Source organism: Streptomyces sp. NPDC111507 (assembly GCF_055638955.1).
In genome coordinates this window covers 998,327-1,055,997 of sequence record NZ_JBVKBU010000002.1, presented here as the reverse complement: position 1 = coordinate 1,055,997, position 57,671 = coordinate 998,327, and the positions used below count along the sequence as shown (strand labels likewise).

Annotated in this window: 48 protein-coding genes, 1 pseudogene and 1 riboswitch (1 of these 50 cut by a window edge); of the genes and pseudogenes, 34 read left to right on the top strand and 15 right to left on the bottom strand. The window is 69.4% G+C overall.

Annotated features, from left to right (window positions below; all coding sequences use genetic code 11):
- Window positions 1-262, top strand: the 3' end of a protein-coding gene (locus tag ACZ7M2_RS12325; RefSeq protein ID WP_471595138.1) for an AMP-dependent synthetase/ligase. Its footprint begins 1,643 nt before the window's first position; only the last 262 of its 1,905 coding nucleotides appear in the window; the start codon falls outside the window, past its left edge; it ends in the stop codon at window positions 260-262.
- A 128-nt stretch (window positions 263-390) separates the two neighbouring features.
- Here the strand turns inward: ACZ7M2_RS12325 and ACZ7M2_RS12320 are convergent, their stop codons facing one another.
- On the bottom strand, window positions 391-594 hold the full coding sequence (locus tag ACZ7M2_RS12320) for a cold-shock protein (protein WP_028805073.1): 204 nt from the start codon (window positions 592-594) through the stop codon (window positions 391-393).
- A gap of 343 nt (window positions 595-937) precedes the next feature.
- On the opposite strand from ACZ7M2_RS12320, the gene ACZ7M2_RS12315 reads away from it, so the two are divergent.
- The 5 genes from ACZ7M2_RS12315 (at window position 938) to ACZ7M2_RS12295 (ending at window position 6,208) form a co-directional block, all read left to right on the top strand.
- A complete protein-coding gene (locus ACZ7M2_RS12315; RefSeq protein WP_352046331.1) occupies window positions 938-1,786 on the top strand; it encodes a menaquinone biosynthetic enzyme MqnA/MqnD family protein in 849 nt (282 codons plus the stop codon).
- 130 nt (window positions 1,787-1,916) lie between these two features.
- A complete protein-coding gene (locus ACZ7M2_RS12310) occupies window positions 1,917-3,641 on the top strand; it encodes a serine/threonine-protein kinase (protein ID WP_471595137.1) in 1,725 nt (574 codons plus the stop codon).
- Window positions 3,642-3,643: 2 nt separating this feature from the next.
- Window positions 3,644-4,468: a prepilin peptidase gene (locus ACZ7M2_RS12305; protein ID WP_471595136.1), complete on the top strand. Its 825-nt coding sequence runs from the start codon at window positions 3,644-3,646 to the stop codon at window positions 4,466-4,468.
- A gap of 71 nt (window positions 4,469-4,539) precedes the next feature.
- Window positions 4,540-5,754, top strand: a complete 1,215-nt coding sequence (mqnC, locus tag ACZ7M2_RS12300; protein ID WP_471595135.1) for a cyclic dehypoxanthinyl futalosine synthase — start codon at window positions 4,540-4,542, stop codon at window positions 5,752-5,754.
- Between the two features lie 7 nt (window positions 5,755-5,761).
- Window positions 5,762-6,208 carry an imidazolonepropionase-like domain-containing protein gene (locus tag ACZ7M2_RS12295; protein WP_471595134.1) on the top strand — a complete coding sequence of 149 codons (447 nt, stop codon included), beginning with the start codon at window positions 5,762-5,764 and terminating at the stop codon, window positions 6,206-6,208.
- 92 nt (window positions 6,209-6,300) lie between these two features.
- Here ACZ7M2_RS12295 and ACZ7M2_RS12290 read toward each other — a convergent pair whose 3' ends face one another.
- Complete coding sequence (locus ACZ7M2_RS12290; protein WP_471595133.1) at window positions 6,301-7,353, bottom strand: chitinase; 1,053 nt, start codon at window positions 7,351-7,353, stop codon at window positions 6,301-6,303.
- Between the two features lie 391 nt (window positions 7,354-7,744).
- Here ACZ7M2_RS12290 and ACZ7M2_RS12285 point away from each other — a divergent pair, with 391 nt between their 5' ends.
- The 4 genes from ACZ7M2_RS12285 to ACZ7M2_RS12270 all read left to right on the top strand — a co-directional run bounded on the left by ACZ7M2_RS12285 (window position 7,745) and on the right by ACZ7M2_RS12270 (window position 12,609).
- On the top strand, window positions 7,745-8,065 hold the full coding sequence (locus tag ACZ7M2_RS12285; protein WP_352046336.1) for a hypothetical protein: 321 nt from the start codon (window positions 7,745-7,747) through the stop codon (window positions 8,063-8,065).
- 19 nt (window positions 8,066-8,084) lie between these two features.
- On the top strand, window positions 8,085-10,490 hold the full coding sequence (locus ACZ7M2_RS12280) for a bifunctional polysaccharide deacetylase/glycosyltransferase family 2 protein (protein ID WP_471595132.1): 2,406 nt from the start codon (window positions 8,085-8,087) through the stop codon (window positions 10,488-10,490).
- Window position 10,491: 1 nt separating this feature from the next.
- Window positions 10,492-11,841: an acyltransferase family protein gene (locus ACZ7M2_RS12275; protein WP_471595131.1), complete on the top strand. Its 1,350-nt coding sequence runs from the start codon at window positions 10,492-10,494 to the stop codon at window positions 11,839-11,841.
- Between the two features lie 72 nt (window positions 11,842-11,913).
- Window positions 11,914-12,609: a demethylmenaquinone methyltransferase gene (locus tag ACZ7M2_RS12270; protein ID WP_471595130.1), complete on the top strand. Its 696-nt coding sequence runs from the start codon at window positions 11,914-11,916 to the stop codon at window positions 12,607-12,609.
- A gap of 48 nt (window positions 12,610-12,657) precedes the next feature.
- On the opposite strand, the gene ACZ7M2_RS12265 is transcribed toward ACZ7M2_RS12270, so the two are convergent.
- Together ACZ7M2_RS12265 and ACZ7M2_RS12260 are read right to left on the bottom strand one after the other, a co-directional pair.
- Complete coding sequence (locus tag ACZ7M2_RS12265; protein ID WP_352046340.1) at window positions 12,658-12,990, bottom strand: PASTA domain-containing protein; 333 nt, start codon at window positions 12,988-12,990, stop codon at window positions 12,658-12,660.
- 124 nt (window positions 12,991-13,114) lie between these two features.
- Window positions 13,115-13,621 (bottom strand): GNAT family N-acetyltransferase, encoded by a 507-nt coding sequence (locus ACZ7M2_RS12260; protein ID WP_471595129.1) that lies wholly within the window; start codon window positions 13,619-13,621, stop codon window positions 13,115-13,117.
- A gap of 98 nt (window positions 13,622-13,719) precedes the next feature.
- On the opposite strand from ACZ7M2_RS12260, the gene ACZ7M2_RS12255 reads away from it, so the two are divergent.
- Entirely contained in the window at window positions 13,720-15,015 is a 1,296-nt protein-coding gene (locus tag ACZ7M2_RS12255) for a geranylgeranyl reductase family protein (protein WP_352046342.1), read from the top strand.
- A 130-nt stretch (window positions 15,016-15,145) separates the two neighbouring features.
- On the opposite strand, the gene ACZ7M2_RS12250 is transcribed toward ACZ7M2_RS12255, so the two are convergent.
- A complete protein-coding gene (locus tag ACZ7M2_RS12250) occupies window positions 15,146-15,991 on the bottom strand; it encodes a C40 family peptidase (RefSeq protein WP_471595128.1) in 846 nt (281 codons plus the stop codon).
- 724 nt (window positions 15,992-16,715) lie between these two features.
- Between ACZ7M2_RS12250 and ACZ7M2_RS12245 the strand changes: the two genes are divergently transcribed.
- The 15 genes from ACZ7M2_RS12245 (at window position 16,716) to recQ (ending at window position 34,930) form a co-directional block, all read left to right on the top strand.
- The gene (locus tag ACZ7M2_RS12245) at window positions 16,716-17,075 is read left to right on the top strand and encodes an NADH-quinone oxidoreductase subunit A (protein ID WP_007383963.1); all 360 of its coding nucleotides are present in this window, start codon (window positions 16,716-16,718) and stop codon (window positions 17,073-17,075) included.
- A 14-nt stretch (window positions 17,076-17,089) separates the two neighbouring features.
- On the top strand, window positions 17,090-17,644 hold the full coding sequence (locus ACZ7M2_RS12240) for a NuoB/complex I 20 kDa subunit family protein (RefSeq protein WP_003998928.1): 555 nt from the start codon (window positions 17,090-17,092) through the stop codon (window positions 17,642-17,644).
- A complete protein-coding gene (locus ACZ7M2_RS12235; RefSeq protein ID WP_471595127.1) occupies window positions 17,641-18,381 on the top strand; it encodes an NADH-quinone oxidoreductase subunit C in 741 nt (246 codons plus the stop codon). The genes ACZ7M2_RS12240 and ACZ7M2_RS12235 overlap by 4 nt, the downstream gene beginning before the upstream one ends.
- Window positions 18,378-19,721, top strand: a complete 1,344-nt coding sequence (locus ACZ7M2_RS12230) for an NADH-quinone oxidoreductase subunit D (protein WP_471595126.1) — start codon at window positions 18,378-18,380, stop codon at window positions 19,719-19,721. The genes ACZ7M2_RS12235 and ACZ7M2_RS12230 overlap by 4 nt, the downstream gene beginning before the upstream one ends.
- A 29-nt stretch (window positions 19,722-19,750) precedes the next feature.
- A complete protein-coding gene (gene nuoE, locus ACZ7M2_RS12225) occupies window positions 19,751-20,560 on the top strand; it encodes an NADH-quinone oxidoreductase subunit NuoE (protein ID WP_471595237.1) in 810 nt (269 codons plus the stop codon).
- Window positions 20,557-21,906, top strand: a complete 1,350-nt coding sequence (nuoF, locus tag ACZ7M2_RS12220; RefSeq protein ID WP_352046346.1) for an NADH-quinone oxidoreductase subunit NuoF — start codon at window positions 20,557-20,559, stop codon at window positions 21,904-21,906. The genes nuoE and nuoF overlap by 4 nt, the downstream gene beginning before the upstream one ends.
- The gene (locus ACZ7M2_RS12215) at window positions 21,903-24,407 is read left to right on the top strand and encodes an NADH-quinone oxidoreductase subunit G (RefSeq protein ID WP_471595125.1); all 2,505 of its coding nucleotides are present in this window, start codon (window positions 21,903-21,905) and stop codon (window positions 24,405-24,407) included. Before nuoF ends, ACZ7M2_RS12215 begins: the two co-directional genes overlap by 4 nt.
- The gene (gene nuoH, locus ACZ7M2_RS12210; protein ID WP_352046348.1) at window positions 24,404-25,777 is read left to right on the top strand and encodes an NADH-quinone oxidoreductase subunit NuoH; all 1,374 of its coding nucleotides are present in this window, start codon (window positions 24,404-24,406) and stop codon (window positions 25,775-25,777) included. The genes ACZ7M2_RS12215 and nuoH overlap by 4 nt, the downstream gene beginning before the upstream one ends.
- Window positions 25,770-26,372 (top strand): NADH-quinone oxidoreductase subunit NuoI, encoded by a 603-nt coding sequence (gene nuoI, locus ACZ7M2_RS12205; RefSeq protein ID WP_054232155.1) that lies wholly within the window; start codon window positions 25,770-25,772, stop codon window positions 26,370-26,372. The genes nuoH and nuoI overlap by 8 nt, the downstream gene beginning before the upstream one ends.
- Window positions 26,369-27,184, top strand: a complete 816-nt coding sequence (locus ACZ7M2_RS12200; protein ID WP_352046349.1) for an NADH-quinone oxidoreductase subunit J — start codon at window positions 26,369-26,371, stop codon at window positions 27,182-27,184. The genes nuoI and ACZ7M2_RS12200 overlap by 4 nt, the downstream gene beginning before the upstream one ends.
- Window positions 27,181-27,480, top strand: coding sequence for an NADH-quinone oxidoreductase subunit NuoK (nuoK, locus tag ACZ7M2_RS12195; RefSeq protein ID WP_018568277.1), 300 nt, complete (start codon window positions 27,181-27,183; stop codon window positions 27,478-27,480). The genes ACZ7M2_RS12200 and nuoK overlap by 4 nt, the downstream gene beginning before the upstream one ends.
- A gap of 14 nt (window positions 27,481-27,494) precedes the next feature.
- A complete protein-coding gene (nuoL, locus tag ACZ7M2_RS12190; protein ID WP_101400045.1) occupies window positions 27,495-29,408 on the top strand; it encodes an NADH-quinone oxidoreductase subunit L in 1,914 nt (637 codons plus the stop codon).
- A 5-nt stretch (window positions 29,409-29,413) separates the two neighbouring features.
- Window positions 29,414-30,985, top strand: coding sequence for an NADH-quinone oxidoreductase subunit M (locus ACZ7M2_RS12185; protein ID WP_403690509.1), 1,572 nt, complete (start codon window positions 29,414-29,416; stop codon window positions 30,983-30,985).
- Complete coding sequence (gene nuoN, locus ACZ7M2_RS12180; protein ID WP_471595124.1) at window positions 30,982-32,631, top strand: NADH-quinone oxidoreductase subunit NuoN; 1,650 nt, start codon at window positions 30,982-30,984, stop codon at window positions 32,629-32,631. The genes ACZ7M2_RS12185 and nuoN overlap by 4 nt, the downstream gene beginning before the upstream one ends.
- A gap of 313 nt (window positions 32,632-32,944) precedes the next feature.
- Window positions 32,945-34,930, top strand: coding sequence for a DNA helicase RecQ (gene recQ / locus ACZ7M2_RS12175; RefSeq protein ID WP_471595236.1), 1,986 nt, complete (start codon window positions 32,945-32,947; stop codon window positions 34,928-34,930).
- Window positions 34,931-34,972: 42 nt separating this feature from the next.
- Here recQ and ACZ7M2_RS12170 read toward each other — a convergent pair whose 3' ends face one another.
- From ACZ7M2_RS12170 to fahA, 7 genes are all read right to left on the bottom strand, one after another.
- Window positions 34,973-37,732, bottom strand: coding sequence for a fumarate reductase/succinate dehydrogenase flavoprotein subunit (locus ACZ7M2_RS12170; RefSeq protein ID WP_471595123.1), 2,760 nt, complete (start codon window positions 37,730-37,732; stop codon window positions 34,973-34,975).
- An 11-nt stretch (window positions 37,733-37,743) separates the two neighbouring features.
- On the bottom strand, window positions 37,744-38,550 hold the full coding sequence (locus ACZ7M2_RS12165; protein WP_471595122.1) for an ABC transporter ATP-binding protein: 807 nt from the start codon (window positions 38,548-38,550) through the stop codon (window positions 37,744-37,746).
- Window positions 38,534-39,391, bottom strand: a complete 858-nt coding sequence (locus tag ACZ7M2_RS12160; RefSeq protein ID WP_471595121.1) for an ABC transporter permease — start codon at window positions 39,389-39,391, stop codon at window positions 38,534-38,536. The genes ACZ7M2_RS12165 and ACZ7M2_RS12160 overlap by 17 nt, the downstream gene beginning before the upstream one ends.
- Window positions 39,388-40,737 carry an ABC transporter substrate-binding protein gene (locus ACZ7M2_RS12155; RefSeq protein WP_471595120.1) on the bottom strand — a complete coding sequence of 450 codons (1,350 nt, stop codon included), beginning with the start codon at window positions 40,735-40,737 and terminating at the stop codon, window positions 39,388-39,390. The genes ACZ7M2_RS12160 and ACZ7M2_RS12155 overlap by 4 nt, the downstream gene beginning before the upstream one ends.
- 14 nt (window positions 40,738-40,751) lie before the next feature.
- A complete protein-coding gene (locus tag ACZ7M2_RS12150; RefSeq protein ID WP_352046355.1) occupies window positions 40,752-40,979 on the bottom strand; it encodes a 4Fe-4S dicluster domain-containing protein in 228 nt (75 codons plus the stop codon).
- Window positions 40,980-41,140: 161 nt separating this feature from the next.
- Entirely contained in the window at window positions 41,141-41,920 is a 780-nt protein-coding gene (locus tag ACZ7M2_RS12145) for a GntR family transcriptional regulator (protein WP_471595119.1), read from the bottom strand.
- Between the two features lie 602 nt (window positions 41,921-42,522).
- Window positions 42,523-43,746, bottom strand: coding sequence for a fumarylacetoacetase (gene fahA, locus ACZ7M2_RS12140; protein WP_471595118.1), 1,224 nt, complete (start codon window positions 43,744-43,746; stop codon window positions 42,523-42,525).
- Between the two features lie 365 nt (window positions 43,747-44,111).
- Here fahA and ACZ7M2_RS12135 point away from each other — a divergent pair, with 365 nt between their 5' ends.
- The 3 genes from ACZ7M2_RS12135 to ACZ7M2_RS12125 all read left to right on the top strand — a co-directional run bounded on the left by ACZ7M2_RS12135 (window position 44,112) and on the right by ACZ7M2_RS12125 (window position 47,777).
- Window positions 44,112-45,362 (top strand): carboxylate--amine ligase, encoded by a 1,251-nt coding sequence (locus tag ACZ7M2_RS12135; protein WP_471595235.1) that lies wholly within the window; start codon window positions 44,112-44,114, stop codon window positions 45,360-45,362.
- Window positions 45,363-45,389: 27 nt separating this feature from the next.
- The gene (locus ACZ7M2_RS12130; RefSeq protein WP_403690503.1) at window positions 45,390-46,592 is read left to right on the top strand and encodes an FAD-dependent oxidoreductase; all 1,203 of its coding nucleotides are present in this window, start codon (window positions 45,390-45,392) and stop codon (window positions 46,590-46,592) included.
- Between the two features lie 303 nt (window positions 46,593-46,895).
- A complete protein-coding gene (locus tag ACZ7M2_RS12125; protein WP_471595117.1) occupies window positions 46,896-47,777 on the top strand; it encodes an HAD family hydrolase in 882 nt (293 codons plus the stop codon).
- A 104-nt stretch (window positions 47,778-47,881) separates the two neighbouring features.
- Here ACZ7M2_RS12125 and ACZ7M2_RS12120 read toward each other — a convergent pair whose 3' ends face one another.
- The 3 genes and pseudogenes from ACZ7M2_RS12120 to ACZ7M2_RS12110 form a co-directional block, all read right to left on the bottom strand.
- The gene (locus ACZ7M2_RS12120; protein ID WP_471595116.1) at window positions 47,882-48,580 is read right to left on the bottom strand and encodes a LysM peptidoglycan-binding domain-containing protein; all 699 of its coding nucleotides are present in this window, start codon (window positions 48,578-48,580) and stop codon (window positions 47,882-47,884) included.
- Window positions 48,581-48,584: 4 nt separating this feature from the next.
- Window positions 48,585-48,745, bottom strand: a riboswitch (cyclic di-AMP (ydaO/yuaA leader).
- Window positions 48,746-48,897: 152 nt separating this feature from the next.
- Window positions 48,898-49,341, bottom strand: a complete 444-nt coding sequence (locus ACZ7M2_RS12115) for a hypothetical protein (RefSeq protein ID WP_471595115.1) — start codon at window positions 49,339-49,341, stop codon at window positions 48,898-48,900.
- Window positions 49,325-51,652, bottom strand: a pseudogene (locus tag ACZ7M2_RS12110) (CocE/NonD family hydrolase). The gene ACZ7M2_RS12115 and the pseudogene ACZ7M2_RS12110 overlap by 17 nt, the downstream one beginning before the upstream one ends.
- A gap of 379 nt (window positions 51,653-52,031) precedes the next feature.
- Between ACZ7M2_RS12110 and ACZ7M2_RS12105 the strand changes: the two are divergent.
- From ACZ7M2_RS12105 to ACZ7M2_RS12085, 5 genes are all read left to right on the top strand, one after another.
- On the top strand, window positions 52,032-53,042 hold the full coding sequence (locus tag ACZ7M2_RS12105) for a polyprenyl synthetase family protein (RefSeq protein WP_352046364.1): 1,011 nt from the start codon (window positions 52,032-52,034) through the stop codon (window positions 53,040-53,042).
- A 172-nt stretch (window positions 53,043-53,214) separates the two neighbouring features.
- The gene (locus tag ACZ7M2_RS12100; RefSeq protein WP_471595114.1) at window positions 53,215-54,246 is read left to right on the top strand and encodes a CHRD domain-containing protein; all 1,032 of its coding nucleotides are present in this window, start codon (window positions 53,215-53,217) and stop codon (window positions 54,244-54,246) included.
- 245 nt (window positions 54,247-54,491) lie between these two features.
- Entirely contained in the window at window positions 54,492-55,715 is a 1,224-nt protein-coding gene (locus ACZ7M2_RS12095) for a LolA family protein (protein WP_471595113.1), read from the top strand.
- Window positions 55,716-55,779: 64 nt separating this feature from the next.
- A complete protein-coding gene (locus tag ACZ7M2_RS12090) occupies window positions 55,780-56,730 on the top strand; it encodes an ABC transporter ATP-binding protein (protein WP_471595112.1) in 951 nt (316 codons plus the stop codon).
- Entirely contained in the window at window positions 56,717-57,607 is an 891-nt protein-coding gene (locus tag ACZ7M2_RS12085; RefSeq protein ID WP_471595111.1) for an ABC transporter permease, read from the top strand. Before ACZ7M2_RS12090 ends, ACZ7M2_RS12085 begins: the two co-directional genes overlap by 14 nt.
- Window positions 57,608-57,671: the final 64 nt, after the last annotated feature.

The window sequence follows — 57,671 nt, the reverse complement described above, 5'->3', positions numbered from 1 at the left end:
CACCCACTGGCGCCAGATGATCGGCAAGCACCCCGTCCCGCCGGAGCTCCTCATGGACGACCCGGAGCTGAACGTCATCCTCCAGCGCGCGATCGACGAGGCCAACAAACTCGTCTCCCGCCCCGAGTCCATCCGCCGCTTCGCCGTCCTTCCGGGAGACTTCACGGAACTGGCGGGCCACGTGACCCCCACCATGAAGCTGAAGCGGGCGGCGATCGAACGTGACTTCAGCGAGAAGATCGAGGAGCTGTACGTGCGGTAGGGACGCCACCGCCGACAGGAGAGGACAGACGAGGACAAGGCAGGAGCCCCGCGACCGGCTGGCGCGGGGCTCCTTGGGTACTGCGATCCGTTCCGGATCAAAGCATTGGGCTCATGAAGCCCGCAGACTTAGATCGGGGTGACGTTCTCCGCCTGCGGGCCCTTCGGACCCTGCGTGACGTCGAAGGAAACCGACTGGTTCTCTTCGAGAGAGCGGAATCCGCTCGCGTTGATCGCGGAGTAGTGGACGAAGACGTCCGGGCCGCCGCCTTCCTGGGCGATGAAACCAAAGCCCTTTTCGGCGTTGAACCACTTCACGGTTCCGGTAGCCATAAGCCCTCCTTGGGCCCAAAGGGTTGCCCTGCTCCAGAACCTGCGATTGTGTAAACAACTGCATTCGTCTGAAAACGACGAGAGCCCGCGGTCACATGCTCCGCAGGCTCTGTACTGCAAGGGAAACCAAACTGCAACTTGCGGCGAGCCTAGCACGCAGGCAGCCGAAAGCAATAGGGGGCAAGATCACGTCACCCGGATGTTTGACCCGCATGGCGGATGGGTTGACGTGATGGTGTCGACTCGCTGTCGCAAGGGTTGACACAAGAGGGTGGAAGGGTTTCGGAAACCACGCGGGGACCCTGGAGACTGCACGGTACTCCATGGGGTCTAGCCTCGCGATGTGGACAATTACCGCACCCGGCCGCGCGTCGGCCACATCCAGTTCCTGAACTGCCTGCCCCTCTACTGGGGGCTCGCGAGAACGGGCACGCTCCTCGACTTCGAGCTCACCAAGGACACCCCGGAGAAGCTCAGCGAGAAGCTGGTACAGGGCGACCTCGACATCGGGCCCATCACGCTCGTCGAGTTCCTCAAGCACGCCGACGAGCTGGTCGCCTTCCCGGACATCGCGGTCGGCTGCGACGGTCCGGTGATGTCCTGCGTGATCGTCTCGCAGGTCCCGCTGGACCAGCTGGACGGCGCCCGCGTCGCCCTCGGCTCCACCTCCCGTACGTCCGTTCGGCTTGCGCAGCTGCTGCTGGCCGAGAGCGTGGGCGTCCAGCCGTCCTACTACACGTGCCCGCCCGACCTCAGCCTGATGATGCAGGAGGCCGACGCCGCCGTCCTCATCGGCGACGCGGCACTGCGGGCCAACCTCCTCGACGGGCCGAAGTTCGGTCTGGAGGTGCACGACCTCGGCACGCTGTGGAAGGAGTGGACGGGCCTGCCGTTCGTCTTCGCCGTGTGGGCGGCCCGCCGCGACTACCTGGAGCGCGAGCCCGTCGTCACCCGCAAGGTGCACGAGGCCTTCCTCGCCTCCCGGGACCTCTCGCTGGACGAGGTCTCCAAGGTCGCCGAGCAGGCGGCCCGCTGGGAGGCCTTCGACGAGCGGATCCTGGAGCAGTACTTCACCACGCTCGACTTCCGCTTCGGCGGCCCGCAGCTCGCGGCCGTACGGGAGTTCGCCCGGCGGGTCGGCTCGACCACCGGCTTCCCGACGGACGTGAAGGTCGAACTGCTGACTCCCTGAGATCGCGGGGACGTCTCCCTGGGATCGCGCGGATGTTCTGAACCCGCGGGGGCGTTGGCGACCCCGCGGGGGCGTACGGAACTACGCTGCTGGGCAGTGCGTCCGTGCGTACGGGGGAGGTGGGAGCGCCATGCAGCCGCTCGGAGTGGATGAGCCCACGGTCGTGGGGCCCTACCGGCTGCTCGGCCGGCTGGGCTCCGGCGGCATGGGGCGGGTGTACCTGGGCCGCAGCGCGGGCGGGCGGACGGTCGCGGTCAAGATCGTGCACCCGCACTTCGCGCTCGACGAGGAGTTCCGCGCCCGCTTCCGCCGCGAGGTCGAGGCCGCGCGACGGGTGGGCGGCGCGTGGACGGCCCCGGTCCTCGACGCGGACCCCGAGGCGTCCGTGCCGTGGGTCGCGACCGGCTACGCGGCCGGTCCCTCGCTCGCCGCGGCGGTCGCGGACGCGGGTGGTCCGCTTCCGGCGCATTCGGTACGGGTGCTGGGCGCGGGCCTGGCCGAGGCGCTCACGGCGGTCCACGCACTGGGCCTCGTCCACCGTGACGTCAAGCCCTCCAACGTCCTGCTCACCCTCGACGGCCCCCTCCTCATCGACTTCGGCATCGCCCGGGCCACCGACGGCACCGCCTCGCTCACCTCGACGGGCGTCTCCGTCGGCTCCCCCGGCTACATGTCTCCCGAGCAGATCCTCGGCAAGGGGGTCACGGGCGCGGCGGACGTCTTCTCCCTGGGTGCGGTGCTGGTGTACGCGGCGACGGGCGAGTCCCCGTTCCCCGGCGACTCCTCGGCCGCCCTCCTCTACAAGGTGGTGCACGAGGAACCCCGGCTCGGATCCCTGGAGGGGGAGCTACGGGAACTCGTGGCCGCCTGCCTCGCCAAGGACCCGGCCGGCAGGCCGACCCCGGGTGAGGTGGCCGGACGCCTGGCCCCCGAGGGGGCGGCCCGGCTGGTGACCGCCGGCTGGCTGCCGGGGCCCCTGGTGGAGCAGGTCAGCCGCAGCGCGGTGCAGCTGCTGAACCTGGAGGCGGCGGAGGTGACGCCGTCCGGGCCGGTGGGGTTCAGCAGCCCTTCGGTGGGCACGGACTCCGGGACCGGGGCGCCGCCGCCCGACGGGGTGTTCGGTCCGCCGCCGACCATGCCGCCGTACGCCGTGCCGACGTACGTTCCGGGGCAGCGCGATGTCCGGGACGCGGTCGCGGCGCCGACCGTCCACCCGGGCACGCCCGCGGCCGGCCCCGGCCACCAGGATCACCCGGGCAAGCTCTCCGTCAGCATGGCCGCGACCTCGGCCCCCGGTGCGAACGGTCGTGGCCGCAGGGTGAGTTGTACGCTCGCGCTGGCCGTGGCGGGAGCGCTGGCCGCGGTGACCGTGGGCTCGGTGTTCATGTTCCACCTGCTCCCGGGCGGCGGTGACGACAACTCGGCTTCCAGCGGCTCCGATTCCGCTGCCACCCCTCCGGCCTCGACACCGAGCGTCCCCGGCCCGGCCGGCGCGACGCTCGCCTCCGTGCCCGCGCACTACCTCGGGACCTGGTCGGGCGACGCCTACGCGCTGAACGGGAAGCTGCCCGCGGGCACGTTCCGGGTCACCCTCCACCAGGCTGCCGTGGGCAAGGAGTTGGGCACCTTCCGGTCGACCGACCTGATCGGCGGCAACTGTGACGACGTACTCGTCCTGAAGAAGGTCACGGACACACAGCTCACCGCGACGAGCACCGCCAAGACGTCCAATCCCGGCACCTGCACGACCGGCAGCCACGAGGTGCGGCTGACCCCCGCCGGGGGCGACCTCAAGTACGAGACGGACAACGCGGACGCGGGCGATCCGGTGGCGCGGATGTCGAAGGCCGAGTAGCCGTGGACCTCGAACTCTGGTCCGTCCGGCCGCTGTGGCTGACCGTCCTCGCCGCCCTCTGGGGCGCGGCGGCGGGACTGCTGGTGCCGCGGGCCGCCTACCGGTTCGCGGTGGAGCCGGACGAGGCGTGGCGGACCCGGTGCCCGGACGGACACGTCCTCACCGGCGCCGCGGGCGGCTGGCTCGGCCTCGCCCGCTGCCTCGACTGCGCCCAGGACCTTCGTGGCCTGCGTGACCTTCGTACGTCCTGGTCGGGGCCCGGCGACGCCCCGACGGCGTACCGCTACGGCCCCGGCACCCCGCTCGTCGCCCTCGCCACCGCGGGGGCCTGCGCCGGTCTCGCCCTCGCCACCGGCGCCCGCCCCGAACTGGCCGTCTGGCTGCTGCTCGCGCCGCTCGGCGTGCTGCTCGCGGTCGTGGACTTCCGGGTGCAGCGCCTGCCGGACATCCTGACCCTCCCGCTCGCCGGCCTGGCGCTCGTACTGCTGGGCGTGATGGCCCTCGTACCGGAGCACGCGGGGCAGTGGCCGGCCGCGCTGTTCGGGTCGCTCGTGCTGGGTGGCGCGTACTTCCTCCTCTTCCTCGTCAACCCGAACGGCATGGGCTTCGGCGATGTGAAGCTCGCGCTGGGAATCGGGGCCGTGCTCGGCTGGTACGGATGGGGGACCGTGGTGCTCGGTACCTTCGCCGGGTTCCTGTTCGGCGGCCTGTACGGGCTGGGACTGGTACTGATGCGACGCGCGGGGCGCAAGACGTCCATCCCCTTCGGCCCGTTCCTGATCGCGGGGGCGTACGTCGGGCTGCTGATCGGGGCGTACGCGGCCTGACGTCGGGACGCGGGAGGGGCTGGCGTAGGCTGGCCGGGTCCGTCCAGAACCCTTACGAAAGGGACGCTCCGGTGACCGAGAAGGCCGACCTCACGTCTTTTGATGTCACAGCCGTCCTCGACCGTGCTGCCGCGGGTGGGCGGATCACTCCCGAAGAGGCGCTCGTCCTCTACCGCGACGCCCCGCTGCACGCCCTGGGCGCCGCCGCGGACGCGGTACGCCGCCGCCGGTACGCGGGGACCGAGCACATCGCCACGTACATCATCGAGCGCAACATCAACTACACGAACGTGTGCGTCACGGCGTGCAAGTTCTGCGCCTTCTACGCGGCTCCCAAGGACACCGCCAAGGGCTGGACGCGCGACCTCGACGACATCCTGCACCGCTGCGCGGAGACCGTCGAACTCGGCGGCACGCAGATCATGTTCCAGGGCGGACACCACCCGGACTACGGCGTCGAGTACTACGAGAGGCACTTCGCCGCGATCAAGGCCGCCTACCCGCAGCTGGTCATCCACTCCCTCGGCGCCTCCGAGGTCGAGCACATGGCCCGCATCTCCAAGGTGAGCGTGGAGGAGGCCATCCAGCGGATCCACACCGCCGGCCTCGACTCCTTCGCGGGCGCCGGTGCCGAACTCCTCCCGGCCCGCCCCCGCAAGGCGATCGCCCCCCTCAAGGAGTCCGGCGAGCGCTGGCTGGAGATCATGGAGACCGCGCACGGGCTGGGCGTCGAGTCGACGTCCACCATGCTCATGGGCACCGGCGAGACCAACGCCGAGCGCATCGAGCACCTGCGGATGATCCGTGACGTACAGGACCGCACGGGTGGCTTCCGCGCCTTCATCCCGTACACCTACCAGCCCGAGAACAACCACCTGAAGGGCCGCACGCAGGCGACGCTCTTCGAGTACCTGCGGATGATCGCGATCGCCCGACTGTTCATGGACAACATCGCCCACATCCAGGGCTCCTGGCTCACCACCGGCAAGGAGGTCGGCCAGCTCTCCCTGCACTACGGCGCGGACGACCTCGGCTCGATCATGCTGGAGGAGAACGTCGTCTCCTCCGCCGGCGCCAAGCACCGCTCCAACCGCATGGAGATCATCGACCTGATCCGCAAGGCCGGCCGCGTGCCCGCCCAGCGGACCACGACGTACGAGCACATCGTCGTCCACGACGACCCGGCGAACGACCCGGTCGACGAGCGCGTCATGTCCCACATCTCGTCCACCGCGATCGAGGGCGGCACGGCGCACCCCGAGCTGAAGCTGCTCGCCTCCAACTAGCCCCGCCGTGCTGACGATCCACACCGCCGACGAGCTGCGCGTCAGCTGGGACGCGGACCCGCTGAAGGACGGCGCGGTCGCCGTGGAGGGCGACCGGGTCGCGGGCACCGGCCCGCTGGACGCGCTGCTGGAGCGCTTTCCAGGGGCGCGGGTCCGCAGCTGGCCCGGGGTCCTCGGGCCGGCGCTCGTCCACGAGGGCCCACTGCCCGACGCGCCGTCGCCACGGGAACGTGTTCACGCGGTGCTGAAGTCGGGTGCGGTGGCGGTTCTTCAGGAGCACGTCGACACACCGGAACTCCTGGCCGCGGCCCAGCGAAACGACGTCGTGGTCCTGGCCCGCACCCGGCCTACGGCGATCGTGGCCCTGGGCCGGGCCGACTTGGCGGTGTTCGACGCGGACGGCACGTGCTTGGCGACGGTATGCGCGGGCCGCCTGGTACACAGACGCCGCTGAGTTCTGGAGCCGCGTGCACTGGAGCGCGCTCTTCAGGGGCGCGGGGAACTGCGCGACCAGCCCCCACCGGCCCGCAGATCAGATATGCGCCGTCACCCAGCGAACGCCTCCGCAAACGCCCCCGAACTCTGCGAAACCCCACTGCAATTGGTGGCCGCATTGTCCGAAGAAGCGTCATCACTCGAACACTGCTGATCCCGGAACGTCGACCACATCGACACCCAAGCGATCTTCTTCGACTCGGCGAACGCACGGACCTGCGCCGCGTCCGAGAGGCTGAACGTCTCATTGGCCACGTCGTTGTCCCCGATCATCGACGTCAACGCGAGCCCCTGCCAGGCCCCCGCACTCGACAGCCCGAACACATCCTGCAGTTGATCGTGGGTCGCCTTGGCGGAGGTCTCGGCGTAGTCGCCCATGTCCCCGGAGTACGAACTCCCGTAGTTCATCGTCATGATGTTGACCGTGGAGACCGTCACGGAGTTGTCGTTGGCGGACTCCAGCAGCGCCAGACTGTCCGAATCCAGCCCGGACGGCATGACCGGCAGCGTGAAGGACACCTTCAGGTCACCGCGCTCCTTCTGGAGCAGCGCGATCGCCTTGGACCGCAGCGCCACCGACGCGGAGTCGGTCAGTGCGTCCCCCTCGATGTCGAAGTCGGCCTGGGTGGACCCGGCGGCGTCGAGCGCCGCCCCGTACGCCGCCGCGAGCGCGCTCGCGCTGCCGCAGACCTCCGCCAGCTCCTTGCCGGACGCCCCGCCGAACGAGACGCGCACACTCGCGCCGGACTCCTTCAGCGCCGAGATCCGCGACGTCACGGCGGCCTTGTCGAGGGCGTCCGTGCCGTTCCACTTGGCCGTGCAGTGGGTGCCGTCGGAGATCACGAAGGCCAGGTTGTACGTGGTCGGAGACCCCGTCGAGTCCGTCGCGGAAGCCTCCGTGGCGCTCACGTAGGGCGCGTACGAGGTGCTGGACGAGGTGCCGGAGGAGGACGCGCTCGCGGAGGGCGCCGCACTCGTCCGCGGGGCCCGGGAGGTCTGCGCGGGCGCCGCGTCCGTGGTGCCCGTACCGCCGGAAGAGCACCCCGCCACCGCCAGAGCAAACAGGCAGGTGAGCCCGGCAGCCGGCCTCAGATAACCCCTCATTGCGTATGCACCCGCTCTCGTGATTTCTGTCTCAGGACCGAAACAAAGTGCGATTCGGGAGTTCCAAGGTGGCACATCCGAGGGTGATTCCCGAATACAGGAAGCGCATGGGTTACCCATGAGTAGCGGTGCGCGAATCGGGCAAGCCGGGTCGCGAATCGGTGCACAAGGTAGATATGCATCGACCCTGAGCTGCGCGGATGTTCAAGGATTCTCTCAGGGAATGGACAGCTTGGGCCAAGTTTCATGGGCGCCTCACATGAGAACCAGAGAATTGGCCACATAAAGGAGCCCTAATATCCGGGGAATGCAATCCGAGTCAGCCATCGAAAACCACAGTCAAGGGCGCGGCCGCCGCCGTAAACGCGGCAACGCGTCCGAAGACGGTCCCGTGTTCGTTGACAACTCCGGGCGCAGAGCACGTCTGCTGCGCAGGTTCGGCATGCTCGTCGGCGCCGTCTGCTTCGGTTACGCGGTCGTCCTCGGGATGGCCTTCATGGGCTGGGGCACCTCGCTGACCCCGTCCTCGCTCTTCCCCTTCAGCGGCGGCCAGGCCGGCTCCGCACCCGGGGGCGACCTTCGGCCGCAGGGCGGCGTGGCCCCCACCGGCAGGCCGACCGGCACCCCGCCGTCGGGCCTGCGCACGGGCACGGCCCCCTCCTCGGCCGCTTCCCCGGCCGTATCCGCGTCCGCTTCCGCCGGCGCCAACTGACCGGAACGGACCCACCTCCATGACTTCGACGACGCCTTCACGCGGCCGCCGGCGCGCCCCCACCAAGATGGAGCGGGCGGCCGGCAAGGCCGCGGCGCTGCAGAAACCGCGTGTGATCCTGGCCCTGCTGCTCCTGCTGGGGCTCACCAGCGTGATGCTGCTCGACGGCTATCTGCGTTCCGAGATCGGCAACGACGCGCGGGTGCGCGACGGCGCGGCTTACGACAAGGTGCCGCAGAAGATCCTCGACGGCGGTCCGCTCCTGACGTTCACGGGTGGCACGGCCAAGACCCAGTCCGTTCCGAAGAGGACCATCGTGCTCACCTTCGACGACGGTCCGACCCCGACCTGGACTCCCCAGATCCTCAAGGTGCTCGAGGACAACAACATCGAGGCCACCTTCTTCATGGTCGGCTCGATGGTCTCCCGCTATCCGGGCGTCGTGAAGGACCTCGTGGACCAGGGCAACGAGGTCGGCATCCACACCTTCACCCACGTCGACCTCTCCTACCAGGGCACGGGCCGGCTCCAGCGCGAGCTGAAGCAGACCCAGCTCGCGCTCGCGGGTGCGGCCGGGATCACGACGACGCTGTTCCGGGCCCCGTACTCCTCGGAGATCAACGCCGTCGACAACTACAGCTGGCCCGTCTACAAGGAGATCGGCAACCTCGGCTACACCAGCGTCTTCGTCGACACCGACAGCGACGACTGGAAGAAGCCGGGTGTCTCGAAGATCGTCCAGTGGGCCACGCCGAAGAACAACGAGGGTGCCGTCGTCCTCATGCACGACGCGGGCGGCGACCGCTCGGAGACGGTCAAGGCGCTCGACACGTACATCAAGAAGATGAAGGCGAAGGGGTACTCCTTCACCACCGTCAGCGGCGCGATGGCGAAGCTGAACGGGGCGCCGAACGGTGCCGGCCGCACCGGCACCGCCGGTTCCGGATCCGGACAGGCCGTCGAGGCCGGGGTCGGACAGACCGGTGCGGGTGCCGGTACGGGTACGGGTGCCGGTAGCGGCGCGTCGGGCGGGCAGCCGGGCGGCACGCAGTCCGCGCCCGGTGCGGGCTCCACCGACAACTCCTCCAACAGCTCCTCCAACAAGGTGAACATCGAGCAGTCCGGCCAGCAGAAGGCCACCGGCTCGACCCTCTACGAGGGCAAGGCCCTCATCTACGCGGTCGCGGTCGCCGAATGGGTCCTGCCGCTGCTCTCCTGGCTGCTGCTGGTCGTCGGCATCTCCGTCATGGGCCGATTCGGGATGATGCTGATCCTCGCCCGCCGTCACTACAGACAGCGCAACAGGAAACGCGGCAAGGGCGGCAAGTTCAGCTGGGGGCCGACGGTCACCAGGCCCGTGACGGTGATCGTGCCCGCGTACAACGAGAAGGAGTGCATCGCCAACACGCTCCACTCGCTGGCGCAGAGCACCCATCCGATCGAGATCATCGTCGTCGACGACGGCTCCACGGACGGCACCAAGGAGATCGCCGAGTCGCTGGGCCTGCCCAACGTCCGGGTCATCCGCCAGGAGAACGCGGGCAAACCGGCCGCCCTCAACAACGGCGTCCGCAACGCCAGTTACGACATCGTCGTGATGATGGACGGCGACACCGTCTTCGAGCCGGACGCCGTGCACCAGCTCGTCCAGCCCTTCGCGGACCCGGGCATCGGCGCGGTCGCGGGCAACGCCAAGGTCGGCAACCGCAACACCGTCATCGGCGCCTGGCAGCACATCGAGTACGTGATGGGCTTCAACCTCGACCGCCGCATGTACGACCTGCTGCGCTGCATGCCCACCATCCCGGGCGCGATCGGCGCGTTCCGCCGCGACGCGGTCCTCGAGGTCGGCGGCATGAGCGAGGACACGCTCGCCGAGGACACCGACATCACCATCGCGATGCACCGTGCGGGCTGGCGGGTCGTCTACCAGGAGCACGCCAGGGCCTGGACGGAGGCGCCGAGTTCGCTGAAGCAGCTGTGGTCGCAGCGCTACCGCTGGTCGTACGGCACCATGCAGGCGCTGTGGAAGCACCGCAAGTCCCTGACGGACAAGGGCCCGTCGGGCCGCTTCGGTCGCATCGGCATGCCGCTCGTCGTGATCTTCCAGATCATCACGCCGGTCCTCGCCCCGCTCATCGACGTGTTCACCGTCTACTCGATGATCTTCGTGGACTTCTGGGCCTCACTGCTGGCCTGGCTGGCGGTGCTGGTCGTCCAACTCGTCTGCGCCGCCTACGCGTTCCGCCTCGACCGCGAGAAGTACCGCTACCTCGCGATGCTGCCGCTGCAGCAGCTCGCATACCGCCAGATGATGTACCTCGTCCTGATCCACTCCTCCGTGACCGCCCTGACCGGCGGCCGCCTCCGCTGGCAGAAGCTCAAGCGCACGGGTGAGGTCGGGACCCCGGCAGGAGTGAGCTGACATGAGCTGGGGCTCGGAACAACAGGAGCAGCAGGGGTACGGCTACGGGTACGGGCAGCAGGTGCCGCCGCAGCCGTACGGACAGGGATACCCCCAGTACGACCAGGGATACGGGCCGCCCGCGCAGCCCGTCCAGTACGAGCAGCCCTGGCAGTACGTTGCCGAAGAGCCGCAAGCGGCGGCCTCGAACACCATCCAGATGGACCCCGTCCAGGCGGAGTCCCGGACGGCACCGGAACCGGCACCGGCACCGGAACCGGAACCGAGGTCGGTGTCAGAACCAGAACCCGAACCGGATGCCGGGCCCAAGCCGAAGGGCGGCGGACGCGACCGCTACTTCGACGCGCTGCGCGCCGTCGCGCTGGTCCGTGTCGTGGCGTACCACACCTTCGGCTGGGCCTGGGCCGGCCTGGTCTTCCCGTCGATGGGCGTGATGTTCGCGCTCGCCGGCTCGCTGATGGCCAAGTCCCTGGAGCGCCCCGCGCTCAAGGTGGTCAAGAGCCGGATGCGACGGCTGCTGCCGCCCTTCTGGTTCTGGGGCTTCTTCGTCGTGGTGGCGATGCTGATCCACGACTGGATGCCGGGCTGGCAGATCGTCTTCTGGATCGTGCCGGTCGGCGACCCGCCGGGCAACCAGTGGGGCATCCAGGCCTGGGAGATCCTCTGGTACCTCAGGACGTACCTCTGGTTCGTCCTGATGTCCCCGCTGCTCCTCAAGGTCTTCCGCAAGGCCCCCCTCCCGGTCCTGCTCCTCTCGCTCGCCCCGATCCTGGTCTTCCAGTACGCCTGGGAGCCCCCGTACAACCGCTTCGGCAGCGGCCTGACGGACTTCGCCACCTTCCTGTTCTGCTGGCTGGTCGGCTTCGCGCACCGCGAGGGCGTCCTCCAGCGGCTCAAGCCCGCCCTGGTGATCCTGGCGTCGCTCGCCCTCCTGGCGTACGGCGGCTGGTACACCTTCGCGCACCAGGCGGAGTTCGGTACGTACGACCTGGACGAGGTCCCCGTCGCGCAGACCTTCTGGTCGGCCGGCTTCGTGACGCTGCTGATGTACTTCAAGGCGTACTACAACGTCGACTTCGCCTGGCTCGCCCGCCTCAAGCGGCTCGACCGGATCGTGACGATCTTCAACGGGCGGGCGGTGACGATCTACCTCTGGCACGAGATCGCCCTCGTGCTCGCGGTCCCGCTGATCGACCAGTTCTGGAAGGTGCCCGCCTTCGAGAAGTGGCTGCCGCTGGAGAGCCAGTGGTTCATGTTCGGCATCGGCTGGGTGCTGATCTGGGTCGCCATCCCGCTGGTCGGCTGGGTCGAGGACGTGGCCGCCAAGAAGAAGCCGAAGCTGCTCCCCTGAAGGGGGCACGTGAGACCGGCGTACGGGCCGGGCGCCGCAGAGTCGCCCGGTCCGTGCTGCCACAATGGGGGAGTGACCCGCGCATCCCTGGACAAGCAGCCGCACGAAGTCGCCTCGATGTTCGACGACGTGGCGGAACGGTACGACCTGACGAACGACGTGCTGTCGCTCGGCCAGGACCGGGTGTGGCGCAGGGAGGTCGCGAAGGCGGTCGACGCGCGCCCCGCGCAGAAGATCCTGGACCTGGCCGCCGGTACGGCGACCTCGTCCCTGCCCTTCGCCCGCACCGGCGCGTACGTCGTGCCCTGCGACTTCTCCCTCGGCATGCTCCGGGTTGGCAAGAAGAACCACCCCTGGCTGCCGCTGACCGCGGGCGACGCGACGAAGCTGCCCTTCAAGGACGACACCTTCGACGCGGTGACGATCTCCTTCGGCCTGCGCAACGTCCAGGAGACCGACACGGCGCTGAGCGAGCTGTACCGGGTGACCAAGCCCGGCGGCCGGGTCGTGATCTGCGAGTTCTCGCACCCCACCTGGGCGCCGTTCCGCACGGTCTACACCGAGTACCTGATGCGCGCGCTGCCGCCGGTCGCTCGTGCCGTGTCCTCCAACCCCGACGCGTACGTCTATCTCGCCGAGTCCATCCGCGCCTGGCCGAACCAGCCCGAGCTCGCCGAGAAGCTGCGCAAGGCCGGCTGGTCGAAGGTGGCCTGGCGGAACCTGACGGGCGGCGTGGTGGCACTGCACCGAGGCTTCAAGGCCCCCTGACGCCTCCTCCGGGCGGCCTGCCGCTCTCGGTTCCGGAGAGCGGCGGTCTCACCTGAGCACCTCGAACGGGTCCCCGGGCTCGTCGAGCTCACGTTGCATGCCACCCGACGGCGGACCCGGCAGCCGCGGCTCCCGCACCCCCGCGCCGCCGTCCGCGTCACCGAGGTCGAACCACACGGTGACCACGGCCCCGCGCGGCACCTCGGAGCCGGGCGGCGGATATTGGCGTACGACGTAGTCGACGACGGTGAGATGGAAGTCGGGCCGGTCGGGCGCGGCGAGCAGCACACCTCGCGCGTCGGCCGTCTCGCGTGCGTCCACGGCCATCAGGCCGATGAGCCGCGGCACGCGCACTTCGGGTGTCTTGGGTGTCTGGCGCACGGACGTCACCCCCAGCGGTATCGGAAGGGTAAGCCAGGGCCCGGCCCTTCCGGAAGCCGTCGGGTGGCTGCCGGAAACCGTTCGGATGGCCGCCAGAAACTGTGGGGCGGCCTTCCGGAAGCCGTCAGAGGGCGAGGCGGTAGCAGTGCGCGGGTTCGGCCGTCGCGGGATGGGTGAAGACCTCGGCCAGTTCCATGCCGACGCGTCGGGTCACGGCGATGGAGCGCTCGTTGCCCGCTCTGACGATGGCGACGACATCCGGGACGCCCGCCGCGCGCACCCGCTGCAGGGTGGTGAGCGCGGCGGCGGTGACGTACCCCTTGCCCCAATGCGCCCTGCCGAGCCGCCACCCGATCTCGATCTTCCCCTTCGGCCCCCACTCGCGCGGCCACGGCTGCGCCCCGGTGAAGCCCAGCACCTCACCCTCCGCGTCGACCAGGGTCCACAGACAGAAACCGAGTTCGGCGTCGTGCCGGCGCTGCCGTGCGGTGAGCTCTTCGTACACCGACAGTTCGGCCGTCTTCCCACCGTGGAACTCCATGACCTCGGGGTCGGCGAAGATCCGGTGCCAGGCGAACGCGTCCTCGTCGGTGGGGACACGCAGCCGTACGTCAGGGAGAGCTCGGTTCACGGGGCAACCCTTCAGCCAGGTGATCAGTACCGCTGCATAGACTGCCCATGTCCAGTGCCCGTCAGCACGCAGATTTCGAGTCTTGGGGAGACCCCGCCGTGACCGAGCCCCAACCCCTCTCCGAAAACACCGCAGATGTGATCGTCGTCGGGGCTGGACCAGCCGGTTCCACGACCGCGTACTACCTGGCGAAGGCCGGACTCGACGTCCTGCTCCTGGAGAAGACCGCGTTCCCGAGGGAGAAGGTCTGCGGTGACGGCCTGACCCCGCGCGCCACCAAGCAGCTCGTCTCCATGGGGATCGACATCTCCGAGGAGGCCGGCTGGCTGCGCAACAAGGGCCTGCGCATCATCGGCGGCGGCGTCCGCCTCCAGCTGGACTGGCCGGATCTCGCCTCCTACCCGGACTACGGACTCGTCCGCAAGCGCGACGACTTCGACGAGCAGCTGGCCCGGCAGGCGCAGAAGGCGGGCGCGCGGCTGTACGAGCGCTGCAACGTCGGCGCCCCCATCATCGACGACCGCACCGGCCGCATCACGGGCGTGCACGCGAAGCTGGGCGACGCGGGCGAGAAGCGCGAGGTCACCTTCCACGCGCCGCTGGTCGTCGCCGCCGACGGCAACTCCACCCGCCTGTCCCTGGCGATGGGCCTGCACCGCCGCGAGGACCGCCCGATGGGTGTCGCGGTCCGTACGTACTTCACGTCCCCGCGCCACGAGGACGACTACCTGGAGTCCTGGCTGGAGCTGTGGGACCGCCGGGGCGCCGAGGACCGTCTGCTGCCCGGCTACGGCTGGATCTTCGGCATGGGCGACGGCACCTCGAACGTCGGCCTCGGCGTGCTCAACACCTCCGACTCCTTCAAGGAGCTGGACTGGCGCGAGGTCCTGAAGGCCTGGTGCGCGTCCATGCCGGAGGACTGGGGCTACACGCCGGAGAACATGACCGGCCCGATCCGCGGCGCCGCCCTCCCCATGGCCTTCAACCGCCAACCGCACTACACCAAGGGTCTGCTCCTGGTCGGCGACGCCGGCGGCCTGGTCAACCCCTTCAACGGCGAGGGCATCGCCTACGCCATGGAGTCCGGCCAGATCGCCGCGGACGTCATCGTGCAGGCCCACGCCCGCGCGACGCCCACCCAGCGAGAACTGGCACTCCAGCGCTACCCCCGTGTCCTCAAGGACACCTACGGCGGCTACTACACGCTCGGCCGCGCCTTCGTGAAGCTCATCGGCAACCCGAAGGTCATGAAGATCGCGGCCCAGCGCGGCCTGACCCACCCGCTCCTGATGAAGTTCACCCTCAAGATGCTCGCGAACCTCACGGACCCGACGGGCGGCGACGCGATGGACCGCATCATCAACGGTCTCTCGAAGGTGGCACCGAAGGCCTGACGCCATCACGGGGCCGCCCGGGGACCCGGGCGGCCTCCGGGGGCGCTCCCGCCCCCTCGGGACAGCACGACGAGGCCGCCACCCATCGGGTGGCGGCCTTCACGCCGTATGACTCACAAAGTCCCGCGGCTCAGAGAACGCGGACCGCGCCGGTGGCCGGGTAGCCCGAAAGGTTCTGAATCACCACACCCTTGGAGGGGTTGGCCGCGTCCAGGTACTGGCCGTTACCGATGTACACACCCACGTGGTACGCCGAACCGGCCGAACCCCAGTACAGGATGTCGCCGACCTGGATGTTGGACAGCGAGACCGGCGTACCGGACGTCGACTGGTCCTGCGAGACGCGCGGCAGGTCGACACCGACCTGCCGGAACGCGGCCTGCACGAGGCCGGAGCAGTCCCAGGCGTTGGGGCCCGTACCGCCCATCACGTACGCGTCGCCGACCTGAGCCTTGAGGAACGCGATGACGGTGGCGACGCTGCCGCTGGCCGGGGCGGAGACGGTCGAACTCGAGGAGCCCGAGGAGCCCGCGGAGCTGGACAGGACGGTCCGCGTGGACGACCGGGAGGCGGCCTGTTCGGCCGCGGCCTTCCGTGCGTCCTCGGCCTTCTTCTTGGCCTCGGCCTTCTTCTTGGCGTCCGCGAGGTCCGCCTTGGCCTGCTTCGCGGCCTTTGCGGCGGCTGCGTCGCGCTCGGCCTGCAGCTCGTAGTTCGCAGCTGCCTGCTGAGTGGCATCCGCGGACTGCGCCAGCTGGGTGGCCAGGTCGGCCGTCAGGGTGGGCAGTTCGAGGGTCTGGGTCACGGGCTCGGCCGCGTTCGCCGAACCAGCTGCACCGGCCACGGCCAAGGTGCTGAGAACGCCACCGGCAACTCCGGCGCGCATCGCTAGCGTCGACGCGTTGCGGCGGGGCTTCCGGTGGTTGCGTATGTGAGCGGTGTGGGACATGGGTACAACCGGTATCAGGGACTCCCTCATACCTTCAAGAAACGTGTGGTGCGCCACAGTTGTTCAATCCGCGGCTGAATCCGGCGCGCGTCACTCTTTATTGACGCCGTAACGGGCATTCTGGACAGAGGTGATCAAGCCTGTGATCATGCTGTTTCCGCATTACGTCCGAATTGCCCTCTGCCTACCACTGGTTGCAGCCTGTGGCCAAGGCCGGCTTATCTGACCCATAGATCGATGTGACGCAGGTCACGGAACGGTCGCCGGGCCGGCGGCGTCTCGCGCGCACCTCTCGACTGCCCCGCGCTCGTGAACGCATGCACGCGCCGACGCTTGTCCACATCCGTCCACACCCCTCCCCCGATGTGTGAACGCGCTCCTCTACCAAGCCCCCGCGTCCAGCACCAATTTGCATGCGTCGGAAGTCTCTTGATATGGAGACGCCGCCCCGGACCTGTGGTGACGAGCGGAAATGTCACATCTGGTGATCGCGCGGACGCTTCGCGTATGAAGATCACTGCTCATCCGACTTCATGATCCTTCGTCAGGTGGTGGAGATCACAAAGCTTGTGCAATACCCCGTGTCGCAGATCACAGACCGGCGGGCATAAGATGCGAGGCAGTTGGGCTTGTGACCTGCTTCACATGTACGCGATCTTCGTCGGGACGCACGGGGTTCGTGGGACAGGTGGGGCGGAAGTGCTTGCCTGACGCAACCGCCAGCAGTCAGTGCCGACTGAGAGGAGCGAGGAGCGTGAACGCGTATGCGCCGATCCTCGTACTGGGAGCCCTCGGGGCAGGCTTTGCGATCTTCTCCGTGGTCATGGCCACGCTTATCGGTCCAAAGCGATACAACCGGGCCAAGCTCGAGGCCTACGAGTGCGGTATCGAGCCGACCCCCACGCCGGCCGGCGGCGGGCGCTTCCCCATCAAGTACTACCTGACGGCGATGCTCTTCATCGTCTTCGACATCGAGATCGTCTTCCTCTACCCCTGGGCCGTCACCTTCGACGCCCTGGGTGTTTTCGGGCTCGTGGAGATGCTGCTCTTCGTGCTCACCGTCTTCGTCGCGTACGCGTACGTATGGCGGCGCGGCGGCCTGGAATGGGACTGAGGGGCCTTTAAGACATGGGACTCGAAGAAAAGCTGCCGAGCGGATTCCTGCTGACCACCGTCGAGCAGGCCGCGGGCTGGGTGCGCAAGGCGTCCGTCTTCCCCGCCACGTTCGGACTCGCCTGCTGCGCCATCGAGATGATGACGACCGGCGCGGGCCGCTACGACCTTGCGCGCTTCGGCATGGAGGTCTTCCGCGGCTCGCCGCGCCAGGCCGACCTCATGATCGTCGCCGGCCGCGTCAGCCAGAAGATGGCGCCGGTGCTGCGGCAGGTCTATGACCAGATGCCCAACCCCAAGTGGGTGATCTCCATGGGGGTCTGTGCCTCATCGGGCGGAATGTTCAATAACTACGCCATTGTGCAGGGCGTCGACCACATCGTCCCGGTTGATATCTATTTGCCCGGCTGTCCGCCGCGCCCCGAGATGCTGATGGACGCGATCCTCAAGCTCCACCAGAAGATCCAGACCTCCAAGCTCGGCGTGAATGCCGAGGAGGCGGCCCGCGAGGCGGAGGAAGCGGCGCTCAAGGCGCTTCCCACCATCGAGATGAAGGGCCTGCTGCGGTGAGCGACGCGAACGGCAACGGGGTGAACCCCGAGAAGGACCTCGGCGCCTCGAACCTCCCCGGCCAGCGCGGCGAGGGCGGCGAGGAGATCCGCGTCCAGCGCGGCATGTTCGGCGCCAACAACGGGGGCGACACCACCGGCTACGGAGGCCTGGTCCGCTCCGTCCGGCTGCCCGGCCCGGCCACTCGCCCCTACGGCGGCTGGTTCGACGAGGTCGCCGACGAGCTGGAAGGCGCCTTGGAGGAACAGGGACTCGTCCCCGACAACGCCATCGAGAAGACGATCGTCGACCGCGACGAGCTCACCTTCCACATCGAACGCGAGTACCTGCTCCGGGTCGCCCAGACCCTCCGCGACGACCCGGCCCTGCGCTTCGAACTGTGCACGGGCGTGAGCGGAGTGCACTACCCCAGCGACAAGGGCCGGGAGCTGCACGCCGTCTACCACCTGCGCTCGATCACCCACAACCGGCTGATCCGCGTCGAAGTCAGCGCTCCCGACGCCGACCCGCACGTCCCCTCGCTCGTCTCCGTCTACCCGACGAACGACTGGCACGAGCGCGAGACGTACGACTTCTTCGGCCTGATCTTCGACGGCCACCCGGCACTGACGCGGATCATGATGCCGGACGACTGGCAGGGCCACCCGCAGCGCAAGGACTACCCCCTCGGTGGCATCCCCATCGAGTACAAGGGCGCCCAGATCCCTGCTCCGGACCAGCGGAGGTCGTACTCATGAGCACGCAGACCCCTTCTTCCGGCGCGTCCGCCGCGGCGGCGCGGGAGACGACCGAGGGCACCGTATATACGGTCACCGGTGGCGACTGGGACGAGATCGCCCAGTCCGCGGCGAAGTCCGACGACGAACGCATCATCGTCAACATGGGCCCGCAGCATCCGTCCACCCACGGCGTGCTCCGGCTCATCCTGGAGATCGACGGTGAGACGGTCACCGAGGCCCGCTGCGGCATCGGCTACCTCCACACCGGCATCGAGAAGAACCTCGAGTTCCGCACGTGGACCCAGGGCACCACGTTCGTGACGCGCATGGACTATCTGACGCCGTTCTTCAACGAGACGGCCTACTGTCTCGCCGTCGAGAAGCTCCTCGGCATCAAGGACCAGATCCCCGACCGCGCCTCGATCATCCGCGTCCTCCTGATGGAGCTGAACCGACTCTCCTCCCACCTGGTGTGCATCGCCACCGGAGGCATGGAACTCGGCGCCACCACGATCATGATCTACGGGTTCCGCGATCGTGAACTCATCCTCGACATCTACGAGCTGATCACCGGCCTGCGGATGAACCACGCGTACATCCGCCCCGGCGGACTCGCCCAGGATCTGCCGCCCGGCGCGGTGGACCAGATCCGCGAGTTCGTGAAGAAGATGCACAAGAACCTTCCCGAGTACGACAAGCTCGCCACCGGGAACCCCATCTTCAAGGCACGTATGCAGGACGTCGGCTACCTCGACCTGGCCGGCTGCATGGCCCTCGGCGCCACCGGCCCCGTCCTGCGCTCCGCGGGCCTGCCGCACGACCTGCGCAAGGCCCAGCCGTACTGCGGCTACGAGACGTACGACTTCGAGATCCCGACCGCCGACACCTGCGACTCCTACGGGCGCTTCCTGATCCGCCTGGAGGAAATGCGCCAGTCGCTGCACATCGTCGAGCAGTGCCTGGACCGGCTGCAGCCCGGCCCGGTCATGGTCGCCGACAAGAAGATCGCCTGGCCCGCCCAGCTCGCACTGGGCCCCGACGGTCTCGGCAACTCCCTCGACCACATCAAGAAGATCATGGGCACCTCCATGGAGGCCCTGATCCACCACTTCAAGCTGGTGACCGAGGGCTTCCGCGTCCCGCCGGGACAGGCGTACGCGGCGGTCGAGTCGCCCAAGGGCGAGCTCGGGGTGCACGCCGTGTCCGACGGAGGCACCCGCCCCTACCGGGTCCACTTCCGCGACCCGTCCTTCACCAATCTGCAGGCCATGGCGGCGATGTGCGAGGGCGGCCAGGTCGCCGACGTCATCGTCGCCGTCGCGTCCATCGACCCCGTGATGGGAGGCGTCGACCGGTGACCACCACCCCCGAGGGCGTCAGCCTGGGCATGCCCCAACTGCCCGCGCCCGACTATCCGGACGACGTCCGGGCCCGGCTCGAGGCGGACGCGCGCGAGATCGTCGCCCGCTACCCGGACTCCCGTTCGGCGCTCCTTCCGTTGCTGCATCTCGTGCAGTCGGAGGAGGGCCATGTCACGCGCACGGGGCAGCGGTTCTGCGCGGACGTACTGAACCTGACCACGGCCGAGGTCACCGCTGTCGCGACCTTCTACTCGATGTACCGGCGCAAGCCGAGCGGTGACTACCAGGTGGGTGTGTGCACCAACACCCTGTGCGCGGTCATGGGCGGCGACGCGATCTTCGAGGCCCTGCAGGACCACCTGGGCGTCGGCAACGGCGAGACCACCGACGACGGCAAGGTCACGTTGGAGCACATTGAGTGCAACGCGGCCTGCGACTTCGCACCGGTCGTGATGGTCAACTGGGAGTTCTTCGACAACCAGACCGTGGCCTCCGCGAAGCGCCTCGTGGACGATCTGCGCACGGGAGCACAGGTCGCACCCACCCGCGGCGCCCCCTTGTGCACCTTCAAGGACACCGCGCGGATCCTGGCGGGCTTCCCCGACGAGCGCGAGGGAGCCGTGGAGGCGGGCGGCAGCGCGGGCCCCGCCTCACTGATCGGTCTCCGCCTGGCCAAGGGGGAGAGCGTCCACGCGCGCGTGGTCCACCCACGAGGTGGCGGGGCACCGCAGGACCAGCCGCCGGCCGAGCACCTGAGCTCGCACGACGCGCCGCAGGACACATCGGCCTCCGATCCGTCGCGCCCGGCGGGTCCCGCAGCCGAGGAGGGGGAGTGATGACGTTGGCACCCGAGATCGACGAGACCAGCCCGGAGAAGCTGCTCGCACCCGTGCTGTCGGCCTTCTGGGACGAGGAGAAGGCCTGGACGCTGGACGTCTATCGGAGGCACGAGGGATACGAGGGGCTGCGCAAGGCGCTGGCCATGTCGCCAGACGACCTGATCGCGTACGTCAAGGACTCCGGTCTGCGCGGCCGGGGCGGCGCGGGATTCCCCACCGGAATGAAGTGGCAGTTCATTCCTCAGGGCGATGGCAAACCTCACTATCTAGTTGTCAACGCCGACGAATCGGAACCGGGAACCTGCAAGGACATCCCGCTCCTCTTCGCGAACCCGCACAGCCTCATCGAGGGCATCGTGATCGCGTGTTATGCCATCCGGTCTTCGCATGCGTTCATCTATCTCCGCGGTGAAGTCGTCCCCGTGTTGCGGCGGTTGCACGAGGCCGTTCGAGAGGCCTACGCGGCGGGCTACCTGGGCGAGAACATCCTCGGCAGCGGACTCGACCTCAAGCTCACCGTGCACGCGGGCGCAGGCGCGTACATCTGCGGTGAGGAGACCGCACTGCTCGACTCGCTCGAAGGCCGCCGTGGTCAACCGCGGCTCCGTCCCCCCTTCCCAGCCGTCGCGGGCCTCTACGCGTGCCCGACTGTGGTGAATAACGTCGAGTCGATCGCGTCAGTTCCCGCAATCCTCCGAAAAGGCAAGGAATGGTTCAGGTCGATGGGCAGCGAGAAGTCCCCGGGCTTCACGCTGTACTCGCTCAGCGGCCACGTCGCCAGCCCCGGCCAGTACGAGGCTCCGCTCGGCATCACACTCCGTCAACTCCTCGAGATGAGCGGCGGGATGCGCCCCGGCCACCGGTTGAAGTTCTGGACGCCGGGCGGCTCCTCGACCCCGATGTTCACCGACGAGCACCTCGACGTCCCTCTTGATTACGAAGGAGTGGGTGCCGCGGGTTCCATGCTCGGCACAAAAGCACTCCAGTGCTTCGACGAGACGACCTGCGTCGTGCGGGCGGTCACCCGGTGGACCGAGTTCTACGCCCACGAGTCCTGCGGCAAGTGCACGCCCTGCCGCGAAGGGACGTACTGGCTCGTGCAGTTGCTGCGCGACATCGAGGCCGGCAAGGGCGTCATGTCGGACCTCGACAAGCTCAACGACATCGCCGACAACATCAACGGCAAGTCGTTCTGCGCCCTCGGCGACGGCGCCGCATCGCCGATCTTCTCCTCGCTCAAGTACTTCCGCGAGGAGTACGAGGAGCACATCACGGGCCGCGGCTGCCCCTTTGACCCGGCCAAGTCCACGGCTTGGGCCGACCGCACGGAGGTGAACGCATGACGGTGACCACCAGCGCTCCCTCGGGAGGGGGAGAGGCGGCGGTTCCGCCGGAGGATCTCGTCTCGCTGACGATCGACGGAGCCGAGATCAGCGTGCCCAAGGGCACCCTGGTCATCCGGGCCGCCGAACAGCTCGGCATCGAGATCCCCCGATTCTGCGACCATCCGCTGCTCGACCCGGCCGGCGCCTGCCGCCAGTGCATCGTCGAGGTCGAGGGCCAGCGCAAGCCCATGGCGTCCTGCACGATCACGTGTACGGACGGAATGGTGGTGAAGACTCACCTCACCTCGCCCGCCGCCGAAAAGGCCCAGCACGGTGTGATGGAGCTGCTGCTCATCAACCACCCGCTGGACTGCCCGGTCTGCGACAAGGGCGGCGAGTGCCCGCTGCAGAACCAGGCGATGTCGCACGGCAACGCCGAATCCCGCTTCGAGGGCAAGAAGCGGACCTACGAGAAGCCGGTCCCGATCTCCACGCAGGTACTGCTCGACCGCGAGCGGTGCGTGCTGTGCGCCCGCTGCACCCGCTTCTCCAACCAGATCGCGGGCGACCCGATGATCGAGCTGATCGAGCGGGGCGCGCTCCAGCAGGTCGGCACCGGCGAGGGCGACCCGTTCGAGTCGTACTTCTCCGGGAACACCATCCAGATCTGCCCGGTGGGCGCGCTGACCTCGGCGGCGTATCGCTTCCGCTCGCGTCCGTTCGACCTCGTCTCCTCGCACTCGGTGTGCGAGCACTGCGCGGGCGGCTGCGCGACCCGCACCGACCACCGTCGCGGCAAGGTCATGCGGCGCCTGGCCTCCCCCGACCCCGAGGTCAACGAGGAGTGGCTCTGCGACAAGGGGCGGTTCGGGTTCCGGTACGCGCAGCAGCGGGACCGGCTCGAGGCACCCCTTGTACGGGGTGAGTCGGGTGAACTGGAGCCCGCTTCCTGGCCCGAAGCCCTGGAGGCGGCGGCCCGGGGACTGTCGGCGGCCCGCGGCCGGACCGGCGTCCTGACCGGTGGCCGTCTCACCGTCGAGGACGCCTACGCCTACAGCAAGTTCGCGCGCGTGGCCCTCGACACGAACGACATCGACTTCCGCGCGCGCGTGCACAGCGCCGAGGAGGCCGACTTCCTGGCCTCCCGGGTCGCCGGACACGGACGGGACCTCGACGGTACGGGCCTCACGTACACCTCTTTGGAGAAGGCGCCCGCCGTCCTGCTCGTCGGCTTCGAGTCCGAGGAGGAGGCGCCCGGAGTCTTCCTGCGGCTGCGCAAGGCCTGGCGCGGACACGGACAGAAGACGTTCTCGCTCGCCACGTACGCGACACGCGGCCTGGACAAGGCGGGCGGCACGTTGCTGCCCGCCGCGCCCGGCACCGAGACCGAGTGGCTGGACGCCCTCGCGAGCGGCGTCGGCCTGGAGGGCGACGGTGCCAAGGCCGCCGAGGCGCTGCGCACCGAGGGTGCGGTGATCGTCGTCGGCGAGCGGCTCGCGGGCGTGGCGGGCGGGCTCACCGCCGCCGTACGGGCGGCGTCCGCGACCGGCGCCACGCTGGTGTGGATCCCGCGCCGGGCCGGCGAGCGCGGCGCGATCGAGGCGGGCGCGCTGCCGTCGCTGCTGCCGGGCGGGCGTCCGGCCACCGATCCGCGCGCGCGGGAGGAGGTCGCTGCCGCCTGGGGCGTCTCCGCACTTCCGCACCGCTACGGGCGCGACACCGGCCAGATCGTCGAGGCCGCCATCGGCGGGGAGCTGCGGGCCCTGGTGGTGGCGGGCGTGGAGGTCGCCGACCTTCCCGACCCGGCACGCGCGCGTGCGGCCCTTTCCGAAGTCGGCTTCCTGGTGTCGCTCGAACTGCGGCCCGGTGAGGTCACCGAGCACGCGGATGTCGTCCTCCCGGTGGCCGCGGTAGTCGAGAAGGCGGGCACCTTCCTGAACTGGGAGGGCAGGGTGCGCTTCTTCGAGGCCGCGCTCAAGCCCGACCAGATGACCCGCCGCCTGGCACCCACCGACGCGCGTGTCCTGCAGATGCTCGCCGACGCCATGGACGTACACCTGGGTCTGCCGGATCTGCGCACCACGCGCGGGGAGCTGGACCGGCTCGGTCCCTGGGGCGGCCTGCGGGCCACCGGGCCCGTGGAGATCGCGGCATCGCTGCCGCGTCCCGCCGCGGGGGAGGCCGTGCTCGCGGGCCACCGGCTGCTGCTCGACCAGGGCCGCCTCCAGGAGGGCGACGACGCGCTCGCCGGGACCCGGCATGCCGCACGCGCGCGGGTGTCGGCCGCCACGGCCGCCGAGGCGGGCGTCAAGGAAGGCGACCTCCTCGCGGTCACCAGTAGCGCCGGAACCGTCGAACTCCCGCTGCAGATCACCGAGATGCCCGACCGCGTGGTCTGGCTCCCGTTGAACTCCACCGGAGGGGGCGTCGCCTCCGACACGGGGGCGCTGCCCGGCGCACTCGTCCGCATCGGCCCGGCGACACTCGCCACCGAGGCCCCCAAGGAGGTGGAGGCATGACGCCGTACCTCGCCGCTGAAGACCTCTCCATGTTCGGCCGCGACCCCTGGTGGCTGGTCGTCGTCAAGGCGGTCTTCTGCTTCGCCTTCCTGATGGTGACCGTGCTCTTCTCCATCGTGTGGGAGCGCAAGGTCGTCGCCTGGATGCAGCTGCGCATCGGACCCAACCGGCACGGCCCCTGGGGCATGCTCCAGTCGCTCGCCGACGGCGTCAAACTGATGCTCAAGGAAGACGTCATCGTCAAACGCGCGGACAAGGTGGTCTACATCCTCGCGCCGATCGTCGCGGCCATCCCGGCCTTCATGGCGATCGCGGTGATCCCCTTCGGACCCGCGGGCAATGAGATCTCGATCTTCGGCCACCGCACCACGATGCAGCTCACGGACCTGCCGATCGCGATGCTCTACATCCTCGCGGTCGCCTCGGTGGGCATCTACGGGATCGTGCTGGCGGGTTGGAGTTCTGGATCCACCTACCCGCTGCTGGGCGGTCTGCGGTCCTGCGCGCAGATGATCTCGTACGAGATCGCCATGGGCGCCGCTTTCGCCTCGGTGTTCCTCTACTCCGGGTCGATGTCGACCTCGACGATCGTGGAACAGCAGCACGACCGCTGGTACATCATCCTGCTGCCGGTCTCGTTCCTGATCTACATCATCACGATGGTCGGCGAGACCAACCGCGCCCCCTTCGACATGCCGGAGTCCGAGGGCGACCTCGTCGGCGGTTTCAACACCGAGTACTCGTCCATCAAGTTCGCGCTGTTCATGCTCGCCGAGTACGTGAACATGGTGACGGTCTCGGCCGTGTCGACCACGCTCTTCCTGGGCGGCTGGCGGGCCCCGTGGCCCATCAGCACCTTCTGGGAGGGTGCCAACCACGGCTGGTGGCCGATGCTCTGGTTCGTGGTGAAGGTGCAGCTGCTGCTGTTCTTCTTCATCTGGCTGCGCGGCACGCTGCCGCGCGTCCGCTACGACCAGCTGATGAAGCTCGGCTGGAAGGTCCTCATCCCGGTCTCCGTGGTCTGGCTGATGCTCGTCGCGACCGTACGGACCCTCAGGAACGAGAACTACGACTTCGCCGACATCGCCCTGTACGTCGGCGGCGGTGTCCTCGTCCTGCTGCTGCTCTCGTTCGCCGCGGACATCTTCCGCGACAAGCAGGGCGCCCAGGAAGCGCCCGCCGAGCCCGCCGCCTTCGACCCGATGGCCGGTGGATTCCCGGTGCCGCCACTGCCGGGACAGGAGCTGCCACCCGTGCCGCGGCGCCGCCCGCGCCGCGAGCGCGAGTTGATTGTCAGTGGTGGATCCGATACTGCGAGTGACGGATCGAATGGCGGAACTCGTGACGGAAAGGAGGGGTCCGATGGCTGAGGAGCCGAAGGAGACCAAGCCCGGTTTCCAGAACCCCGTCGCCGGCTTCGGCGTGACCTTCAAGGCCATGTTCAAGAAGCGCCTGACGGAGCAGTACCCGGAGCAGCAGAAGACCACCGCCCCGCGGTTCCACGGCCGGCACCAGCTCAACCGCCATCCGGACGGTCTGGAGAAGTGCATCGGCTGCGAGCTGTGCGCCTGGGCCTGCCCCGCGGACGCCATCTATGTGGAGGGCGCGGACAACACCGACGAGGAGCGCTACTCGCCGGGCGAGCGGTACGGCCGCGTCTACCAGATCAACTACGCCCGCTGCATCCTGTGCGGCCTGTGCATCGAGGCGTGCCCCACCCGCGCGCTCACGATGACGAACGAGTTCGAGCTCGCCGACTCCAGCCGCGCCAACCTCATCTACACCAAGGAGCAGCTGCTCGCCGGGCTCGACGAGGGCATGGTCGACACACCGCACTCGATCTTCCCCGGCACGGACGAGCAGGACTACTACCGGGGTCTGGTGACCGAGGCGGCGCCGGGCACGGAGCGCCAAGTCGCCGTCTCCAAGGGCGAGAAGCCCACGGAAGAGGGGGTGGGGGCATGACCGGCCTGGCCGCCTACTCCACCTCCACCGGAGAGGCCTTCCAGTTCTGGGTCCTCGGCACGGTCGCCGTGATCGGCGCCCTGTGCACCGTCTTCATGAAGAAGGCCGTGCACAGCGCGCTCTGTCTCGCCGGAACCATGATCGTCCTGGCGGTTTTCTACCTCGCCAACGGCGCCTACTTCCTGGGCGTCGTGCAGATCGTCGTCTACACCGGCGCGATCATGATGCTGTTCCTCTTCGTGGTCATGCTCGTCGGTGTCACCGCGGCGGACTCCCTGAAAGAGACCATCAAGGGACAGCGCTGGCTGGCCCTGCTGTGCGGACTCGGCTTCGGCGTCCTGCTGATCGCGGGCATCGGCAACGCGTCCCTGAAGGACTTCAACGGCCTGAGCAAGGCCAACGCCAACGGGAACGTGGAGGGCCTCGCCGCCCTCATCTTCACGAAGTACGTGTTCGCCTTCGAAATCACCGGCGCCCTGCTCATCACGGCCGCCGTCGGCGCCATGGTGCTCACGCACCGCGAGCGCACCGAGCGCGCCAAGACCCAGCGCGAGCTGTCCGAGCAGCGCGTACGGGAAGGCAAGCACGTACCGCCGCTGCCGGCCCCCGGTGTCTACGCCCGGCACAACGCGGTGGACATCGCCGGCCTCCTCCCGGACGGCACCCCGTCCGAGCTGACCGTCAGCAAGACGCTGCGGGACCGCGGCCAGATCCGTGACGTGTCCACCGAGGCGCTGAGCGATCTGAAGGCGCTGGAGCAGCGGGCCGAAGAACGCCTGGAGCGCACGAAGACGGAGGAGGCGTCCAAGTGAACCCGGTCAACTACCTCTATCTCGCCGCCCTGTTGTTCACGATCGGCGCCACCGGCGTGCTGATCAGACGCAACGCGATCGTGGTGTTCATGTGCGTCGAGCTCATGCTCAACGCCTGCAACCTCGCGTTCGTCGTCTTCTCCCGCATGCACGGCAATCTCGACGGCCAGATCATCGCCTTCTTCACGATGGTCGTCGCCGCCGCGGAGGTCGTGGTCGGGCTCGCGATCATCGTGTCGCTCTTCCGTTCCCGCCACTCGGCCTCGGTCGACGACGCCAGCCTGATGAAGCTGTAAGGGGTCGCTGAATCGTGGAGAACCTGATTGCGCTGCTGGTAGCGGCGCCTCTGCTCGGAGCGGCCGTACTGCTGTGCGGCGGCCGGCGGCTCGATGCCGTCGGCCACTGGATCGGCACGGCGCTCGCGGCCGCGTCCTTCGTGATCGGCGCGATCCTCTTCGCCGACATGCTGGGCAAGAGCGCGGACCACCGGGCCATGAGCCAGTACCTGTTCAGCTGGGTCCCCGTCGAGGGCTTCCAGGCGGACGTCTCCTTCCAGCTCGACCAGCTGTCGATGACGTTCGTCCTGCTGATCACCGGCGTCGGCTCACTGATCCACCTGTACTCGATCGGCTACATGGAGCACGACGAGCGGCGCCGCCGCTTCTTCGGCTACCTGAACCTGTTCCTCGCGGCGATGCTGCTGCTCGTCCTCGCCGACAACTACCTGCTGCTGTACGTCGGCTGGGAGGGCGTCGGCCTCGCCTCGTACCTGCTGATCGGCTTCTGGCAGCACAAGCCCAGCGCCGCCACCGCCGCGAAGAAGGCCTTCCTGGTCAACCGCGTCGGCGACATGGGCCTGTCGATCGCCATCATGCTGATGTTCACCACCTTCGGTTCCTTCGCCTTCGGGCCGGTGCTCGGTACCGAGGGACACCCGGGGCTCGTCGGTGGCGCGACCGAGGGCAAGCTCACCGCCGTCGCCCTGATGCTGCTGCTCGCCGCCTGCGGCAAGTCCGCCCAGGTGCCGCTGCAGTCCTGGCTCGGGGACGCGATGGAGGGCCCGACCCCGGTCTCAGCCCTCATCCACGCCGCGACCATGGTGACCGCGGGTGTCTACCTGATCGTCCGCTCCGCCGCGATCTTCAACGCCGCGCCCGACGCCCAGCTCGTCGTCACCGTGGTCGGCGCCGTCACGCTCCTGTTCGGTGCGATCGTCGGTTGTGCGAAGGACGACATCAAGAAGGCGCTCGCCGGATCGACGATGTCGCAGATCGGCTACATGGTGCTGGCCGCGGGCCTCGGCCCCATCGGTTACGTCTTCGCGATCATGCACCTGGTGACGCACGGCTTCTTCAAGGCCGGACTGTTCCTCGGCGCCGGCTCGGTCATGCACGGCATGAACGACGAGGTCGACATGCGCAAGTACGGCGGCCTGCGCACATACATGCCGATCACCTTCGTCACCTTCGGCCTCGGCTACCTCGCCATCATCGGCTTCCCGGGCCTGTCCGGCTTCTTCTCCAAGGACAAGATCATCGAGGCGGCCTTCGCGAAGGGCGGCACCGAGGGCTGGATCCTCGGCGGCGCGGCCCTGCTGGGCGCGGCCATCACGGCGTACTACATGACCCGCGTGATGATCATGACGTTCTTCGGGGAGAAGCGCTGGCAGCCGGACGCCGAAGGTCATGAGCCGCACCCGCACGAGTCCCCGAGGTCCATGACGATCCCCATGATCGTACTGGCCTTCGGATCGGTCTTCGCGGGCGGTTTCTTCAGTATCGGCGACCGCTTCCTCAACTGGCTGGAGCCGGTCACCGGGCACTCGGAGGGCAACTCGCCCGTCAGCGCCCTCACGGTCACGCTGGCCACCATGGTGCTGCTCGTCGTCGGCGCCGGAATCGCGTACGCCCAGTACGGGCGCAGCCCCGTCCCGGTCGTCGCCCCGCGCGGTTCCCTGCTCACCCGGGCCGCCCGGCGCGACCTGCTCCAGGACGACTTCAACCACGTCGTGCTGGTGCGCGGCGGGGAGCACCTCACACGCTCCCTGGTGTACGTCGACCACACCCTGGTCGACGGGGTCGTCAACGGCACCGCGGCCTCCATGGGCGGCCTCTCCGGGCGGCTGCGCAAACTGCAGAACGGCTATGCGCGCAGTTACGCGGTCTCGATGTTCGGCGGTGTGGCGATCCTCGTCGCCGCGACCCTGCTGATGAGGGCGGTCTGATACCGATGTCCTTTCCTCTGCTGACAGCGACGGCGGCGCTCCCGGCGATCGGGGCGATCGCCACGGCCGCCGTGCCGGCCGCGCAACGCGTCGCCGCCAAGTGGCTGGCGCTGCTCGTCTCGCTCGCCACGCTCGTCCTGGCCGCGATCGTGCTCGTACGTTTCGACCCCGGCGGCGACCGCTACCAGCTCACCGAATCCCACGCCTGGATCAAGGACTTCGGAGTGCGGTACGAGCTGGGCGTGGACGGCATCGGGGTGGCGCTCGTCGCGCTGACCGCGCTGCTGATCCCGTTCGTGATCCTGGCGGGCTGGCACGATGCCGACCCGCAGGAGACAGGAAGCAGTCGCTGGCGGCCGACCCAAGGCTTCTTCGCCCTGATCCTGGCCGTCGAGGCGATGGTGATCATCTCTTTCGAGGCCACCGACGTCTTCCTCTTCTACATCTTCTTCGAAGCCATGCTGATCCCGATGTACTTCCTCATCGGCGGCTTCGGGGACCGTGCCCACGAGCACGGGGACGACGCGGCGGCGACTCAACGCTCTTACGCCGCGGTGAAGTTCCTCCTCTACAACCTGGTCGGCGGTCTGATCATGCTGGCCGCCGTCATCGGCCTCTACGTAGTGGCCGGAAACTTCTCGCTCCAGGAGATCGTGCAGGCCCGCGCCAACGGCTCGCTGCACATGGCGACCAGCACGGAGCGGTGGCTGTTCCTCGGCTTCTTCTTCGCGTTCGCGGTGAAGGCGCCCCTGTGGCCGCTGCACACCTGGCTGCCCAACGCCATGGGAGAGGCCACGGCCCCGGTCGCGGTACTGATCACGGCGGTGGTCGACAAGGTCGGTACCTTCGCGATGCTCCGCTTCTGCCTCCAGCTCTTCCCGGAGGCGAGCAAGTGGGCGACGCCGGTCATCCTCGTCCTCGCCCTCATCAGCATCATCTACGGGGCGCTGCTCGCGGTCGGCCAGCGGGACATCAAACGGCTGGTGGCGTACGCGTCGATCTCGCACTTCGGGTTCATCATCCTGGGCATCTTCGCGATGACCAGCCAGGGCCAGTCGGGCGCGACGCTCTACATGGTCAACCACGGGATCTCGACCGCTGCCCTGATGCTGGTGGCGGGCTTCCTGATCTCGCGGCGCGGCTCGCGTCTGATCGCCGACTACGGAGGGGTGCAGAAAGTCGCCCCGGTGCTCGCGGGCACCTTCCTGATCGGCGGCCTGGCGACCCTCTCGCTCCCCGGGCTCGCGCCCTTCGTGAGTGAATTCCTGGTCCTGGTCGGCGCGTTCGAGCGCTACCCGGCCGTCGGCATCGTCGCCACCTTCGGCATCGTCCTCGCCGCGCTCTACACACTCGTCCTCTACCAGCGGACGATGACGGGCCCGGTGAAGGCGGAGGTCGCCGAGATGCCCGACCTCAGGGTGCGTGAGCTTCTGGTGGTCGCCCCGCTGATCGCCCTGCTGATCTTCCTGGGCGTCTATCCGAAGCCGGTCACCGACATCGTCAACCCGGCGGTCCAGCAGACCATGTCCGACGTCCATAAGACGGACCCCAAGCCCGAGGTGGAGGCGGCCAAGTGAGCACAGCAGCTGTCCACAGCCTGTGGACAACCGCGGCCGAACCGATCTCCAAGATCGGCGCGCCGAAGATCGAATACGGGCAATTGTCGCCCACCCTGATCGTGATCGGGGCGGCGCTCGTAGGGGTGCTCGTCGAGGCCTTCGTGCCGCGCAAGTCCCGCTACTACGCGCAGGTCTTCCTGTCCGTCGTCGCGCTCGCCGCCGCCTTCGCCGCGGTGATCGCACTGGCGGCGGGCGGATACGGCACCACGAAGGCGCACATCGCGGCCATGGGCGCGATCGCCGTCGACGGACCGTCCCTGTTCCTGCAGGGCACGATCCTGCTGGCGGGCATCCTCGGTGTCTTCACCTTCGCCGAGCGACGGCTCGACCCGGAGGCGCACGGCAACCGCGTCGACTCGTTCGCCGCACAGGCCGCCTCTGTGCCCGGCAGCGACAGCGAGAAGGCCGCGGTGAAGGCCGGGTTCACCACCACCGAGGTGTTCCCGCTGCTGCTCTTCGCGATCGGCGGCATGCTGGTCTTCCCGTCGGCCAACGACCTGCTGACCCTGTTCATCGCGCTGGAAGTCTTCTCGCTGCCCCTCTACCTGCTGTGCGCCGTGGCTCGCCGCAAGCGGCTCATGTCGCAGGAGGCCGCGGTCAAGTACTTCCTGCTCGGCGCCTTCGCCTCCGCGTTCACCCTCTTCGGCATCGCCCTGCTCTACGGCTACGCGGGCTCCGTGTCGTACGCGACGATCGCGCAGGTCGTGGACGGCACGGTCCCGAACGTCGACCCGGCGCTCGCCGGCACCATGGGCAACGACGTGCTGCTGCTCATCGGCGCCGCGATGGTCGTCATGGGCCTGCTCTTCAAGGTCGGCGCGGTGCCGTTCCACATGTGGACCCCCGACGTCTACCAGGGCGCGCCGACACCGGTCACCGGCTTCATGGCCGCGGCGACGAAGGTGGCCGCCTTCGGGGCGCTGCTGCGGCTGCTGTACGTCGTCCTTCCGGGCCTGCGCTGGGACTGGCGGCCGGTCATGTGGGCCGTCGCGATCGTCACCATGTTGGGCGGTGCGATCGTCGCGATCACCCAGACCGACATCAAGCGGCTCCTGGCGTACTCGTCCATCGCGCACGCCGGATTCATCCTCGCGGGCGTCATCGCGACCTCGCCGGACGGCGTCTCGTCGGTCCTCTTCTACCTGGGTGCGTACTCGTTCGTGACGATCGGGGCCTTCGCGGTCGTGACCCTGGTCCGCGACGCGGGCGGCGAGGCCACGCACCTGTCCAAGTGGGCGGGCCTCGGACGCAGGTCACCGCTGGTGGCGGCCGTCTTCGCGGTCTTCCTGCTGGCGTTCGCGGGTATTCCGCTGACCTCCGGCTTCGCCGGGAAGTTCGCCGTCTTCAAGGCGGCGGCGGAGGGCGGCGCGGGCGCGCTGGTCGTGGTCGGTGTGATCTCGTCGGCGATCGCGGCGTTCTTCTACATCCGCGTGATCGTGCTCATGTTCTTCAGCGAGCCCCGGCCGGAGGGACCGACGGTCGCCGTGCCCTCGCCGCTGACCATGACGGCGATCGGGTTCGGCGTGGCGGTCACGCTGGTGCTCGGTGTGGCGCCGCAGTACTTCCTGAACCTGGCGAGCCAGGCGGGAGTCTTCGTCCGCTGAACCACGCACGGCCCGGGCCCCGCTCCCTCTTCGTGAGGCAGCGGGGCCCGAGCCGTGATCAGCGCATCGCGTGCCCCGTCTGCCCCCTCTTCCCCGCCCGAACAGCATGTCCCCGGCTCGAAAGACGTCGCCATGCGAGTGGGGCCAACGGATGGAACGCGCGCAGGGCGCGCCGTGCAGGGGACTGAGACCGGCCGGACGCGAGTGCGTAGGGAAGCCGATCGGTCGCAGCCTGTGGATAACTCTCGGGCTGTCGGCGCGGACCCCTATCGTGGACGCAGTGGTCGAGGCGCGACGTACGGGGGACAGGACGATGGGCGGGACGGGTGTGATGACCGAAGCGGACGCGACGGAGACGCTGGGAGGGAGCGAGGCACTGGCCACGCTCCACCGGGTCTTCGGGTACGACGCCTTCCGCGGCGAGCAGGAAGCGATCATCGAGCACGTGGTGGCGGGCGGTGACGCTGTCGTCCTGATGCCGACGGGTGGCGGCAAGTCGCTCTGCTACCAGATTCCGGCCCTGGTCAGACCGGGTACGGGAGTCGTGGTCTCCCCCCTCATCGCGCTGATGCAGGATCAGGTGGACGCGTTGCGCGCGCTGGGCGTGCGTGCCGGGTTCATGAACTCCACGCAGGACTTCGACGAGCGGCGCGTGGTGGAGGCCGAGTTCCTGTCAGGGGAGCTCGACGTGCTCTACCTGGCTCCGGAGCGGCTTCGCCTGGAGACCACGCTGGACCTGCTGTCACGCGGGAAGATCTCCGTCTTCGCGATCGACGAGGCGCACTGCGTGGCCCAGTGGGGCCACGACTTCCGTCCCGACTATCTGGCGCTCTCACTGCTCGGCGAGCGCTGGCCGGACGTCCCGCGCATCGCATTGACGGCCACGGCCACCCGCGCGACGCACAAGGAGATCACCCAGCGCCTGGCCATGCCGACCGCCCGCCATTTCGAGGCGAGCTTCGACCGTCCCAACATCCAGTACCGGATCGTCCCGAAGGCCGATCCCAAGAAGCAGCTGCTGTCCTTTCTGCGTGACGAGCACGCGGGCGATGCGGGCATCGTGTACTGCCTCTCGCGCAACTCGGTGGAGAAGACAGCCGAGTTCCTCTCCCGCAACGGCGTCGAGGCGGTGCCGTACCACGCGGGTCTGGACGCGGGCACTCGCGCCACCCACCAGTCGCGCTTCCTGCGCGAAGAGGGCCTGGTCGTGGTCGCCACCATCGCCTTCGGCATGGGTATCGACAAGCCGGACGTGCGGTTCGTGGCCCACCTCGACCTGCCCAAGTCGGTCGAGGGCTACTACCAGGAGACGGGACGCGCGGGCCGTGACGGACTGCCGTCCACGGCATGGATGGCGTACGGGCTCCAGGACGTCGTCCAGCAGCGCAAGATGATCCAGGGCTCGGAGGGCGACGAGGCGTTCCGCCGCCGGGCCGCCTCCCACCTGGACTCGATGCTGGCCCTGTGCGAGACAGTCCAGTGCCGGCGCTCCCAGCTCCTCGCCTACTTCGGCCAGGACCCGCACACCCCGGCATGCGGCAACTGCGACACATGCCTCGCACCGCCTGAGACCTCGGACGGCACGGTCGTGGCACAGAAGCTGCTGTCCACGGTGGTGAGGCTGCAGCGCGAGCGCGGACAGAAGTTCGGCGCCGGACAGATCATCGACATCCTGCTGGGGCGGCGCACCGCCAAGGTGATCCAGTTCGATCACGACCAGCTGTCCGTGTTCGGCATCGGTGAGGACCTCGCCGAGTCCGAATGGCGTGGTGTGGTGCGGCAGTTGCTGGCACAAGGCCTGCTCGCGGTCGAGGGCGAATACGGGACGCTGGTGCTGACCGAGGAGAGCGGGACGGTGCTGCGGCGCGAGCGCGAGGTGCCGCTCCGCAAGGAGCCGCCGAAGCCCACCGTCTCCCGCTCGTCCTCCTCCTCGCGGGGCGATCGCAAGGCCAAGGCCGCGACGGCCGACCTGCCCCAGGAGCTCGTCCCCGCCTTCGAGGCCCTGCGCTCCTGGCGTGCCGAACAGGCCAAGGAACAGGGCGTCCCGGCGTACGTCATCTTCCACGACGCCACGCTCCGGGAGATCGCCACGGTGTGGCCCACCTCGGTCGAAGGCCTCGGCGGCATCAGCGGGGTGGGCGAGAAGAAGCTCGCGACATACGGAGAGGGCGTGATCGGAGTGCTCGCCTCCCTGGGCGGCGGCGCCCCCGGAGCAGCACCGGCCGCCGCGGCCGGTGAGGCACCGGACCCGGACTGGCCCGAGATGGACGCGGAACCGGAGCCGGAGGACTGGATATAGGGCGCCCCGGCCCTCTGCCCAGCTCTCTGCTCAGCCCTGTGGTCACAGGGCCCGTGACGCGTACGCCCTGACGTCCGCGTCGGAGTCCGCCGTGGCCGTGGCCAGGGCCGCGCGGGCGGCCTCGTCGATCGCGGAATGCCGCACGAGGGCCAGGACCGTCGCCTTGCGGACGTCGGCGTTCGGGTCTTCTAGGGCCCGGGCGAGCGCCGGGACGGCGACCCGGGCCTCCGCGGCGGACAGCGCGGTCGCGGCGCCGGAGCGGACCTGCCAGGCGGCGTCGGCCTGGGCGGCGACGGCACGCGCGGCCAGGGACGTCGAGCAGCCGGTGACGGCCAGCGTCGCGAAGGCCGCTGCCCGGACCAGGGCGTCCGGGTCGGTCGTGAGCCGGTCGAGGGTGTCCGCGACGAGCTTTCCCGGGGTCACGTTGGCGAGAGCCTTGGCCACTGTGACGCGGACCTCGCGGGACGGGTCGGCCGCGGCCCGGCTCAGGGGCTCCGCGGCGTCGACGGAGACCAGGGCGCGCACGGCCTCGACGCGGACGGCGGTTTCGGGATCGACGAGGACGTCGGCGAACAGTTCGGCGTCGCCCAGGCGCAGCGCGCGCAGGACGTCCAGGGCGGCGGTGCGCACGACGGGATCGTCCTCGGTGAGGGCGGCGGTGAGGGCCTCGCGCAGGTCCGGCTCGGCCGGCAGGGTCTCCACCAGCTCGCGCAGCGAGGCCGCGGCGGTGGCCCGTACGTCGCCGTGCGGGTCCCGGAGTGCGGCGGCGAGGGCGGGACCGGTGCCGGGCGGCACGGTCTCGGTGAGGACGTCGACGGCCGAGCGTCGGACAGCGGGGGACGGGTCGTCCAAGTAGGGCAGCAGTGCGGTGAGTTCGGGTTCCTGTTCCGTGAGGGTGAGGAGTTCGAGGAGGCGGGGCGAGGTGCCGGCGCCGGTGTGGTCGAGTCCGCTGCGGTCGGGATCGGTGACGGGGACCGTGCCGGAAGGGGGCACCGAGGCCACCGGCGCGGCATCCCGTGCCCCCGCTGTGGCGACCGCCTCCGGGTGGACCTCGCCGAGGTGTCGGGAGGCGCCGCCCGTCGGGGCGAAGTCGGGAACCGGGACGAGATAGGGGGCCACGGGACGGGCCGTGAACTCCATGGAGCCGGAGGAGGACTTGTGCAGGTCGAGGTGGTGGAACCAGGAGTCGTCGTCGCGCGCGGGATGGTCCGTGCGGTCGTGGTACAGGCCCCAGCGGGACTCCGTGCGGGCCAGGGAGGCGCGGGCCGCCATCTCCGCGCAGTCGCGGATGAACGTGACCTCGGCGCACCGCATCAGCTCGTGCGGAGTGCGGGCACCCATCTCCGCGATGTCCGCGCGCATCCGCTCGAACGCCTCCAGGGCGAGGGAGAGCCGGGCGCCGGACTTCGGCGGCGCCACGTAGTCGTTCACGAAGCGGCGGAGTTTGTACTCGACCTGGGACTGCGGGGGCCCGTCCGGGTGGTGCAGCGGGCGGTAGACCAGTTCGTGTGCGTCGCGCAGCTGGTCCTGCGGCAACTCGCCCTCGTAGGGCTTGTACTGGGCGGCGTCCGCTCCCGCGAGGTCGCCGAAGACGAACGCGCCGATCATGTAGTTGTGGGGGACACAGGCCAGGTCCCCGGCGGCGTACAGACGGGGCACGGTCGTACGGGCGTGGTCGTCGACCCGTACGCCCGAAGCGGAGTGGCCGCCGCACAGGCCGATCTCGGAGATGTGCATCTCGATGTCATGGGTGCGGTAGTCGTGGCCGCGACCGGCGTGGAAGGTACCGCGCGTGGGGCGTTCGGTGGTGTGCAGAATGGACTCGAGGGCGCTGATCGACTCCTCGGGGAGGTGGCTGAGCTTGAGGTACACCGGGCCCCGGTCCGAGGCGATCTCGGCGGCGAACTCGGCCATCATCCGGCCCGACCAGTAGTCGGAGTCGACGAAGCGTTCGCCGTGCCGGTTGACCTGGTAGCCGCCGAAGGGGTTGGCGACGTAGGCGCAGGCGGGACCGTTGTAGTCCTTGATCAGCGGGTTGATCTGGAAGCACTCGATACCGGTGAGTTCGGCGCCGGCGTGGTAGGCCATGGCGTAGCCGTCACCGGCGTTGGTGGGGTTCTCGTACGTGCCGTAGAGGTAGCCGGAGGCGGGCAGGCCGAGGCGGCCGCAGGCGCCGGTCGCGAGGATCACCGACCCGGCACGTACGGAGACGAACCGCCCGGTGCGGGTGTTGAAGCCCGCGGCACCCACCGCGCGCCCCTCCGCCGTGAGGACCCGTACCGGCATCACCCGGTTCTCGATGCGGATGCGCTCGCGCATCTCGCGGCGCCGCAACTGCCGGTAGAGGACCTTCTTGACGTCCTTGCCCTCGGGCATCGGCAACACGTACGAGCCGGAGCGGTGCACCTGGCGGACCGCGTACTCACCGTGCTCGTCCTTCTCGAACTTCACGCCGTACGACTCCAGGCGCCGCACCATCGCGAAGCCGCGGGTCGCGGTCTGGCGGACGGTGGACTGGTCGACGATGCCGTCGTTGGCGCGGGTGATCTCGGCGACGTAGTCGTCGGGTTCGGCGCGGCCGGGGATGACCGCGTTGTTGACGCCGTCCATGCCCATGGCGAGAGCGCCGGAGTGGCGGACGTGCGCCTTCTCCAGGAGGAGGACATCGGCCCCGTGCTCGGCGGCGGTGAGTGCCGCCATGGTGCCGGCCGTGCCGCCGCCGATGACGAGGACGTCGCAGGACAGCTCTTCGGCGTCCGCGAGCGCGGGGATCTCCACGAGGGTGTCCACGGAGGTGTCCACGAGGGTGCCTTTCAGGTGCTGAGGGACGTGAGGACCTCGCGACGCAGGGCGAGCCGCGCCGGGTTGTCGAGTGCGGATCGATCACGCGGTCGCGGTACTTCACGTACGGCGAGCAGTCGGCCGGGGCTGCCGGGACCGCCGTCGTCGGCCGGCTGCCCGGAGCCGAGGAGCGCGACCCGGTCGCCCAGGAACAACGCCTCGTCCACGTCGTGGGTGACGAAGACGACGGTCGCTCCGGTGCCGTGCAGCACCTCGACGAGGAGATCCTGCATGCCGGCGCGGGTCTGGGCGTCGAGGGCGCCGAAGGGTTCGTCCATGAGGACGGCGCGGGGTGCTCCGGCGAGGGCGCGGGCGAGCTGGACGCGCTGGCGCTGGCCGCCGGAGACGCGGTGCGGCAACTGCCGTTCGCGGTCGGCGAGTCCGACGCGGGCGAGCCAGCCCGAGGCCTGCGCGCGCCGCTCGGTGCGGGACGAGCCCTTGATGGCCAGCGGGAGTTCGACGTTGGCGCGCAGGGTGCGCCAGGGAAGAAGGGCATCCTCCTGGAAGACGAGCGCCCGGTCGGCACCGGGGCCCACCAGGGGGCGGCCGTCCTGGGTGACGGTTCCGGCGAGGGCGGGCAGCAGCCCGGCAAGGGTGCGCAGGAGGGTCGACTTGCCGCAGCCAGAGGGGCCGACGACGGTGAGGATCTCGCCGGGGGCGATGTCCAGGACGACGCCTTCGAGGACCAGGGCGCCGGGTCGGCCGAGCGAGGCGTGGGTGAGGGACAGCCGGGTGCCGCGCGCGGCGACGGGCGTCCCGGTCTCAGACGAGGTGCTCATCGCGCACCCCCTCCTCGCGGACAGGCTCCGGGACGGACGAGGCCGGGGCGGGGGTCCTGCGTACGCGCGCCCCGGCGACGTACTCGGTGCGCGGCAGCCATCGGGTGAGCCATCGCCCCACGCGCTCGACGGCCGTGGAGGTGACCCAGCCCAGCACACCGATCGTGACCATGCCGACGAAGACACCGGGATAGTCGACGACGGTGTAGTCCTGCCAGGTGCGGTAGCCGACGCCGTACTGGCCGGAGATCATCTCGGCGGAGATCACACAGATCCACGAGACGCCGATGCCGACCGAGAGACCGCCGAAGATCCCGGGGAGGGCACCGGGCAGGACGACCGAGCCGAGGATCCGCCATCGGCCGCCGCCCATGGTGCGCACGACCTCCTCCCACGCGGGGGCCAGGGCCCGAACCGCGTGCCGGGTGGAGACCAGGACCGGGAAGAGGGCGGCGGCGCAGGTGATGAAGACGATGCCCTGTTCGTTGCTGGGGAAGAGGAGGATCGCCACCGGGACGAGCGCGATCGCGGGGATCGGCCTGAGCACCTCCACCAGCGGGCCGAGCAGGTCCTCGGCGAGGCGCGAGCGGGCCACGAGCACGCCCGTGGCCACCCCCAGGACGGCCGCCAGCAGGAAACCGGTGAGGATCCGGGTGAGGCTGTCGGTGAGGTCCGTCCAGTAGTCGTGGCCGCCGAGGCGGTCACCGAAGGCACGAGCCACGTCGGCGACGGTGGGGAACTGCGAGAAGCGCAGCCAGAGGTCGACGTTCAGGCTGGTCAGCAGCTGCCAGGTGGTCAGGGCCGCGGCGAGCGACGCGGCCCTGACGAGATACCGGGTCATGACGCCCGCTCCAGCGCGGAGGCGTACGAGATGGTGCGCGCGCCCTGGTGCCCGTCGAGGTACGCCTGGGCTGTCGCCGCCGTGATGAAGGGGCGCAGGTCGCTGCCGTCGGCCACCCACACCGCCCGGTCGGCGAACCACAGGGTGCCGGTCGTGGCGTCGGGGACGTACGCGGCGCGGACGGTGCCGCGGTGGGAGGACACGTAGTGGAGGAGAGCGGAAGGCGAGGCGAAGGTACGGGTCGAGGAGGCGCCCTTGGGCCACACCTCGCTCGCGGCCGGTGGAGGTGACGCGGCGAGCTGATCGGCGTACGCGGTCGGGCCGAGGGCGCGTTTCACGTACTGGTCGTCGACGAAGGCGTCCACGTCGACGTCGCCCACGAGCTTCGCCGACTTCAGGACGGAAGCGTCCTTCTTCAGCGCGGAGATCAGCTGGGGCCTGAGGGCCGGGTCGAAGGTGGCGATGCCGTGAGCGCCGTTGTAGAGGTAGACGACCTCGGCGGGTAGATCGGTCGCCTTCGCGACCTTCTGGGCGGCGGCCAGCGGGTGGTCGTGCAGATAGGTCGTCGCCTCCGACTGGGCCCGGAGGAAGGCCTCCAGCACGGCCGGGCGCTTCTTCGCGAAGTCCTCGCGGGCGGTGACGCCGTGGAAGGTCGGCAGATCGAGTGCGGCGCCGTCGTAAAGGGCCTTGGCCTTGCCCTGGAAGGCGAGCAGGCCGGGCCAGGCGACGAACTGCGAGAGCGCGTCGGTGCTGCCCGCGGAGAGGGCCGAAGCGCCCACCGCGGGCTGTTGGTTGAGCTTCTGGATGCCCTTGTCCGGGTCGATTCCGGCGCGCTGCAGGGCTCGTACGAGGGTGCCGTCGGCCGCCGAACCGATGCTGGTCGACACTTTCTTGCCGCGCAGGTCGTCGAGGGTGGCGAGTTTCGAGTCCGGTGCCGTGACGATGGTGTTGAGGCCGCCTCGGAGGTTGTAGCCGGTGACGGAGACGAGGCGGGTGGGGCGGCCGAGCTGTTTGCCGCGGGCCGCGTTGATCAGCAGCGGGAAGTCGCCCATCGAGCCGATGTCGATCTTCCCGGCGGTCATCTGGGCGGTGATCGGGGCGCCGGTCGCGTAGTCCTGCCAGTTCACCTTGTACGTCGTGCCGTCCCTCAGGGAGTTCAACTCCTTCTCGAAGGAGCCGAGGGAACGAAGCAGGGTTCCCGCGGTGACGGTGTTGATGGTCTTGGACTGGTAGCCGACCGTGATGATGACCGTGGAGCCGGAACCGGTCGTGGTGCCGTTGCCGCAGGCGGTGAGAGGAAGTACGAGGGCGGCCGTGGCCAGGGCGGCGAATGCCTTGAGTTTCATGGAGTTCGGTCCTCTCACCGGAGGAGGTAGGGCATGTTGACCGTGACGGCCCCGGTGGGGCAGCGGGCCGCGCAGGGGCCGCAGTACCAGCACTCGTCGACGTGCATGTACGCCTTGTCGTTGCTCTCGTCGATGGCGAGGGAGTCCAGCGGGCACATGTCCACGCAGAGCGTGCAGCCGTCGATGCACTTCGACTCGTCGATGGTCACGGGCACGTCGGCCCGCTGGGGCGCCAAGGGCATGGCTGTCTCCAGAAAAGTCGTGCGTGGGATGAACCGGAAGGGCCCTTCGAAACGATGAAGGGGTGGAGGGGCGCGGTGGTGAGGGGCGCGGTGATGAAAGGGAGCTGTGGTGAGGGGCGCGGTGCGGAAGGGAGGTGACGGTGGCGTGGTGACGAGAGGCTTCAGAGCGCGCGGCGGAGCTGGCCGCTCATTGTGATGCGGTCGCCGCGGAAGCGGATGAACTCCAGGTCCACGGGGCGGCCGTCGGCGAGGTGAGTGAGCCGCTCCAGCATGAGGACGGCCGCACCGCGGGGCGCTTGCAGGACGGCCGCCGAGTGTGCGTCGGAGTTGACCGCCTCCAGGGTGATCTCGGCGTGCCCCAGAGGCTGGCCGGCGATGGCTTCCAGGAGACGGAAGACATCGGTGTTCTCCAGGTCGGCGCCTAGCAGGGCGGTGCCGAGGTCGAGCGGGATGTAGGTGAGGTCGAGGGAGAGGGGGAGTCCGTCGAGGCGGCGGAGGCGTTCGATGTAGAGGACGTCAGCGCCGGGGGCGATACGGAGGCGGTCGGCCACGGGAGTGGGTGCGGCCACGGGGCCGACCGTGCGGACCTCGTTGGTGACCTGGCCGTGTTCGCGCAGGGTCTCCGCGAGTCCCATCAGCCGGTCGAGTCCGTGCGGGTACTTCTGGGCGACGACGACGGTGCCGACGCCGGGGAGGCGTTCCACCAGGCCCTCCGCGCGGAGCAGGTCCAGGGCCTGGCGGATGGTGTTGCGCGAGGCGCCGTAGTCGGTGCCGAGGGCGGCTTCGTGCGGCAGGGTGCCGTCCGGGAAACCGCCCGTCAGCACCTGGTGGCGGAGCAGGTCGGCGAGTTGCCTCGCCCGGTCCGCGCGCAGCCGGCGACGGTGGGCGGCGACGGTGGTCGCGCCGGGGCCGGCGTGCTCTCGGGCGCGTTCGGTGGGCATGCGACGGACCATACCGACGGGGTGCGGGTGGTGGTGTTGCTGGAGTGTTGCGCCACCTGTCGATGGTGGGGGTCGGGGGTTGGCCTGCGGTTTTGGTCGGGAGGAGGGGAGATCTGCCACCCGTGGGGGCGGGGTGTCTTGGGGGTGCGGGGGTGCGGGGGCGTGGGGCCGACGGGGTAGGGGTCTTCGCCCCCGCCGCCGCTACCCGTCCCCTCCCAGGGGCTCCGCCCCTTCGACCCCCTGGGCTCCCCTCACCGGGGGGAGGGGAGCCCACCGCGGGGCTTCGCCCCTGCATCCCGGCGGGGCTGCGTGCTCGGGTCGTCACGCGGGGCTTTACCTTTCCACCCCACCGGGGTTAGCGCCCCCGGAACGGCACGGGCCTATTGCCCTCGGACCCAGCCGGGCCTATTGCCCTTGGCCCCCGCCGGGCCTGTTGCCCTTGCACCCCGCGGGCCTACTGCCCTTGGCCCCAGCCGGGGCTGTCGCCCTTGCACCCTGCCGGGCCTACTGCCATTGGCCCCAGCCGGACCTATCGCCCTTGCACCCCGCAGGGGCCGTCGCCCCAGACCCCGTCGGGCCTGTTGCTCCGGACCCCGCCGGGGTCAGGAGGGGTTGGGGGCCGGGGTGATGCGGCCGCTCACCTCGCCCAGTCCCACTCGCGTGCCGCCGGGGCCCGGGGCCCAGGCCGTCAGGGTGACCTCGTCGCCGTCCTCCAGGAAGGCCCGCTTGCCGTCGGGGAGGTCGAGGGTGTCGCGGCCGTTCCAGGTGAGTTCCAGGAGGGAGCCGCGCTCGTGCTCGGAGGGGCCGCTGACCGTTCCCGAGCCGTACAGGTCGCCGGTGCGCAGGGAGGCTCCGTTGACCGTCATGTGGGCCAGTTGCTGGGCGGCCGTCCAGTACATGGTGGAGAAGGGGGGTTCGGAGACGACGTGACCGTTGATGGCGACGGAGATACGGAGGTCGTAGCCGCCGGGCTCGTCCTCGGAGTCGTCCAGGTAGGGGAGGAGGGGGTGCGTGCGGGCCGGGGGCGCGACCCGTGCGTCGTCCAGCGCGTCGAGCGGGGTGATCCAGGCCGACACCGAGGTGGCGAAGGACTTGCCGAGGAAGGGGCCGAGAGGGACGTACTCCCAGGCCTGGATGTCCCGCGCCGACCAGTCGTTGAGGAGGCAGAGGCCGAAGACGTGGTCGCGGAAGGAGGAGAGAGGGACGGGCGTGCCCATGATCGAGGGTGCGCCGACCACGAAGCCGACCTCCGCCTCGATGTCGAGCCGGACGGAGGGGCCGAAGACGGGGGCGGTGTCGGAAGGGGCCTTGCGCTGGCCCGAGGGGCGGACCACCTCCGTGCCCGACACCACGACCGTGCCGGAGCGGCCGTGGTAACCGATCGGCAGATGCTTCCAGTTGGGGGTGAGGGAGTCGGTGGCGTCGGGGCGGAAGATCTGTCCGACGTTCCGGGCGTGGTTCTCGGAGGCGTAGAAGTCGACGTAGTCCGCGACCTCGAAGGGGAGGTGCAGGGTCACCTCGGAGAGGGGGTGCAGAAGGGGTGCGATGGTCTCCCGGTGGGCCGGGACCGTCACCCAGGCGGTGAGTGCGCGGCGTACGTCGGACCATGCCGTGCGGCCGGCGGCGAGCAGCGGGTTCAGGGTGGGCCGCGCGAGCAGTTCGGCGTACGGGGAGCCGAGTGCACGAGCCGTCGCTCCCGCGTCGAGGACGTGGTCGCCGAGCCGGACGCCGACGCTCCGCTCGGACGCTCCGGCCCGGGAGAAGACGCCGTAGGGGAGGTTGTGCGGGCCGAAGGGATCGCCCTCGGGGACATCGAAGGGGGGCATCGGGTGGTGCCTCGCTTTCGTGGTCGTGCGCGCTGTGTGATGCGTGTGACTGTGTTGGCCGTGTGATCCGCGCGGTGCATGTGTGGGTGTTGCACGTGCTCCGGGTGGTCGCGGCACAGATTACGGGGGGAGTGACGTGCTGTGGCAGTGCCCAAAGAGTTGCCATGAGTTGCCGCGAGTTGTCGTGAGGCGCCGTGGCAGTACCCGAAGAGTTGCCTGGACAGTGCCTAAAGAGTTCGCAATGTCCGAATAGGCCTTGTCGGACGCGGTAGTTCCGGCTTAGCGTCCTTTGGGGACACGGACGGGGTGGGTCCGGTCCGTAGGGGGGACACGTGGGGGGACCCGTGGCCAGGAGCGTCAGCGGAGTGCCGTTCGACGCCGATCGGAACGTTCCGGGCCTGATCGTGAAGTTTGGCGACTATCCGCTGCACCACGGCGGTGTGGGCGCCATCCGAAGTCTGGGCCGTCTCGGCATACCGATGTATGCGATCACCGAGGACCGTTACACGCCTGCCGCGGCCTCACGCTATCTGCGCCGTGCCTTCGTCTGGCCGACGACGGGGACGGAGGAGCCGGAGCGTCTCGTCGAGGGGCTGCTGCGGATCGGGGCCCGCATCGGGCGGCCGACGGTGCTCGTCCCGACGGACGAGGAGGCGGCCGTCCTGATCGCCGAGCACCAGGAGGAGCTGGGGGAGCGGTTCCTCTTCCCCCGGGTCGACGCCAAACTGCCCCGGCGCCTCGCCAGCAAGCAGGGCCTGCACGAACTCTGTGTGGAACACGGCATCCCCAGCCCGGCGGCGGCCTTTCCGCAGTCGTACGAGGAGATCGTGGCGTTCGCCGAGAGCGCTCGGTTTCCGATCGTCGCCAAGAACCGGGAGGCGTTCGTACGCCGCAGCCAGCCGGCGGTGAACGGGACGACGAGGATCGCGACCCGGGAGGGGCTGCTGTCACTCGCCCGGGACTGGGGTGATCAGCCGGGCGTGATCCTCCAGGAGTACCTGCCCAGGGAGGAGGCGGAGGACTGGATCGTGCACGCGTACTTCGACGCGGACTCGACGCCGCTCGCGATGTTCACGGGCGTGAAGGTCCGCTCCTGGCCGCCGCACGCGGGAATGACGGCGAACGCGTACGTCGTCGACAATCCGGAACTCGCGGACCTCGCCGCGCGTTTCATCAAACAGATCGGCTTCAGCGGCGTCATCGACCTCGACCTGCGCTTCGACCGGCGCGACGGTCGGTACAAACTCCTCGACTTCAACCCCCGGATGGGCGCGCAATTCCGGCTCTTCGAGAACGAGTCGGGGATCGACGTCGTCCGGGCCATGCATCTCGACCTGACCGGGCGCACCGTTCCCGAAGGGGAACAGCGGGCCGGTCACCGGTACATCGTGGAGAACATCGACCTGCCGGCCCTGCTCGCCTACCGGCGCAGCGGCTACACGACCCCGCACGCGCCGGCTCGCGCGAGCGGTACGGAGCTGGCCTGGCTCGCGGGTGACGACCTGCGGCCGTTCTTCACGATGCTCGCGCGCTTCGTGCGGCCGGGCGCGAGGCATCTTTATCAGCTGTGGCGGACCAACCGCCGTGGCAGCAGCACCAGTACGACCACGAAGTGACGAACGTACGTCCTGGGGAGGGACTTCGTGATTCATCCGGTAGCAGTCATCGGTGCCGGCCCGTTCGGCCTGTCCACCGCCGCCCATCTGAGGGCGCGTGGCATCCCGGTGCGCGTGTTCGGCGAGCCCATGGTGAGCTGGCGTGACCATATGCCCGAGGGGATGCTTCTCAAATCGACCCCGGTTGCGTCCAGCCTCGATGCCCCGCAGCCCGGCCACACGATCGCCGACTACTGCGACGCGGCGGGGATCCGCCGGCTTGTCACGGACGAGGACATCATTCCGGTCGAGACGTTCATCGCGTACGGCGAGTGGTTCCAGCAGAAGCTGGTGCCCGAGCTGGAGCGGGTGCGGGTGGTGTCCGTCGACCGCCGGGGCGGCGAGGGCTTCGAACTCAAGCTGGACTCGGGGGAGTCGTTCACGGCGCGGGCGGTCGTCGTGGCCACGGGACTGTACGGACTCGCGCATCTGCCGCCCGAGCTCGGCGGCGCGGCGGCGGACGGACCCACGCCCACCGGCCCCGTCTCGCACAGCTCCCAGCACCACGACCTCGCCCGGTTCTCCGGCAAGGAACTGATCGTCGTCGGCGCGGGCCAGTCCGCGCTGGAGACGGCGGCGCTCGCGGCGGAGGCGGGCGCGCAGGTCCGGGTGGTGTCCCGGGGACGGGGCAGGGTCGCCTTCGGCGCACCGCCCTGGAAACAGCCGAAGCTGCGTCCCGAGTCGCCCTTCGGGCGCGCCTGGTCCCTGTGGGCGCTCAGCTACTACCCGCACCCCTACCGCTATCTGCCCGCCGACGCCCGGCACTACCTGGTCCGCCGGGTGCTCGGCCCCCTCGGGGCGTGGTGGCTGCGCGACCGCTTCGAGGGCAAGGTCGAGGTCAGCGAGGTCTCCGGGATCGTTCGCGCTGACGTCTCCGACGGGCGTCCGGTCCTCTCCGTGCGGACCCTGGGCGGTCGGGGCGAGGAACTCTCCGCCGACCATGTCATCGCAGCGACCGGATATCGCGTCGACATCGCCGCGATGGACTTCCTGGGACACGAGTTGCGTACGGCGCTCGCGGTGAGCCGCGGCACTCCCAAGCTCGGTGCGGGGTATTGCTCCTCGGTGCCCGGGCTGTACTTCACGGGGTTGCCGGCGGCGGCTTCGTACGGGCCGGTGATGCGGTTCGTGTGCGGTACGGAGTTCGCTTCGCCGCGGCTGGCCAAGCACTTGGCGGGCGCGCACGGGTGAGGTGGCCGGGGTCCGTACGGCCGGAGGGGACGGTGACTGGTGGGCCACGCCGTGGGCGGGGCCCAACCCGTCGCGTCGGAGCTTGTGTTGGGCTCAGGCGGCCACAGTCACCGCAGCCGCGTCATCCTCTGGAGTGACATTCCGCTCGGAGTCTTTTCGTACCGCCCGCTCGGTGGGCGGGGGCGGAAGTGCACTCTGTACGCCCGGTACGCCCCGTACGGTGAACGGCGTTGCTGACGGGATACCGGACGTCGTCCGGTTCACGCCGGGCCGATGAGTCGTTCGATCCGTATTCTTCGGATCATGGCCGCTCCGACTGCATATTCACTTATCGCCACTGACCTGGACGGAACGCTGCTCCGCGGCGACGACACCCTCTCCGACCGGTCCCGGGCCGCGTTGGAGAGGGTGGCCGAGGCGGGCGCCCGACACCTGGTCGTGACGGGGCGCCCGGCGCCGAGAGTACGACCTCTGCTCGACGAACTCGGCGGCACGGGACTGGCGGTGTGCGGGCAGGGGGCGCAGCTGTACGACGCGGCGACGGACCGACTGCTGTGGTCGGTGACCCTGGACAGGGAACTCGCGGAGACCGCGCTCGGCAAGATCGAGGCGGAGGTCGGGCTGCTCTACGCCGCGGTGGACCAGGACGGCGTGGACGGGCTGACGCTCATCGAGCCGGGGTACGTGATGCCGCATCCGACGCTTCCGGCGGTACGGGTGCATCACCGCGACGACCTGTGGACGGAGCCGATCAGCAAGGTGTTGCTCCGCCACCCGTCGCTGTCCGACGACGAGTTGGCCTCGGCGGCCCGGGGCGTGGTGGGTTCGCTGGCCACCGTCACCATGTCGGGGCCCGGGACCGTCGAACTCCAGCCATGCGGCGTGACCAAGGCAACCGGTCTGGCGCTCGCCGCCGCCCACCTCGGTCTCACTCCCGCCGCCACCATCGCCTTCGGCGACATGCCCAACGACATCCCCATGTTCGACTGGGCCGACAGGGGGGTCGCCATGGCCAACGCCCATCCGGAGCTGAAGGCGGTGGCCGACGAGGTGACGTTGTCGAACGAGGACGACGGGATCGCGGTGGTGCTGGAGCGGCTGTTCCCGTACCGGTCGGACCGGTTCCGGGAGTCCGGAGAGCCCGGTGGGTCCCGGCAGCTCTCCGAGTCTCTCCGACCTCACTAGCCATATCGGTTACATCGGGCATATGGGCTATATCGGTCGTGTTGGCCGCATCAGCCCCGGCAGTCGTACCAGCCCTACCGGCCCCGCCAGCCCCGCCAGTCCTGTCAGTAGGCTCCGTTGACGTTGTCGATCGAGCCGTACTTCGCCGCCGCGTAGTTGCAGGCGGCCGTGATGTTCGCGACCGGGTCGTAGGGGTTCATCGACGTGCCGGGCACGTGGTAGGCCTTGAACGTGGGGTCGATGACCTGGAGCAGGCCCTTGGAGGGGATGCCGGCCTTGGCGTTGGAGTCCCAGTTGTTGATGGCCAGGGGGTTTCCGGAGGACTCGCGCATGACGTTGCGGTGGATGCCGTTGTAGGTGCCGGGGATCTTGGCGCGGGCCATGATGTCCAGCGAGTGCTTGATCCAACCGTCGAGGTTGTTCGCGTACGTCTTCGAGTTGGTGGGCGCCGTCTTCGCCGGGGTCTTCTTGGTGGTGGTTTGGACGGTTTTGGTGCCCACGGTCAGGGTGAGGCCCGGACGAAGCGTCGTCGGGTCGGGGCCTATGACCGCGCGGTTGGCGGTGTACAGCTTCGCCGGGCCGCCGCTCGTGGGGTACTTCTTCGCGATCGTGGCCAGGGTGTCGCCCGCGACCACCTTGTAGGTGATGAGCTGGACATCGGTGCTGGTGGCCGTGGCGGCCTGCGCGCAGGTCGCGCTCACGAGCGGAAGGGCGAGTGCGACTCCGCCCATTCCTGCGGCGAGGATGCCCCGAGTGAGCATGCCCTGGATCTTGAAGTTGCGGTGCTTGCCTCGTGCGGACATGGCGAATTCCTCTCCGGCGCCTGCGAAGTGAGCTGTCGGGTTCGGGCGGGAGCTGCCCGGCCGCACGGTGTGTGCGACTTCACCCCTAGCCGTTCCGGTGTCCGGATCGGCGGCTTACCTGGGTCCCCCGCTCCTGCCGTGCGTCTGTGTGGGTGGGTGGGGTATTCCGGTCGGCGGCAGGATTGGGCGGTCCGTCCGGATCGACGTGAACGTATGCGAGAGCACATGTCCGGAACAAGCCCTCATTTCCCGGTGTAGATCGCTTTCACCTGGGTGATACGAGGGAGAAAATGCCCGATTAATCCGGAACGCGACGCTCAACTTGCCTTATGCAAAGGGGGAGTCGTCAAGAGGGGATAAAGGGCCCACTTCGCATGGGAGTGACCCAATTCACGCGACCAAGCAGAAATAAAGCGGCACTGGCGGCAAATCGGACATCGCGCTTCGAGTGTCCAGGCCGGTGAGCCCGCGGGCGGAGCCGGGCGGACCTCCCATACGGACAGGTCCGTGTCGGGGTCGTCGTCGGGCAGCCGGCCGGCATTGGGCTTGAAGTAGAGGCCGTAGGCCCAGTATTCGGGGAGTTCGTGGCACATCAGGTCCGGGTGGGGACCGAACTCCTGCCCCGCGTAAGCCCTGTTGATCCTCGCCACCGCCTCGGCCCGGGGGATTCCGAAACGCGTGACCATCTCGTCGGCCATCTCGCGGAAGTACGCGAGCATCCCCTCGTCCAGGGCCATCAGGAACTCACCGGTCCGCGCCATGCTCTTCAGGGTTGCCCATGCCGTGGCCGGGTCTCCAGTCCGCCGTCCGGGGGATTCTTCTCTCCCACGTCCGATGGAAGACCACCTCGTTGCCGTCCTTGCAGATCGGCTCGTTCGAGGCAGATCGGCTCGTTCGAGGTGATGAACTCCCGGTCGTCGCAGCTGAGTTCGGAGCGTGTCTCGACCCGGGCGTCCCGGGGCAGCTCCGGGCGGTGCAGACGGATCGACCTCGTCGAGCGGGTACGGGCGGAGAGCGGGTCCGACTCGTGGATGGTGTACGTGTCCCGGGCGTCCTCCGTGCATTCGAGGCCGTCCGGGTGGACACGGGTGCCGTCGTGGCGAAGGTCGACCTCCAGTCGCCACTCGCCCCTCGCCACGTAACGGGCGACCAGGCGCGCGGGGCGGGCTCGTCAAAGGTGACCGGGGATGTCACTCCTGGGGGTTCGGACTGCTCCGGCTCCTCGAAGGTGATCCTCAGGTCCGACTCCCTCGCTCGCACCGGAAGTTCGAGGGAACTGCCCGCCGGGTCCAGGACGAACCCCGCCGCCGAGCCCGGCTGGGGCCAGATCCACGGCCAGGAGGCGGTGGACAGGGAGAGCCGGATGCGGTGGCCGGGCGGGAATGCGTAGCCGATGGCGGCCAGGTCGAAAACCACGTCCTCCGTAGAGCCCGGTTTCCAGGAGACCGCCTGGTCGGGGTCATAGCGCGCTGTCAGGTTCGGGTCACCCCGGGTCACCGGCGTCGAGGAACCGTCGGCAGCGACGTCGCACACCCGGGCGATCGCCTGGCCTCAGGGGGAGTGGGACGTCAGGCGGAGGCGGACCCTGGGGCGCCCCAGGATCCAGGTCTCCCCCCGGGACCTCGAACTCGAGGCAGGCCGATTTCGCGTCCTCCTCCCGCTGGTTCGGCGGCAGGTCCGCGTCGTTCCCGACGGGGCGGAAACGGCCCGCGTCCACGCCCGTGTGCTGAGGGGAGCGCACCGGCACCGGTGCGCCCCGCAGCGCGTACGCGATCGGGGTCACGGAGGGGGAGAGCCAGGCGGTGTCGCCCACCCAGTGGCCGGGAAGGGACGGGTACGTCGTCGCCGGGGGGCGCGGCCATGACGTAGGAGCGCAGGAGGGGCTCCGTCATGACGCCACGGTTGCTCACGCCGGGGTCCGGATCGCCGTCCACGCCGAGCCCTGGATCGTCGTTCGCGCCGGGCCCTGGATCGCCGTCCACGCCAGGGCCCGGATCGGCGGTCGCACCGGGGTCAGGAACGTCATCCACGCCGAGGCCGGGATTGTTGATCACGCCGAGGCCAGGACGGCCGATCGCGTCGGGGCCAGGGCCAGGGCCAGGGCCAGGGCCAGGGCCGCGGTCGCGGTCGGGGCAGGCCCGGGCTCGGTGACGCTCGTACCGGTCGGTCTGAGCCAGTGGTCCCACCACATCGGCGTCTCCTGGAGGAAACCGATCGCCGGGCCCGGCGGCAGGCCCCGGTCCGGGTACTGGTGGCACCAGGGGCCGATCCGGCCGCGCACACGGTCGGCGGGAAGGCTCTCGACCAGCCGCAACACCGTGTCGCGGCACGGGTCGTACCGGCCGCCCACCGCGAGCACGGCGGCCCGGATCCCGCCGTATCCCCCGTCCTCGCGCACACCGGCGTGGCGCCAGTACGCGTCCCGGTTCGGGTGGGACGGCCACGTATGGATGAACGGCTCCACCGTCTCCAGGCGCTTCACCCACATGTCGCGCCACATCGCCCGGCCCACGTGCGCCGGATTCCGGCGGACGGGCGACGTCGGCGAGCGCCGTCGCCGCCCGGGCGTGCGTCTCGACGGCGAGGACGGAACCTCCCATGCGGTGCCCGTCGTTGTCATAGGGATCGTCGGTCGCACAGACCGTGACGATCGCCTTGAGCGGTTCGGGCGCGAGGGTCGCGATCCGGAGGGAGGTGAAGCCGCCCCGGGAGATGCCGAACATGCCCACCGCGCCGTTGCACCAGGGCCGGTCCGCCAGCCAGTGGATCACTTCCACCCCGTCGGCCCGCTCACTCTCCCCGTACGGGTCCGTCGGCACGCCCTCCGAGTTGCCGTAACCGTGGGCATCCACCCGGACGGAGGCGTGGCCGTGGCCCGCCTACCAGGGGTGGCGCTGCCAGTCGCGTGGCGCGGTCCGGTCGGTGAGCCGGTCCGGGAGATATTCGAGGAGCGCGGGGACGGGCGCGTCGGTCAGCGGGCGCCACACGCGCGTGCAGGCGGGTGCCGTCCGGGAGAGGGATCCACAGATCCTCGTGAGTCGTCTCGTGCGAGAAGGACGTACGGATGTGCATGCTCATCACGGTGTCCTGGGTGTCCATGGTGCCCAGGGGTCGTCCTCGGTGCCCCGGTCGTCTTCGGCGGTCGGTCCTCAACCACGTCCGATCAGTCAATACGTCTCATATCCGGTCGTATCGACTGATCAAGAACATGTCGCCCGTGATCCCGTACCGCCCGGGTGTGGGACTGTCTGCCGCTCGGGGGACATCGGGTGGCGGGGGAGAGGGAAGTCGGGAGGAAGTCGGCAGTGGGGACGGTGGGCGCTCGTGGTGATCGAAACGTGACCGGATACGCTGACTTGAGTGATGGCAGCGACACATCGACAAACCGTGTCATCGACCGAATGATCGACCGAGTTCGCCATGTGATCGTCAGCAGACAGGAGAACCTCTCGTGACCGTCGTCGGGCCGTTCGGGCTGAGCGTGCGGGACCAGGCTCTCGAAGCCGATGTCCAGGCCGGATTGACGGCTGTGGAGGAGGGCTTGCTCGAAGTCACCAAGAGCGAGGTCCCCTTCATCACAGAGGCCGCGCAGCACCTGCTGCGCGCCGGCGGGAAGCGGTTCCGTCCGCTGCTCGTGATGCTCGCCGCGCAGTTCGGTGACCCCTACGCGCCGGGTGTCGTGCCCTCGGCCGTGGTCGTCGAACTGACCCATCTCGCCACCCTGTACCACGACGACGTGATGGACGAGGCCGACGCGCGGCGCGGCGTGCCCAGCGCGAACACCCGCTGGGGCAACTCGGTCGCCGTGCTCACCGGCGACTTCCTCTTCGCGCGCGCGTCCCACACCCTGGCCGACCTCGGGCCCGAGGCCGTCCGTATCCAGGCGGAGGCGTTCGAGCGGCTCGTCACCGGACAGATCCTGGAGACGGCGGGACCGCGCGACGGGCGCGACCCGGTCGACCACTACCTCGACGTGCTCGGCGGCAAGACCGGCTCGCTGGTCGCCGTTGCGTGCCGGTTCGGCGCGATGATGTCGGGCGCCGACGAGACGGTCGTGGACGTGCTGACGCAGTACGGGGAGCGGCTGGGCGTCGCCTTCCAGCTCGCGGACGATGTGCTGGACATCGCCTCCGACTCGCACGAGTCCGGGAAGACGCCCGGTACGGACCTGCGCGAGGGCATCGCCACGCTGCCGGTGCTGCGGCTGCGTGAGCGGGCGGAGCGGCTCGGTCTCGCCGAGGACATCGCGCTGTGCGAGCTGCTTGCCTCCGACCTCACGGACGACGACCGGCACGCGGAGGCGCTGGCCCTGCTGCGGACGCATCCCGCGCTGGAGCAGGCCCGCCGTGACACCGTGCGCTACGCGGAGGAGGCCCGCGCCGCGCTCGTTCCGCTCCCCGAGTGCGATGCGAAGGCGGCGCTCATGGAGCTGGTGGACGCGGTGGTGCACCGGGCCGGATAGGTGCCCGGAGCGAGCCGCTGACGTACGCCCTCCCCGGGGCGGGTGAAGAGGCCCTCCCTCCTGTGGCGCACGTCACATTGTTGGATTGAGTCCAGGGTAGGAATCGGTCCGTACTCCCGTACAGAAGCTGACGCAGGGGGCGTCGGCTGCATTACGGGGAGAAAAAAGAATCATGGAATCGAACGCCACGTTCAACGCCATGTCGGACATGCGTCGCAAGGGCCTGATCATGGCCGGTGTCGCGGTGGCAGCCGCAGCTGGTGTCGCCGCCGCCGTCATCCCGGCGGTCGCCGCCGGCGGCAGCCACCACAGTGGCCAGGGCGGCATGAGCCACTCGACGCACGGCGACCAGACCATCGTCGCGCAGAGCGGAGTCGTCGGCGGCAGCGGCGGCACCCTCTTCGCCACCAGCCTCCGTGGCGCCAACGAGGTGCCCGTCCAGGGCGGCCCCGCCGTCGGCGACAAGGACGGCGCGGCCCTGGAGTTCATCAAGGTCAAGGGGGACAAGGTGTCCGTCGCCGTGACCTGGCGCGGCACCGGCAGGCCGACCATGCTCCACATCCACCAGGGCGCCAAGGGCACCAACGGCGGCGTCAAGATCGACTTCAGTGGGCTGCTCGGCAGGATCAAGGGCCACCACGTGGTCGGCACCGTGAAGGTGAAGGATGCCGCCCTGCTGGAGCGGTTGAAGAACGATCCGGGGGCGTTCTACGCCAATCTGCACACCGCCGAGTTCCCGGGTGGAGCCGTCCGCGGCCAGCTCCACAAGGTCACCGGCTCCTTCGACTTCCGTAACGCCCTCGGCAACTTCCAGGCGTCCGTGGTCAAGGGCAAGCAGATCTACGAGTGCAAGCCTGCCGAGGGCGGTGGCTACGCCTTCGCTCAGCGTGACGTCGCAGCGCTGCTCGGTGGCGACATCGTGCACACGTTCGTGAAGCCCAACTCCGGTACGCCGCAATGGGTCGCGCCCGACCGCAGCGCGGTCACCGGAGCGGTGATCTCCAAGACTCCGAACGGCGACAAGAACATCGCCGAGCTGGACCTCAAGGCCACCAGTTCCGGCAAGCACCGCGGTCTGCTGGCCGACACGCAGGAAATCCTGCGGCTCAACACCGTGGGCGGCGTCGCCCCGGCCGGCTCCTGCTCGCCGGGCACGATCGTGGGCGTGCCCTACCAGGCGGACTACGTGTTCGTGCAGCGCTGACGGGTACCGGGGCGCTGTGAGGCTCAGGCGGTGGTTTCCCCAACCCCTACGGGTCGGGGGAGCCACCGCCTCCTCACGTCATACCGCAGGACTACGTGGAGTTGAGTCCGGGGTCTGACGCTTCTCGTCGGACGATTTGGTCAGATTGAGAACACCACTCCTCACCGGTTCGGGTGAGAATGGCGGCTATAGGGGTGGAGAAGTGAGGACGGTAGGCCGCCGCCGACGACGGAGGTAAGGCACACATGGCACCGTACGAATCCGACAGGACCGCCGGGGCGGAAGGGCTGCCCGACGAGGCCGACGACGTCCGCGCAGGCCGGCGCAAGGCGGCTCGTTACGTCGTTCCGGTCGCAGTGGTGGGGGTGGCGGCCGCGACCATCGGGCTCGTCCCGGCGCTCGCCGACTCCGGCGACCCCAGCCTGCCGAAGATCACCGCAGAGCAGCTCATCGAGAAGATCGCCAAGTCGGACGTCCAGCAGCTGTCCGGCACGGTCAAGGTCAGCACCGATCTTGGACTGCCCAGCCTGGGCGGCCTGGAGAGCGGCATGCTGTCCGGCGCCACCAAGGGGTCCGGCGGCTCCTCCGCCGACCCGCAGTCCAAGCTCATGGAGCTGGCCTCCGGCACGCACACGGTGCGCGTCGCGGCCGACGGCCCGGACAAGGCCAAGGTCTCCGTCCTGGAGAACGCCGCCGAGTACAGCATCATCCACAACGGCAACGACGTGTGGGCGTACGACAGCAAGTCGAACGAGGTGTACCACTCGACGGCCCCCGAAGCCGAAAAGGGCCAGGAGAAGGCGCCGAAGAACGTCCCGACGACGCCCAAGGAGCTCGCCGACGAGGCCCTGAAGTCGGTCGACGACACGACCTCCGTGACGGTCGACGGCACGGCGCAGGTCGCGGGCCGTGACGCCTACAAGCTGCTCATCAAGCCGAAGCAGTCCGGTTCCACGGTCGGCGCGATCACCGTCGCGGTGGACGCGAAGACCGGGGTGCCGCTGAAGTTCACGCTGGTCCCGACGGGTGGCGGCGCGGCCGTTGTGGACGCCGGGTTCACCCAGGTCGCCTTCGCCAAGCCGGCCGCCTCGACCTTCGACTTCACCCCGCCGAAGGGTGCGAAGGTCACCGAGGGCGAGGATGGCAAGGACACCAAGGCCCCGGAGTCCGCTCCGAACCGTGGTGACCTCGGCAAGGGACTCGACGGTCTGAAGACCACCGGCAAGGGCTGGAACACCATCGCGGAGTTCGACACGGGCGGCCAGGGCATGCCCTCAGGCTCCTCGTCCGAGGGCGGCAACGTCTCCGGGTTCCTGAACTCCCTCGGTGACCACGTCAAGGGCAAGTTCGGCTCGGGCACGGTCTTCTCGACCCGCCTGGTCAACGCGCTGATCACGGACGACGGCAAGGTGTACGCCGGTGCGGTCACCAAGGACGCGCTGGTGAAGGCGGCCAACGCGGCCCACTGAGTACCGTACGTACGGAACTGACGTACGGAACCGACGTACGGACGAAGCCGAAACGAGGGAGCCCATGGAGGAGCGGTCCGACGAGGGCACGGTGATCGCCACCCGCGCGCTCACCAAGCGCTTCCGCGGCGGACAGCTCGCCGTGGACGGCCTCGATCTGACCGTCCCGGCGGGCAGCGTCTTCGGCTTCCTCGGACCCAACGGCTCGGGCAAGACCACCACCATCCGCATGCTGATGGGCCTGATCGAGCCGACCTCGGGCACGGCGCGTGTGCTGGGGCAGCCCATGCCCCGCGCCACCCGCGCCGTGCTCCCGCACGTGGGCGCCCTCATCGAGGGCCCCGCGTTGTACGGCTTCCTCTCCGGACGCGACAACCTCCTCCGGTACGACGCCGCCGACCCGACCGCCGACCCGCGCACCCGGCGTACCCGCGTCGGGGCCGCCCTCGACCGGGTGGGACTCACCGCGGCCGCGGGCAAGAAGGCGAAGGCGTACTCGCTCGGCATGAAGCAGCGGCTCGGGCTCGCGGCCGCGCTGCTCCAGCCCCGCCGCCTGCTCGTCCTGGACGAGCCGACCAACGGCCTCGACCCCCAGGGCATGCGCGAGATCCGTTCCCTCGTGAGGGAGCTGGCCTCGGACGGCACGACCGTCTTCCTCTCCTCACACCTGCTCGACGAGATCGAGCAGGTGTGCACGCACGCCGCCGTGATGGCACAGGGGCGGCTGATCACCCAGGGTCCGGTGGCGGAGCTCGCGGCGGGGGCGCGGGGGCGGCTGGTCGTGACCACCCCGGACCCCGGGGACGCGGCGCGTGTACTGAAGGAACAAGGGGTCACGGATCTCGTCGTGACGGAGACGGGCGTGAGTGCCGAACCTCCGGACCGCGAACTCGCCGAGCTGAACGCCGCGTTGGTCACGGCGGGCGTCCGCGTCCGTGGCTTCGGCGTCGAACGGGCCTCACTGGAGGACGCGTTCGTGGCGCTGACAGGGGAGGGGTTCGATGTCGCGGGCTGAGGCGGTACGCGTCGGGGACACGGAGGTACGGAAACCGAGCCCCCTGTGGACCTTCGGACTCTTCCGCAGCGAGCTCCTCACCACCTTCCGGCGCTGGCGGACCATCGCGCTGCTCGCCGTGCTCGCGGCCGTGCCGATCCTCATCGGCATCGCGATCAAGATAGAGACGCGCGACGGCTCGACGGCGGGCGGTGGCGGCGGCGAAGGACCGGCGTTCATCTCGCAGATCACCAACAACGGCCTGTTCCTGGTGTTCACGGCGCTCGCCGCGACCCTCCCCTTCTTCCTGCCGATGGCCATCGGCGTCATCGCGGGCGACGCGATCGCGGGCGAGGCGAACGCGGGGACGCTGCGCTACCTGCTGGTCGCGCCCGCCGGCCGTACCCGCCTGCTTGTCGCCAAGTACGCGACCACCATGACGTTCTGCCTGGTCGCGACCCTGGTGGTGGCGCTCTCGGCGCTCACGGTCGGCGCGCTGCTCTTCCCCCTGGGCGAGCTGATGACGATCTCCGGGACCCGGATCAGCTTCACCGAGGGGCTCGGGCGGGCGTTTCTCATCGCGCTGGTCGTCGCCGCGTCACTGATCGGCGTCGCGGCCCTCGGCCTGTTCGTCTCGACGCTGACCAACAGCGGCATCGCGGCGATGGCGACGACGGTCGGCCTTCTCATCACCATCCAGATCCTCGACCAGATCCCCCAGCTCCACGCCCTCCAGCCGTACTTCTTCTCCCACTACTGGCTGTCCTTCGCCGACCTCATGCGCGACCCGGTGTACTGGGACGACCTCGTCCGCAATCTCGGACTCCAGGGCCTGTACGCGGCGGTGTTCGGCTCGGCGGCGTGGGCGCGGTTCACGGCGAAGGACATCACCGCGTAGCCGCTAAGCGCTCCGCTGGAAGTGCGGGGAGGTGCCGTCGATCGTCTGCGGCTCCATCGTGGCC

Coding starts and splice junctions, on each gene's coding strand:
- ACZ7M2_RS12320 (WP_028805073.1), bottom strand. CDS start 594: ATGGCTACCGGAACCGTGAAGTGGTTCAACGCCGAAAAGGGCTTTGGT.
- ACZ7M2_RS12310 (WP_471595137.1), top strand. CDS start 1,917: ATGCAGCCGCTCGGAGTGGATGAGCCCACGGTCGTGGGGCCCTACCGG.
- ACZ7M2_RS12290 (WP_471595133.1), bottom strand. CDS start 7,353: ATGAGGGGTTATCTGAGGCCGGCTGCCGGGCTCACCTGCCTGTTTGCT.
- ACZ7M2_RS12280 (WP_471595132.1), top strand. CDS start 8,085: ATGACTTCGACGACGCCTTCACGCGGCCGCCGGCGCGCCCCCACCAAG.
- ACZ7M2_RS12275 (WP_471595131.1), top strand. CDS start 10,492: ATGAGCTGGGGCTCGGAACAACAGGAGCAGCAGGGGTACGGCTACGGG.
- ACZ7M2_RS12250 (WP_471595128.1), bottom strand. CDS start 15,991: ATGAGGGAGTCCCTGATACCGGTTGTACCCATGTCCCACACCGCTCAC.
- ACZ7M2_RS12240 (WP_003998928.1), top strand. CDS start 17,090: ATGGGACTCGAAGAAAAGCTGCCGAGCGGATTCCTGCTGACCACCGTC.
- ACZ7M2_RS12230 (WP_471595126.1), top strand. CDS start 18,378: ATGAGCACGCAGACCCCTTCTTCCGGCGCGTCCGCCGCGGCGGCGCGG.
- nuoE (WP_471595237.1), top strand. CDS start 19,751: ATGCCCCAACTGCCCGCGCCCGACTATCCGGACGACGTCCGGGCCCGG.
- ACZ7M2_RS12215 (WP_471595125.1), top strand. CDS start 21,903: ATGACGGTGACCACCAGCGCTCCCTCGGGAGGGGGAGAGGCGGCGGTT.
- nuoH (WP_352046348.1), top strand. CDS start 24,404: ATGACGCCGTACCTCGCCGCTGAAGACCTCTCCATGTTCGGCCGCGAC.
- nuoI (WP_054232155.1), top strand. CDS start 25,770: ATGGCTGAGGAGCCGAAGGAGACCAAGCCCGGTTTCCAGAACCCCGTC.
- ACZ7M2_RS12200 (WP_352046349.1), top strand. CDS start 26,369: ATGACCGGCCTGGCCGCCTACTCCACCTCCACCGGAGAGGCCTTCCAG.
- ACZ7M2_RS12185 (WP_403690509.1), top strand. CDS start 29,414: ATGTCCTTTCCTCTGCTGACAGCGACGGCGGCGCTCCCGGCGATCGGG.
- recQ (WP_471595236.1), top strand. CDS start 32,945: ATGGGCGGGACGGGTGTGATGACCGAAGCGGACGCGACGGAGACGCTG.
- ACZ7M2_RS12165 (WP_471595122.1), bottom strand. CDS start 38,550: ATGAGCACCTCGTCTGAGACCGGGACGCCCGTCGCCGCGCGCGGCACC.
- ACZ7M2_RS12160 (WP_471595121.1), bottom strand. CDS start 39,391: ATGACCCGGTATCTCGTCAGGGCCGCGTCGCTCGCCGCGGCCCTGACC.
- ACZ7M2_RS12155 (WP_471595120.1), bottom strand. CDS start 40,737: ATGAAACTCAAGGCATTCGCCGCCCTGGCCACGGCCGCCCTCGTACTT.
- ACZ7M2_RS12150 (WP_352046355.1), bottom strand. CDS start 40,979: ATGCCCTTGGCGCCCCAGCGGGCCGACGTGCCCGTGACCATCGACGAG.
- ACZ7M2_RS12145 (WP_471595119.1), bottom strand. CDS start 41,920: ATGCCCACCGAACGCGCCCGAGAGCACGCCGGCCCCGGCGCGACCACC.
- fahA (WP_471595118.1), bottom strand. CDS start 43,746: ATGCCCCCCTTCGATGTCCCCGAGGGCGATCCCTTCGGCCCGCACAAC.
- ACZ7M2_RS12125 (WP_471595117.1), top strand. CDS start 46,896: ATGGCCGCTCCGACTGCATATTCACTTATCGCCACTGACCTGGACGGA.
- ACZ7M2_RS12120 (WP_471595116.1), bottom strand. CDS start 48,580: ATGTCCGCACGAGGCAAGCACCGCAACTTCAAGATCCAGGGCATGCTC.
- ACZ7M2_RS12115 (WP_471595115.1), bottom strand. CDS start 49,341: ATGGCGCGGACCGGTGAGTTCCTGATGGCCCTGGACGAGGGGATGCTC.
- ACZ7M2_RS12100 (WP_471595114.1), top strand. CDS start 53,215: ATGGAATCGAACGCCACGTTCAACGCCATGTCGGACATGCGTCGCAAG.
- ACZ7M2_RS12095 (WP_471595113.1), top strand. CDS start 54,492: ATGGCACCGTACGAATCCGACAGGACCGCCGGGGCGGAAGGGCTGCCC.
- ACZ7M2_RS12090 (WP_471595112.1), top strand. CDS start 55,780: ATGGAGGAGCGGTCCGACGAGGGCACGGTGATCGCCACCCGCGCGCTC.
- ACZ7M2_RS12085 (WP_471595111.1), top strand. CDS start 56,717: ATGTCGCGGGCTGAGGCGGTACGCGTCGGGGACACGGAGGTACGGAAA.